Genomic DNA, 57,671 nt, shown 5'->3' on the forward strand with positions numbered 1-57,671 from the left:
ACGTTAACAACACTCTTAACGCTAACGACAATAATCGTAATCCAACCAGTCGATTAGACAATGGTCGCTTGAGTGCAAATGGCAACGTTACCACAATGGGTAACAGCAATATCGACCTCAATTCTGCTAAGAATGTAGCGAATGATACAGCCCTAGTCAATAACAACACCATGCCAATAGACAATAGTCTATCAGCTACAGCTGTCACTGATAAACAGCTCGATATTCTGAATATCCAAGTCACTCGCCAGATACAGCCGAGTAGCAAATCAGAAGCAGGCATGATGGCCACTTCTCCTATTATGCCACCGCCGAGTGACAACAAAGCGAGTACACCAAAAGCCAGTCTTGATACCAGCAATACAGCTATCGCCACTGTCCCATCTAGTGTCACCAACAACGCCTCTATCAGTACGGCAGCCAGCACTACTACTGCGTCCCAATATCAAGTACAGCGCAACGACAGTCTATGGATTATTGCACAGCAAATTGCGCAAGAAAATAACTTAGACATTCAAACAGTAATGAAGCAGATTCAGAAGCAAAACCCTGACGCCTTTATTAATAAAGACGCGGGTCAACTCAAAGCGGATGCCAAGCTTAGCTTGCCCAGTTACGATGTTGTACCATCACAACAAAAACTAGAAGCGGCGATTGAGGCGCAAAGACAATATAGCCGCAGAGCAAACACACCTGTGGTAAAAAAGGCCGCAAAAGCACCCTCTAAAAAACCGTCTGAAACAAATCAAGTCGCTAAACAGCGCAAAAAACCCATGATTACTAAAACACAAACGCTGCCAAAAGCACAATTTTCAGTGCTCGCACCTGGTCGTAATGGCAACGCAGATGGCACCCAAGCAACATCAGCAGCGGCAACAGGTAATGGTCTCAGCACAGATATATTAGCCACGCTCAAGGCCTCAAGACAAAGTACGGCAGCTCAAGCTCAGCAGCTGTCAAAAACCAGCAGTGCACTTGATAGCTATACAAGAAAAATTCAATTACAAAACCAAAAACTGGCTGAGCTCCAAGCTCGTCTCAAAAAACTACGCAATCAATAATTGCCTAACTGATCAACGCAGTGTGCTGTGATCATAGGCGTGGGAGTAACTATGGACAATATGCTATATATCATCGCCGGATTGGTACTTATTCTAATAGTAGCCGGTTTACTATTGTACAAAAAGAAAGCGCAAAAGCCCTCAGCGCAGCTGGGAATGAGTACCGCCACGCCAGCTCCGATGCCAAAAACGGATCACAACACTCCTGCCCAAAGCCACAAAGATGATGACAATAAGTTTGATCATATTACGATTGCCCAGCGCTTCATGGATCAACAGCGTTATGACAAAGCCATTGAAACCCTCAGTCGCGGCCTAAGCGAAAAACCGAATGATGGTCAATTATCTGTTAAATTACTCAGCATCTACGCGACTATTAATCAGCCAGAGAACTTTAACAAAGTTTATGATGCCATCAAGACGCAAAGCGACTCAAAAAGTCTTGCGCTAGCTGATGAGTTAAAAGCTTTATTTTCGGAAGAGCAGAATCAAGTCGCAGCAAAAGAGGCACCCGTAGAAGATAATAGCCATTTTGAAAGCATAGATTTTGACTTACCGATTAATCAAATCGATAGTAAGAACGCGCTATCTGATCAGCCAGCAACCTCTGAAGATAACCATGGTACGCTGATAGATGACAGCCTGTCTAACTCGGCAGTAACAAACACATCTTATGAGTCCAGTCTTACTAGCGACAATGTAGAAGATAACTTTGATCTTACGCTGAGTGATTTAGAGAGTAATATTAGCGCATCTGAGGCGACTGATACGGCGCCAGTCACTTCATCATTAGAGATGACAGATGATGAAAGCCTAAACACTGCCAATATCGACAGAACTGATAATGATGTCGCGGTGTCCGCAGAAGATAATGATCTCAATGATCTTAGTGATTTTGACTTCAGCTTTGATTCATCTGAAGAAACTGATGCGCAGGCAACGGATTCTGTCATTCCAGAACGCCCTGATAGTATTAACGATGAAATGACGCTAGAAGATGACGCGTTCATTTTAGACTTTGATGATCTAGCAACTGATGTCGATAAAGATATTGACGAAACTGCTGAAGCATTGTCTATCAACACTGTCCAGAATGACGAAGAAAATGATTTCACTTTGTCTTTAGACAGTCTCGATGCGCCAAACAACATAGAAACATTAATAGAAAGCGAAGCGCCTGTACTTGAAGAAAATAGTGATATTGATAACTTCATTATTGAAGAAGATCGTTTTGAAACTGAGAGCTTTGACACTGAGAGCTTTGAAAATATTAATCTCGAAGCACAATCGCTTGATAATAATGATTCAGAATATGCTCTTGCTGAAGAATCTAGTGTCACACCGACAGCCCCGTTGCTGTTCGATGATAACTCTTTATTAGACAATGAATTCGATACTCACTCTTCAACAGCACTCAGCCCAGTTGCTCCAATTGAGGACGAGTCTACCCTTACCGCCGAAGATGCCGCTGAAACAGCAGAAGACTTCTCCTCCCGCTTTGCGGCCGACTTTGACTTTGTAAAATCATTAGATAGCACTCAAGTTACGCTAGATTTGGCAGGCCAATATTTACAATTGGGTGAATACGACAGTGCCAAACGCTTATTAAATGAGGTATTAATTCAGGGCACTAGTGAGCAACAGAACCAAGCAAAAGTCTTACTAGATCGTACTGCGTAAAAGCCCCATCGTTTTGTCAGCAAGTATTCTATAACACTAAGAATACTTGCTGATTTTTTTTGCATTTAACCTTTATACTATTTATTATTACTGAGCGCTATTAGCATCCAACCTTAATTTCTCTTTTTTATCACATACTTCTTTATTACGGCTCATACTATGCCATTTTCTGCTATGACAAATACATTATCCAATCCTGTCCAACTCATTTATGCTGGCGGTACTTTTGGTAGCTATGGACGACCCTTAGCACCGTTATCAGCAGAAATATTCTTACCGACTTTACAAAAGCTATTGACTGACCGAGATAACGCTAACCACTTGTCTCAAATCTCATGGCTGGATAACGACTTAATTAAAGACAGTAGCCAGCTTACCCCTAACGACTTTGTACATTTTTATCAGCTTTTGCTAGCAGCCTATGCACAAGGTGACAGGCGTTTTGTACTCATCACTGGTACAGATACTTTGAGTTATTTGGGTGCGTTTTTAGCAGAAGCGTTTGCTGGCAGTGATATTTGTATAATCGTCACTGGTAGTATGCGCCCATTGTTAGACAGCGAGGTGATACATTCCTATGATATCGATGACCATAGCGACGCATGGGATAACCTCAGCGATTCACTAAAACTGGCTGCTGCTGGTGAGTCGGGTGTGAAGATTGCTTTTGGCGGTGAGTCTTGGCCTGCGCAAACGGTACAAAAAATTCATAGCCATGATTTGATGGCATTTACGGGTCACTCTAGAGCTGCCTATCCTGCCAATAGTTATATCAAAAACTTACCGGATACCCGCCGCCAGCATTGGCTCGATGATCAGCAAGCAATGATTGACCATATCGAATCTCGGGCTGAGCAAGCACGCATTCATGCTTTATATTGCTTGCCAAACGACACTGAGGTAATGACTAGCCAGCTACAGGCGTTATTATCACAGCCGCCATGTGGCATTATCCTGTTAGGATTTGGCGCAGGTAATGTTCCTTATTCTCAAGCGCTAGCAGAGGCACTAGAGCTTGCTTATAAAAACGGCCACATGGTGATATGTGCCAGCCAGTCTCCATTTGGCGGTGTCAGTGACAGCTATGCGGCTGGTAGTTGGCAATACCAGTATCATGTGATTGCTGGCGGACGCTTAACGATTCCTGCTATCTATGCACGATTATTATGGCTATTGCTGCGTTATGACAATCCCGCTCGGCGCAGACAACGTTGGTTGAACAATGTCAATCAGGCGGGCACCACTATCAAAAAACGTTAGACTATCGTTAAATATGTTTACTTTATAAGAGCCAATACCAATCATGTCCAATACCAATCATGTCCGAGATTAACATGTCCGAGATTAACAGCAGCAACGCTGAAACGCCCACAACCTATACATTAGCCATTGCAATTGAGTTCTTGGGCACGCGCTATCATGGCTGGCAGCGACAACGAGAAGTATTAGGCGTACAAGAAGCATTAGAAACCGCTATCGGTAAAGTCGCAAATGAGGCGGTAGAAGTCGTCGCGGCTGGTCGTACCGATGCAAGCGTCCATGCCAGTAATATGATTGCCCACTTTACGACACGTGCCTATCGTCCTACTCATAACTGGCTGCGCGGAGTAAACAGTCTATTGCCTGATGATATCGCCCTGCGCTGGATTCAACCAATGCCTGACGACTTTCATGCGCGTTTTGGTGCCATTGCCCGTCGCTATCGCTACATCACGCTGAATCAAGCACAGCGCCCTGCTATTTTGAATCACCAAGTCACTCACATCTATGAACCGCTCGATTTAGCAGCGATGCAACTGGCGGCGGCTGAGATCGTCGGTACTCACGATTTTAGTAGCTACCGCGCCGCTGCTTGCCAGTCTAATCAACCGGTACGCTCAGTCAGTCACGCAAGACTCTTTGCCCATGGTCAGTTTATCGTTTTTGATATTCAAGCAGATGGATTTTTGCATCATATGGTTCGTAACTTAATGGGCACCTTGTATGCCATCGGTCGCCACGAGTTGCAGCCGGAAGCCTTTTTAGATATTTTAGCCAAAAAAGATCGTACTATCGCACCGCCTACTGCCTCTGGTGATGGTCTATATTTTATCAATGCTTACTATCCTGAGCATTTTCAACAACGACTGCCAAATGCTCCTTTAACCCCCATTTGGCTAAATTTACCTGACTAAATAAATAGGAGTTGGCATACATAACGATTACAGGCTGTCAAGTAAAAACCTAGTGCTGTATTGCTTTAATCCGCTAACTTACGTATAATATGGGCTTATTTTTAATTGATTGATACCAACTATGGCAAAAGACGATATTATTGAATTTGAAGGCGAAGTCATTGACACCCTTCCGAATACCCTGTTTAGAGTTCGTTTAGAAAACGGACACGAAATCATTGCTCACATCTCAGGTAAGATGCGTAAGCATTATATCCGTATCTTGACAGGTGATAAAGTTAAGGTCGAAATGACACCTTATGACCTATCAAAAGGTCGTATTACTTATCGTGGCAAAAACTAATTTCTTACACACTAAAATGGTTATAAAAGCATTTATATAAATACAGCTGGTTGCTAAATAGCTTCTTTTCGCTGATAGCTGATATAGACGCTTGGGTGGTTTAACTGATAATAATAATGAAAATGCTAACCTGCTCATTATTGCCTATCAATATTTTAGTTATTCAGTCTTAGTTATTTGTTTTTATCATAAAAAATACCGCTAAATTTCAGCGGTATTTTTTTGTCTAAATTTTATGAGTTGACTTACTTTCAAATTTCTAAATCATGATTAATAAGTAGCATGATTTAGAAATAGTGAGGTACTATTTAAACTCGACAGTCGCACCGTTTTGAATCACCCCTAGCAAAGCAAGTGCATCCCAATTTGTCAGGCGTATACAACCCGCTGAGGCTTGACGGCTGATACGGTCAGGATCTGGTGAGCCATGAATACCATAAGAAGGCTTACTAAGCCCGATCCATACCGAGCCCACTGGATTATTAGGGCCAGGTGGAAGAATAGACTTACTACCGTCTTTAGCAGTATAAGTATAATTAGGCTCATGTACCTTCACCTCTACCGTATGCGTCCCTGTTGGTGACGGTGTTGCCGTACTACCTACTGTGGTCGGATAGCTGGCAACTAAGTTGTCTTTATCATCATAGGCATATAGCGTTTCAGTGGCTTTATTAGCAACGACTCGACTGACAGGCTTGGTATTTGGATTGCCAGGATTATAAACTGTGATGGTTTCACCCGCCGTAAAGCTAGCCTTAGGGTTTAACGCTTTGAGATAGCTTTCACTAATATGGAATTTTTCTGCTAACCCTTCCGTGATGCTCTCATAATACAATCCCTCAAGTTTGGATTTGGCTTCAGCACCAGCTGGTATTTCTGTCATTTTAATATTAACATCCGCATCAGTTATCTGATAGCTGACTAGCACTGGCTGCACCGCGAGTTTTTCATTCTTTGTCAGCGCTTGCCATGTTTTGTTGTTTAGCGTGTCAGTGACTGCCAAACCATTTGCTTGTTGAAACGCTTGCATGGCCTTTCGGGTATTTTTGCCCCAATAACCATCAACAGGACCCACACCATTGTGGTGCCAATTCAATAAGGCTTGCAATTTAGTACCGATGATACGGTCGATATTCATCCCCTCTTTCCAAGTGGCATCATTCACCTTTTGCGCAGCAACTGATAAATTGTCTGTCGTGTACTTGATGGTAGGTAAAAATTTGTTCGAAGCATTTGCGGTTTTGCTATCACGTTCTAGCTTTTGGCTAACGCCATTGGTCACAGGGCTGACTTCTTCAGCAGCATTCGCCTTATTAGCATTATTTTTGCTAATACTGGCTTCATCGTTATTGGCCGGTGCTTGTTTGTCAAAGTTATTGGTCGTTGCTTGATTGTTAGCATTTACACTATCCAGTGGTGCTGCAACGCTTTGCCCCATAAAAACTGCCGTAGAAAAACCAATCATCGCTACTGCTGTGCTGATTTTTTTTAATTGATACACCTCATGCTCCTAATTTTTATAAAAATAATAAGTTTTATTTTGTTATATGCTCACAAGGTAATATGACACGTTGTAACGCCTTCATAACCAACTTTACTCAAACACCTTTTCATCAGCTCTCTTCTAACGTGAAAGTCTGCGATTCTAGTGGTTTGTAAGCTGTTATAGTGTCATATTACCTTGTGAGCATATAACAGCTTTATGTTAATAAAGCCCTTGTCCTGCGGTGTCTGTGTTAAAACAAGTACTTTTTTACAACTATCTGGTTTAGTGTGTTACCGCTAGAAAGTGATTAAAATGAACATAAAAAAAACCCATAATTTGCTGAGCAAACTATGGGTTTAGAACGACGATTAAAGATAAAGATGAGAGTTTATCCCTATCGAAATAAAACAGGGGAAAATTCAATCTATATCACTATAGTGGGACTAGAGTAATTTAGCCAACACTGCTTGACCCATCTCTTGGCACCCCACTTGCTTCAATCCAGCTTCACTACTGTCCAAGATATCAAGCGTACGCAAACCATCATCAAGGACATCACTCACTGCTTGCTCAATCGCTTGTGCCGCTGCTTCTTGCTTAAAAGTATAACGCAGCATCATCGCAACCGATAAAATAGTCGCCAATGGGTTGGCTTTGTCCTTCCCAGCAATATCAGGCGCTGAACCATGACACGGCTCATACATCCCTTTGCCTGCTTCATCAAGACTGGCTGATGGCAACATACCGATAGATCCAGTGAGCATAGCAGCTTCATCAGACAAGATATCACCGATCATATTGCCTGTCACCATGACATCAAATTGCTTAGGATTCTTGATCAATTGCATACAAGCATTGTCAGCATACATGTGCGATAACGCTACGTCGCTATAATCTGCTTGCTGCATTTGGGTCATCGTTTGCTTCCACAGCTCGGTGACTTCTAATACGTTTGCCTTGTCCACTGAGCAAATTTTCGCTGCTGTGCCTGCTGCTTGCGCACGCGTTTTTGCCAATTCAAAAGCAACTTTACCGATACGCTGAATCTCGCTTGTGCTATAGACCATGGTGTTGTAGCCCTGCTGTTCACCATTCTCTAGTGTGCGGATTCCACGTGGCTCACCAAAATAGATACCACCAGTCAACTCACGAACGATAAGCAAATCCAAGCCTGAAATAATCTCAGGTTTGATACTAGACGCATTGACCAACTGCGGGTAAAGCTTTGCCACACGTAGATTAGCAAACAAACCAAGCTCACCACGTATTTTAAGTAAACCACGTTCAGGGCACTTGCTGCGTTCAATACCATCCCATTTAGGGCCACCGACCGCTCCTAACAATACCGCATCTGCTGCACGGGCACGGTCTAGCGTTTCATCTGGCAAAGGCTCGCCCGTTGCGTCAATGGCCACACCGCCAATCAATCCAGATTCAAGTGTCAAATCTAACGCAAATTTCTTATTGACCGCATTCAGTACGTCAATGGCTTGAGTCATGATTTCGGGACCGATACCATCGCCCGCTAATGTTAAAATCGTTGCCATACTAATCCTTGTGGGTAGGTAGTTTTTTATTTATGTTAGGGCATGTCCTCATTTTAAAAATGGTGATAAAAATTGCCGTCAAACAAGGAAAGTAGCGCAAATAATATCGAGATATTGATAAGCTATTTAACGATGTTTGGCAAAATTTAGCCATTTTCAACTCATTTAGAGGATAATCGATTGAATTGAGGACAAGCCCTAATACTACAAATTTACGATATTTTCCTAAAAACGATTTTTAGTGCCTTCAATAGCACAAAAAACCGTGATCAATTTACTATTTTTGAAAATCAAATAGGCTTTAAGCTTTGGCTTTTACTTTCGATGATGCAGGCAATGCTTTCACGATACGAGTTTCTACAAACTCTCCTTGATGCTCAGCAGACAGCTCTTTACAAAATCGGCGCTGTACAGTGTTGCCTTGATACAGGTCAACACATAGCGGCTGTGGTGAAGCGGTGTCTAATAAAAACTGCCAGAATTATCGTTAGATTTTTTCTGATAAGCGCGTAATTGATAAGTATCAGCGTCAATAAAATCGTGAATTAAAGTAAAACGCTCAACATAGCCCAGATTGTTTTCTGGATAGAAATTCACCTGTACTTCGCGTTTTGCAGGTTTTACCCGCGCATAATAATTGGTTAAACCCGGCATGCCTGAGGCAGACAAAGGTACAATTTTAATCTCATTTTTATGAGCGAGTGGTGTCATATCTATGTTTGCGTGCATTGATGTTTGTGCATGCTTATTGCTGGTATGACTTTTGCCCTTTGCACTCATATCTTTCATCGCGACCAGCATGGCAGGATTGATAGGCTCATGCGTATCAGCCCCTATCACTCGTGTCTTATCTATCCGTGCAATTTCACAATGATAAGTTCCAATACAGGCAATATTGACTTCACCCGCAATCGGTTGAATCTTACCTGCCCATGCTTTGGCATTTTCTGCCTCATCTATTTTCTGATACCCAGTCAATAGCTGACAGCCTGACAACAATAAGCTTGCGGCAACAACCGTACTTGTCCATAAAGCATAACGTTTTTTATTCATAATGGCGGCTACTATTTATGAGAGAAATAATAAAATATCGTAAAAAAACTACCCTTCATTTTAGCCAGTTCACCGCCATAACTCAACGTTACATTATTACTGTTCAGCAGTTTTATAAGTAATGGCTTGCAGATTCATGATTTATGCTCGTACATCGTTAAATATCCATGGTGTTTTTTGCATCATCTTATGCTCATAATCTTTAATGGCATCGCTTTGCTGCAAAGTTAAACCAATATCATCAAGGCCATTTAACAAGCAGTGTTTGCGAAACGCATCTACGTCAAATGCATATTCTTCACCTGTCGAAGTAACGACGACTTGGCGTTCAAGATCTGCGGTTAGCTCATAGCCTTCATTAGCAAGCGTGTCTTTCATTAATGTATCTACAATTGCCTCGTCCAAGACAATTGGTAGCATGCCATTTTTAAAGCAATTGTTATAAAAAATATCTGCAAAGCTTGGCGCGATTACCGTACGAAAGCCATATTCAGACAACGCCCAAGGCGCATGCTCACGGCTCGAGCCACAGCCAAAGTTGCGGCGTGCCAGCAAAATAGTCGCGCCTTGATAACGCGGCTTATTTAGCACAAATTCTGGATTGATAACGCGTGTGCTATTGTCCTGCCCCGGATATCCTTCGTCAAGATAACGCCAATCATCAAACAAATTGACGCCAAATCCTGTGCGTTTAATAGACTTTAAAAACTGTTTTGCAATAATTTGATCGGTATCGACGTTTGCGCGATCTAATGGGCAAACGATACCCGTTTGAGTGTTATAAGCTTGCATGAGTTTTCCTTAAAGTATCAATTACTAACGTAAAATTTTTTGACGGTCTAATGAATCTTAAAAGAGCGTGCCATTTGTTTAACAATACTTGTCATTTTAGTTTTTTCACTTTCAGGATAGTTCAGATGTAATACTGCTTCCTGACCATCCTTAACTTTAATAACATGATAAAAAACTTGACCGTCTTTTCTATAGCCGCTTGCTGTATAGGTTTTGTCTTTTAACAGCTCGTAAGTAACTGTCATGCCTGTTTTATATCGATGCTGCTTCTCTTGTAGATAATCACTATCTGTATAAAAGAAAACAGTTGGTGTATTACTCCCAAAGACCAAAATAGTGGCATTAGAATTGGGTAACTTAAAATGACGACCATCACCATTATCTGCCTCAGGCAACCATATCAGTTGATTTGGCACATCGACACAATAGGCAAATCTTCCATTACAGTAATCACGAGCCATCGCTAGCTGAGAGCTACCCAATAAGCAAAATAAAACAAACAGCATTTTCATTTTTATGCTCTATAGAAATGCAAAGTTAAAACGTTCTTACATCGACAAAGTGACCCGCCAATGCTGCTGCTGCTGCCATCGCTGGGCTGACCAAATGGGTACGACCGCCATTACCTTGACGACCTTCAAAGTTACGGTTAGACGTTGAAGCGCAATGCTCTTGTGGCTCAAGCTTATCAGCATTCATGGCAAGACACATCGAACAACCCGGCTCACGCCACTCAAAACCCGCCTCAGTAAACAAGGCATCTAAGCCTTCTGCTTCAGCCTGCAATTTCACTTGCCCAGAACCTGCCACAACGATGGCTTCTTTGATATTGTCCGCGACTTTACGACCTTTAATGACTGCGGCGGCATCACGCAAATCTTCAATACGCGAATTGGTACATGAACCAATAAAAATGCGATCAAGCTGGATATCGGTAATCTTTTGCCCAGCGTCTAAACCCATATAGGTATAAGCACGTAACCAGCCTTCTTCTTGTGCTTCATCTACCGCTTGATCAGGTGTTGGTACAGATTGAGTGATATCGACAACCATTTCAGGAGAGGTTCCCCAAGAGACTTGTGGCGCTATTTGGCTACCATCCAACTCAACAACAGTATCAAATACCGCGTCATCATCTGAATATAAGGTACGCCAGTAAGCTTCCGCTTGCGTCCATTGCTCAGAGGTTGGCGCATAAGGACGACCTTTAACATATTCAATGGTCGTGTCATCGACTGCAACCATACCCACGCGAGCACCTGCTTCGATCGCCATGTTACAGACGGTCATGCGACCTTCCATACTCATCTCTTCAAATACTTGCCCAGCAAATTCGATAGCATGCCCTGTCCCACCAGCCGTGCCAATCTTTGCAATGATAGCAAGTACCACGTCTTTTGAAGTCACGCCAGCACCAAGTTTACCAGTGACGCGAATTTGCATATTTTTTGATTTCTTTTGAATCAAGCACTGAGTTGCCAATACATGCTCAACCTCTGATGTGCCGATACCGTGCGCTAAGCAGCCCAGCGCGCCATGAGTAGCAGTATGCGAATCACCGCAAACAACTGTCATACCCGGTAACACCAAACCTTGCTCAGGGCCAACGACGTGTAAAATGCCTTGACGAGCATCATTAATCGTAAACTCGGCGATATCAAATTTGGCGCAATTCTCATCCAATGTCACTACCTGCAAGCGTGATACCTTGTCCTTGATACCAAGCACGCCTTCTAAACGCTCTTTAGTGACTGTGGGTACGTTATGGTCAGGACTGGCGATGTTAGCCGACAGGCGCCACGGTGCTCTATTGGCCAGCTCCAAGCCTTCAAATGCTTGCGGACTGGTCACTTCATGCAACAGATGGCGGTCGATATAAATCAGGCTCGAACCATCGTCACGCTTGGTGACTTCGTGAGCATTCCAAAGTTTGTCATATAACGTTTGACCGGCCATGTTGCTATCCTTTATTGGTTGCTAATTACTGGTTTTTTACTTGCTTATAGTCATTCCACTATAAAAGTATTGCTGCGTTAACCTCGCTTGAAGCATTAAATATACATCTACACTCGGTTGCCTTGTACTACTTTTAAGTTGACTCGACTATAGTCTATGGTAAAAATTTTCTTTGAATTTTATACGTCGCGATACTTTATTATCAGCGGCATCGTCAGCGGCGCTTGTATCAAAATCGATATTTTTATATTGGTGATTTTACATTGATGACCATTATCAGCGCTTAAAACGTGCGATGAGCTGCGAATAGTCAATTTAATAGAATAAATATGTCCCAATACGTCTTGATGTCTTGTGATTATAGCAGGCTAATCCTATAATAATAATTGATGATTTTTGCCCAGACGCAAACTTTTATTTCTAATACATTGTGATTGGGTCAGCCAACTTTTATTTATAGCTCGCAAAGTAGCTAAGGACATCCGTTTGAACACCACAAACTTGACGACATTCGTTACCGTTATGCACACTGGCAGCATCTCAGGTGCCGCAGAAAAACTGTTTATCACACAGCCTGCCGTCAGTAAACGCATCAAAAATTTGGAAGATGAATTCAACATTACTTTGTTTGATACGGTGGGACGCGGCATTGTACCAACCCAAGCAGCCAATGAAATGCTGCCGCATGCCAAGCGGTGGCTAGAAGATTATGAGAATTTTAAGATTAATCTGCAACACTCTCAGCATATCGTATCTGGTAAATTAGTGATCGGCACCAGTCATCATATTGGCTTGCACCATTTAGCGCCTGTACTTAAGCATTTTATCCAAGCTTATCCTGCCGTACAACTAGAAGTACATTTTGTTGATTCAGAAAAAGCGCACAAAGCCGTACTCGATGGCGATTTATCATTAGCATTTTTAACACTGCCGCCCGTTTATGATAAGCGCTTGACCTATCATACGCTATGGTCAGACCCTCTTTACTTTATGACAGGTACGCTATCGCCTTTAGCGACCAAATCTAATGTGACACTAGAGCAATTGGCGCGCTATCCTGCTATTTTACCGTCTGCTAACACTTTTACCAGTCAAATTACCTTGGCTGAATTCGCTAAGCACAATCTGAAACCCTATGCCACGATGAGCACCAATCCTCTTGAGTCTATTCGCATGCTGGTTTCTGTTGGTCTGGGATGGTCTGTATTACCGCAAACCATGATTAGTCAAGATTTAGAACGTATCGATATGGCAGACAATATAGAGTTACAACGCTATTTGGGTGTGGTTATCAATCCGAAATTGACGCAATCTAGCAGCGTTACTGCTTTGTTAGACTTGTTAGCGCCTATTGAATAAGACTCTCGCTAAATGAGGATTAGAGCGTGCTATGGAATCTAAAAAGCACGCTATTCGCATTTACAACCCTCATGCGTTATAATACGCTTGACGTTGTTTTTATAACAAAAATTTACTATAAGAACACTGATAGTCATATATTGAACACTTCGAGTAATATATGATGGTTAACAGTAGGTTTAATGGTTTTAAATGATTGGTTATATAGGTGGCCAATACTGATAAATGAGTCGCAAATGCGAGCAGTCGATGTAATATGGCATTCTTATTGATCTCTAAGCACTGCGAATTCGTATTAGCCCTAGAACAGCATCAATCATATAAAACTAACAGCAGATATTGAATAAAAGCCATTATGTCCTACTTAATGGCTTTTTTCGTCTTTAGATATTGTTTGGGACATCGTCCTATAACACTTAATCTTTATAGTTAAAATAATTACCGCCAACCATGTTGGTTAAGGACAATTTATATGAACGGAGTTTCTAGTGGCGTGCTGGTATCATTTGGCGCCTATTTTTTTGTGATGACTGGTATTGGCATTTACGCTTACCTTAAGCAAGCCAATGATACTGAAGGCTATATGTTAGGAGGACGCAGTTTAGGTCCCGCAGTCACTGCACTATCGGCAGGTGCATCAGATATGTCAGGTTGGTTACTACTTGGCTTGCCCGGCTATATGTATGCTGACGGTGTCGTGAGTATATGGATCGCACTTGGTTTGACACTTGGTGCATTTTTAAACTACCTTATCGTGGCACCTCGCCTTCGCGTTTATACCGAAGTGGCTGACAATGCCATCACTCTACCCGATTATTTCGCCAACCGCTTTGAAGATAAGTCGCACATGCTGCGTGTTATCTCAGCCGTGGTTATCATTTTATTCTTCACGGTTTATACTGCTGCAAGCCTAGTAGGCGGTGGTAAACTCTTCGAAAGCTCACTAAATCTTTCTTATAGCACTGGTCTATGGGTCACCGCTGGCGTTGTCGTTGCTTATACGTTATTCGGTGGTTTCTTAGCCGTTTCGATGACTGACTTTGTACAGGGTATCATCATGCTGTTTGCGATGGTCATTGTTCCTGTCGTCGCTTTCACTGATCTGGGTGGTATTTCAGCCACCACACAAGCGGTTAGAAATATTGATCCAAGCTTGCTTAACATTACTAATGGGATGAGTATCCTTGGCATTGTGTCATTGATGGCATGGGGTTTAGGTTATTTTGGTCAGCCACATATCATTGTACGTTTTATGGCCATTCGCTCAGTCAAAGATGTTCCTACTGCCCGTAACATCGGTATGAGCTGGATGATTGTCAGCCTTATCGGGGCACTGATGACAGGTTTTGCTGGTCGTGCGTATGTGCAAAAGACAGCGATGACTTTAGATGATCCTGAAACCATCTTTTTAGTATTTACGCAGTTTTTATTCCATCCATTGGTTTCAGGCTTCTTATTAGCTGCAATTTTAGCTGCGATTATGAGTACCATCTCATCACAGCTATTGGTGGTATCAAGCTCATTGACTAAAGATGTCTATAAGTTGTTTTTTGATCAAGATGCACCTGAGGCGCGTCAAGTATTGGTCGGCCGCATTTCCGTAATCATTGTCGCCGTTGTTGCCATTTTACTGGCGTCTAATCCAGAAAGCTCAGTATTGAATTTGGTTTCTAACGCTTGGGCAGGGTTTGGTGCCGCATTTGGACCGTTGGTTATTTTCAGCCTAATCTGGCGCGGTATGAACCGTAACGGTGCAGTTGCTGGTATGGTCGTCGGTGCATTGACGGTTATTCTATGGATTTATGGTCCTTTCCAGATGAACGGCATGGCACTCAATAGCTGGTTATATGCTATCGTTCCAGGCTTTATCTTAAGTACAATCGCCATTTTTGCGGTAAGTATCATGACAGGCGGTCCAAAAGCCTCTGTTACTGCGAAATTTAAAGAAATGGAACTCAATTTAAATAAATAGGCTTATCGCTACAATCATCACTATAAAAAAAACCTCACCATCATTGGTGAGGTTTTTTTATTACTGGCTCAAAGCGTCAAATAGGTTACGTCAAAAGGTCTTTGTTAATAACACCGTTGCAGACTTTTCATCACGATCATCATAGTAAGCAAAGTTACTTGAAGTTGTTTCATAATCAAAGACCAAACGCGGTGTCAAACCATACAAGGTAAAATCACGTTTCCAGACTTGCAAACCTAATGAAGTGGATTTGTCTTCTCTGGTTGAGCCCGGCACGCCGCCTACCGCATTATAACAGCCTTTCCATGCGCCACTTCCTGCTGGATAAGCATCGGCAGGATCGTCATAGTCCTTGATACCATAACCTACTGTTGCTAATGTTGAGAGTCCACGCCTCCATTCACGACCCCAACCAGCGTTTATAGAATTACGATCATAGCTAATAATACTCGACTTGGGCACATCGTTTCGATAATTACCTACACCCCCATAAAAGTATTCCTTGGCATCCTTAATATAATAAGCATTTAAACCAAGGAATCTGCCATCTGTTTCGCGATTTGCATTGCTATCATCTTCAAAGGTTTCTTTGGACAAAATACCAGTCGCTGACAGTTTTAGCTTGGGCTTAACCCAGCGTGAGCCGCTGACAGTTGCGCCTTTACGCAAACTATAGGGCGCTTCATCATAATAGCGTTTGGTGATAAATGGGGTCAAAGAAACGTCGTTTTTGGCATCATCGTAGCCGACTCCAGTAGAGGCAGTGAATAGATAATCATTATAGTCAGGCTCATCCCAATATCCTTTTAGGGATGCATTACCACCCACTGTGGCATAGAAATTATTCGGTAAGTTAAAGCGTTTATTCGCGCTAGCAGACACCTGAAGGCCATTGGCTGATTTTTGCTCAATCGAGCGCCCTAAGTCAGATTGAGTAGATGACGATGGCGCATCATTAATATTATTCTCTCTTACATAACTGGCAGAGGCATTGAATTGCCATTTTTCTGAACTATTGATCTGCGCCAATGAGTTTTGCACCCTAGCCATGACAGGTGCTGGTAACTCAACTGCCTGCAATTTTAGAAACTGCTCCTTTGCCGCCACATACTGCTTGTCTGCTTGCATGGCAATGGCCATATTCAAACGTACCGGATGAAAGTCTGGATCAGTTGCAAGCATGTCACGATAAATGGTAATGGCTTGTTTGTTTTTGGCTTCACTGCGATATATGAGCGCATCAGCGAATTTGATCAGCATTGGATCATTGGTTTTTAACGCTTTGTAATGCGGCGATAACTCTTTAACCGTTACCATATCTTGTGCAGACAATGCATCATTTAAATACTTGCTAAACGCTGCTGGATTGGCTTTTAGCGCTTCTAGATTATAAGCCGTTGCCTTGGCAAGTTGCTGACGACTTCTAATAGCATCTTGTGCTTCAGAATCTGATATAGCGGTAGAGGGTGCAGTAGGATCTGACACAGAAGTCTGATTTTCGCGTCTAAGCAACTCCGCAGCTTGATCAAGATCGGGTTTTATTTCTGGTAATTCTGGTGCTGCCATAACGGGTAGAGAAATCGCCATCATCGATAGTAAAACAGAAGCGGTGAGCGGTTTACGTATATATTGATTATTCATGGGTATCCTTACCTAAGTACGATCATTAACTTTCCAAACACTTTCCCAACTTTAGTCATCCTAAGGGATTTTAATGGTTTAATCGAGCAAAAAAGCGCCCTAGGACGCTTTCTCTTTTGTATCATACAGTCATATTATCTTATTGCTTTGCCGCACCGAACGTTCCTTGGAATTTAGTCCCCGTACCAGCTGCAGTTCCTTTTCCACCTTGATCAGATACATCTTGATAAATACCGCCTAAGAACTTCGCACCTTCACCATAGAAACCACCTGCGGTATCGATGCCATTTTTATTACCCACAAAAGTATTGCCCGCAATATCTGCATCAATTTTGATCTGATTGCCAGCAGGCATATATTTATAGTCCGTACCAGTAAATGATAATGTGCCATCGACTGAGCCATTGACAAAATCAACGTTGAAAGCAGAAGTACCATTAACTGGGGCTGTCGAAGCATTATCCGCTAAATGGATATTTTCAATATAAGTCGCACTGCCTGTATATTGAGCCTTACCATCATTAACACCTTTCAGACTGTCCATACCTGCTTGCGAGGTTAAGTAGCCTTGTACATATACATTGGCTGCACGTGAGACATCGCCTGCAAACGATGAGTTAAGATTGCCATATACATGACCAATCTGCATTTGATTGTCAAAGTTCTCATAAACAGCGCTGTATTGATAACTTGGATTAAGGTTACCTCTCCCTGCATCAACTGTGACTGCGCCAGTTGCATTGGTCAAAGACACCTCTATTGGTTTAAGGACCGTGTCTGGCTTAACCATATCAGCAAGTACTTTGCCTTTACTAAAGCTATTGAAATTGTTGCCTTTGCGATTGTCTATTGGGACATTAGAACCATCCTTAACGTTCGTTTCTGTCCATGCCGATTTATCATCTCTGATTTCCACATAACCAATCGCGTCTACCAGTTGACCTTGACCCAATGGTAATGTTTTATTTTTGCTACTTAAGGCGGTAGATTGGAAGCCTGTCATTGTAGACTCTACTGGAGCAGGAGCAGCGCTTGGATCTACTTTGCTAGCGCCATAAGTGCCTTTACCACCAGAAACTTGATAAACACCACCTAATAGACCTGCATCTTCACCAAAGAAACCCCCTTTAGTATCAACCCCATTCCAATTACCAGCAAAGGTATTTCCAATAATCTCGGCTTTGATTTTCTTCTCACTGACATTAGAACCTTCAAATGATAACGTACCATCTATTTGACTGTCGACAAAGTCCACATCAAACTCAGAGGTACCTATAATCGGATTAACACCAATGATTTCTTGCTCACTATTACCAATATAAGTGGCATCACCTTTATAAGCTACTTTGCCATCATTAATACCATTATCAATATTGTATTGTGACAAGCCTTTCATGTACTGCATATCGTCAGTGCTTGTACTGTTACCTTGTACGTAGACATTAGATAAGGTGTCTAATCGAATTCCATTGTTTGTCGTTTTGAGATCACCGTATAAATGACCGATTTGCATCTGATCATTGTAGTTTTTATAAACAGACGTATATTTGAAACGTCTGTTCAAATACCCTGCTGGCAATGAATATAAAGCACTCTTTTTAAATCCTGCTTCGTAGTCCTCATCACCTGCATCTCGTAACTTAAAGTTAGTAGTAGTATTTTTATCAAAACGTCCAGACCCAGTTTCTAATAAATTAACTTTAAGCGTATCGTAGTTAGCAGAAGTATTGGTATTGATAGCGCTATTGTCACTACCTGAGATCGTATTTTGGAAACCACTTATTGTTGCATTCACTGGAGACTGTGGATTGGTTGGTGCTGGTGGTAACTGCTGCGATGCTTCAAGAGCCTCTTCTGCAGCTTTTGCTCTAGCTTCTGCATCTGCTTTCGCTTGTAAAGCTTCATCAGCGCGCGTTTGAGCAGCAGCAGCTTGTGCTGTCGCATCTGCGGCTTGCTGATTGGCTTCTGCGACTTTTTTATCCGCTTCCACTTTGGCCTCACCAATCGCTTTGTCTGCAGCATTTTGTGCTGCTTGTGCAGCTTGTAATGCGGCGCCTTTTGCAGTCTCCGCAGCTTTTCTTGCAGCTTCTGCCGTCGACAAGGCTTGTAATGCAGCGGCTTCAGCCATTTCTGCTGCGGATGCACGTTCTAGGGCAGCAGCTAATTGCTTTTCACCATTACCAGCATTGGCTAGAGCGTCTTCTGCTCTTTGTAAGGCTTCTTGTGCTTTGACAGCGTCTGCTTGAGCTTTATCAGCAGCAGCTTTAGCAGCATTTGCCTGTGCCTGAGCATTAGCGATGGCAGCATTAGCAGCAGCTGCGGCTGCTTGAGCGTTTTTGGCAGACTGCTCAGCAGCGGTTTGTTTATCGCTGGTCGCGCCATAAGTTCCTTGGGCATTATTGCCAGCGTAAACACCGCCTAGGTACTGGGCATCACCACCAAAGAATCCACCTTCGGTTGTATAGCCTGCATTGTTAGCAGCAGTCCCTGAGAATTGGTTGCCATTAATGCTGGCGGTTAAACCAATTTTACCGGCTTTATTAAATGTGAGATCCCCTTTTACGTTTTTAGCCACAAAGTCTGCGGTGAATACTGATTTGCCAAATTCGATATCATTACCTAAACCAAGTTCACGATAAGTAGCATCACCGGTATAACCTACTTTACCTTCGGTTGGTATATTGGCAGCTTGAGTAGCATTACCAGTAACGACAACACCATTCACGGGTAGGGTTGAGCCTAACAATGCTACTTCAGCGGCACCATCGATATGACCGATGCGCATGTCATCGCCAAAGTCTTTATAAGTTGAGGTGTAGTTAAGTGGTAAGGTTTGACCAATTGCTGCGACGATAATTTCAGTATCGCCTTCATAGGTTTTAAACCCGCTCTGAGTTTCAGTATCGTTGGCCCCTGATGTTACGATAGCGACTTTAGGTAGTAGACCAGGTTGATCTGGCGTGGAGGGATCTTGTGAAGCGATGTCAGCTCTAGCATCTACTGTGGAACCATCTGCGCTGATGTCAAAGTCGCGGGTGGTGGTATTAAATACACCCAATGATCCAGCGTTGATATTCAGCGACTGCACGCCAGATTTCTCTGCTTCAGGGGCATTCTTAATGGTGGCGGCAGCTAAGGCATCTTTAGCAGCTTGGGCGGCAGCTTGAGCCGCAGTTACTTGGGCGGAAGCTTGAGCAGAGGCAACGGCTTGAGCTTGCTGAGCTGCAGCGGCTTGGTCATTAGCGGCGTCAAGAGCGACTTGGCGACGGTCAACTTCTGCTTGTAAAGCTTCGGTGTTGCCACCTGAGGCAAGTGCGGCGGCTAAAGCTTTCTCTGCAGCTGCTAGATCATCTGTTGCTTTCAATAAATCAGCTTTAGCTTTGTCTGCTTCGCCTTGGGCTTTATCTGCTTTTTGTTTCTCAAGCGCAGCTTGGGTTTTGGCAGCTGTGGCTTGTTTTTCTGCTTGAGTTTTGGCTTCTTCTGCAGCTTTCAAAGATGTCTCAATCTCTTTAGCCTTGGCCTCTGCTACGGTTGCACGATTATCTGCGGCTTTAGCCTTTTCTTCAGCCGCTTTCACTTTGGCAACTGCATCGGCGGCGGATTTTTTAGCGGCTGTTATTTCCGTTTTAGAAGCTTTTGCAGCCGCTTCAATTTTTGTTACCGCCTCTACTCGAGCGGCTTCTGCAGCGAGCTTGGCTTTTGCAGCTTCATCTTTTGCAGCATCTATCGCTGTTTTAGATGCCGCCATTACCTTCTCTGACTCTTTTCCAAAACTCTCTTGGGCTGCTTTAAGAGCATCTTGCGCAGCTTTGGTTTTTGCTTCTGCAACCTTGAGCGCTTCTTGTGCAGCTTTAGTTTTTGCTTCTGCAGCTTTGATAGCCTTTACTGCGTCAGCATTGCTGACATTGCCTCCACTATCAACATTTCCGCCACTTTCTGATCCTATTACAGGTGACGACTTAGGCGTAACCGTGCTATCACTACCGCTCGTTGAGCACGAAGCTAAAATGACAGTGGTTAAAATAACCACGCTGGCTTTGAGCGGTGTCTGTAGTTTTTTTACGGCAGATATCGCTGGTATCAAATGATGATTAAATGACATTCGTCTTCCTCCATGAAGAACTGGTAATATTCCATTATTTACTAACTTAGACACAACATATATTCAGTGCCTTGAATAGATAAACAAATGTAACATAAAAAGTCAATTAATATTATTCAAATATTAATGTCGGTAACCTTTAGTTACTAAATAAATTCAATCAATAAGTTAAATGATATAAATCGTATTACGTAAACAATAAACAACAAAATTTTAATATAATGTATAACTGAAAATTTATCTTTTAGAAAAAATAAAAACGAATTATTGTTAAGTAAAATCCTAAAAACTATCCTTAATATTCAATAAAATCATAATTTTAACTATAAAAATCACTAAAAATTTATTTCATTTTAAAAAGGTTGATGCCAGCGACAGATAGCGTTATTTTATTAAAATAGGTAAAAAATAGAATATCAGCCAATAAATACATTAAAAAGTTATATCGATTATTAAAAACAACTACTTCAAAAATAATATCCTTAAATTTTATTATTATTATTTATATAATATAACTAAAATCTGACTATATAGACAAACATTAGTTAATCAATAAAATTCTTATCATTATATAAGAACCCTCTGCTCATCTTCACAGTCACAATATCAGGTATATAGATTCAGACATAAAAAAAAGCACCCTAAGGTACTTTTTTTATGTCTGAATTAAGAATTTATATGATCTTTATTTGGAATTAGGCTGCTTCTCAGCACCAAAAGTACCTTGGAAAGTAGTACCTTCACCTGGCTGAGCACCTTTACCCCCTTGAGTTAGAGCCTCTTGATAAACGCCACCTAAGAAGTTAGCATCCTCACCGTAGAAACCACCTGCTGTATCGATACCATTCTTATTACCAGCGAAAGTATTTCCTGTAATATCTGCATTGATATCAATCTTGTTACCAGTAGGCATGTAACTATAATCACCTGCTGCAAAAGACAGCGTACCTGCAACTTTACCACCAACAAAGTCTACGTCAAATGCTGAAGTACCATCAACTACTGGTCCACCACGAACACCATCTTTTAGATGTAGATTTTCCATGTAGGTAGCAACACCGCCATAAGCCACCATACCGTCATTGATATTATTATCGATATTGTATTGTGCTAAGTCTTTCATGTACTGCATGTCGTCAAGATTGGTACCGTTACCCTGTACGTAAACAGTAGAAACACGAGCTAAGTCACCTAAACCAAATAGGTCAGTTCTAGGATCACCATAAACATGACCGATCTGCATTTGCGAATCAAAGTTCTTATAAACAGATGAGTAATTGAGGTCTAATGCTACAGGACCTTGAACTTTAGTAGACTCAGTATGCAACTTAAATCCATTACCGTAATCTGTGTCTGCGTCTCCACTTATATTGATTAAAACTTGCTCTTTCACAGAGTCAGGTTTGGTCATGTCAGCACGAGCTATGAATTTATCATAACCAGTGAAATTATTTCCAGCACGATTATCTACTGGCACCTTAGAACCGTCTACATCTACCGTTTCTTTAAAGTCAGACTTGTCATCACGTATTTCTGCATAACCAATGGCGTCAGCTGTAAAGTTACCTTTTTTACTACTTAACGTATTGCTTTGGAAGCCAGTAAACTCAGTATCCACTTTAGCATCTGGATTAATAGGCGCTGTTGGCGTTGGCGTTGGCGTTGGCGTCGGCGTTGGCGTCGGAGTCGGCGTTACAACCTTATCTTTTTCTGCCCCATATGTACCTTGAGCACCGTTACCTTCGTAAACACCGCCTAGGTATTGGGCATCACCACCGAAAAAACCACCTTCGGTCTTGTAACCATTATTAGCTGCTGCTGTGCCTGAGAACTCATTGCCTGTGATATCAGCGGATAAACCAATGTTTTTATCACTAAAAGTGAGATCGCCTTTGACGTTCTTAGCAACAAAGTCTGCGGTGAATGCTGAGGTGCCATATTCAATAGCTTTGTCTAGACCAAGCTCACGATAAGTAGCATCACCGGTATAACCTACTTTACCTTCGGTTGGTATATTGGCAGCTTGAGTAGCATTACCAGTAACGATAACGCTATTTACGGGTAATGTTGAACCTAAAGCAACGACTTCTGCTTTACCATCGATATGACCGATGCGCAGGTCATCGCCAAAGTCTTTATACGTTGAGGTATAGTCTAACGGTAGCGTTTGACCAAGAGCAGCAACAACTATATCGGTACTGTCTTTATGAGCTTTAAAACCATTTTGAAGCTCGGTGTCATTTGAGCCTGATGTGTTAATAGCAACTTTCGGTAGTAAACCAGGTTGGTCTGGTGTGGCTGGATTTTGTGAAGCAATATCTGCTCTTGCATCGACAGTAGAACCATCTTCATTAATGGTGAAGTCTCGGGTAGTTGTGTTAAATACACCGAGTGAGCCTGCGTTGATATTTAGTGACTGAACGCCAGTTCTTGTGTCTTCAGGTGTTGGCGTCGGTGTTGGAGTTGGCGTTGGAGTTGGCGTTGGTGTTGGTGTTGGAGTCGGTGTTGGAGTCGGTGTGATTACTGGGCTACTACCATCAAAAATATCATTTAAGGTATATGAATCGCTTCCACTGCTTCCGCATGCGGACAAGATGACAGAAGTTAGTATGACAACACTGGCTTTTAAGGGGGTTTTTAGTTTCTTGGCTGTAGGTACAGCTGATATTGAATGACGGTTAGGTGACATTCGTCTTCCTCCATGGATGATTGATAGATATTCCTTTATCTACTAATTATAGAATTAGTATTTGGGCAATATTTGTAGATGACCAAATTTGATTCATACAAATTATTCATATTCGAACATGTCCTCGATTCAAACGATGAATGTTTAAATGATGACATACCCTAAATAAAGCTTACCTAACTCAATGGTTAAACAAGCTGTTTTCTAACATTTATTTTGAGAGGCTATAGTCAGATGATAAATTACTGGCTCTGATAAGAGAGTTTTACACCAGCGATGTAGCCATCGTTATCTTGAAACTTGCTAACGATACTACCGTTAGGTAGCTGTCCTGTAGCATCGCCAAATTTTAAATATTTTCCGCCCACTGAAACTGCCCATTCAGGTGTCACATTATACTTAACACCACCACCAAGACTGTAATATCCATCAATAGTACCAAGTGAGCTTATAGGGTCACCTGCACCAGAGTCATAACCAACGACCACTGAGCCAGCTAGCTTCTCATTAAAACGTTTAGCTAAGCCAACATCCACTTTCCATTGGTCTTTATCATAAGATAGTAGAGGTAGTCCCTCTGGAACAGCTGCTTTTGAGTAGGCATTGTAAAGTGGCGGCACAATAGAAAAATCACTCCACGGCACCCAACGTACATCCAAAGTACCTAATAACTGATACTTTTGACTTAATCCAGTTTCAATATTTAAATTAACAGATTCTGGCGTAGTGACAGTAGCATCAGTCGTAGCATACTCACCAATCGATTTTCCAAGATCAGAATTTGGATCAATTCCAAGCTTATCTAGTACTACGCCTTTTAGAGGTGACCCTAATAGTGGCACTCTTTCACCTATTGGTGTCTCATGCTCGATTTCAGAGCGATACGTTAGTGCGGCCTTTAATGCAATCTCAGGTTTACTATAAGCAAGACCAGCTGCCCAACCATAAGCAGTATCGTTATTTACATTCGCATCATAGCCAGTCAATGGTCCATACGCCTGACCACGCAAGTGTACTTCCGCTTCCGCTTTTTGCAATACTGGACCACCATATACTTGGAAGCCATTAGATTTAAAACCAACCAAGCCTGTCCATGTCTCGGTATGGACGCGAACATTAGTATTTTTATCGTAGTCAGGATCTAGTACTGAAGGATTGATAACTTCATTTGGCACTGAAATACCTGAAGATGAGTCCGCTATGGTATCTTTTCCTGCTTGAGATACAAAAGTGCTGTTTCCAGTATATTCTACTTCTGCACCCCAAGGTTCATCATAAAATACACCGATACTAACGTTGTCATTGATATCCGTTTTTACACCGTAGCGCATAAAAGAATAGGTATCACCAGTAATATTACCAGTAGGCGCACCTTTCTCATATGAAGCTTCATCTGACGTTATGCCATTTCGTATTTCTGTAGTGGGAGAGGTACGAATAGCACCTGCATTATCGTTACCAGAAACATCACTATCAATATAAGCGTAATCAATTTCGGCATAAGTGCCAGAGTTAAAAAAGCCCTTAATATCTTGACCTGAACGATCAAGACCAGCCGCCTGCGTCAACGATGCAGCCGATAAGGCAATAAGAGCGAGAGTGAGTTTAGAGATAGGGAACTGATGAGACACTTAGATATCCTCCATGAATAAAATAACTGGCAAGTAGCTTAGTTGCTATATAACGACTAGTCACTAAAGCTTATGCTGAGCAATCCTTTGCCAAACGACTTTTATACTTAACGATTGAATGTAACTATCGATTACACGATCACACTTTCGTTGTTATCAGACATTACTACTATGTAAGATAACGTAACTGATTTCAGTATCATAATTAAAGTTCAGCACTATAGCAACACCCTTTTTAATTTTTTGTGAAGATAGATTTATGTTAACTAATTTAGTATAAAAATCATAATGGTTTGGACTATGTAAACCATTATTTTCTATGAGTAGTCATTAAAAAAACTTGCGTTTAGTTCTCGAAATCTATATAAAGCATTGATTAACAGCAGTATTTTTTGATAAAAAAAAATTAAAAAAGAGCAGCCTCAAAGGGCTGCTCTTTTTCAATCGTGCTGAATACAATTTTATTAAAACAAGTGTTCACTTAATATGCGATATTTTCTCACTATTTAACATCTTGATAGGACAATTTCACACCAAATATGTATCCATCATTATCCTGAAAATCACCAACAATCTTACCACTTGGCAACACACCTTGGGCATCGCCGAACCATAAGTATTTGCCACCTGCTGATACTGCCCAGTTTTCTGTCACGTTATACTTTGCACCCAAACCAGCGCTGTAATAACCTTCGATAGGACCTAACGAAGTGACAGGGTTGCCAGCACCACTATCCCAACCAACGGTACCACTAATTGCAAGTGCTGGTGCAACACGTTTGGCAAGACCAAGCTCAACTTGCCATTGATCCTCTTCGTACTCAACCAAGTTCAAACCATCAGGTCCATAAGATCTCTTACTAACTTCATTATATAATGGTGGCGTAATCTTAAAGTCACCCCAAGGTACCCAGCGCACTTTTGCAGTTGCTAACGTTGTAGGGTTAATACCCGTTTGAAAATCAAAGTTTACGGATTTAGGAGTAGTAATTTCCATATTACTGGTACGATTGGCTGCAGCTGGATCACCAGCTAAAGCACCTGCAATCGGGTAGTTTTCAGCAATCTTCATGTTGTGGTCGATTTCAGAGCGATAGGTCAGCGCTGCTTTTAAGGCAATTTCAGGTTTGCTATAGGCAATACCAGCTATATAACCATAGTCCATATCAGGGCTGTTACGTGAGGTATAGCCAGTAGCAGGACCATAAGCCAAACCTCGTAATTTTACTTCAGACTCAATACGCTGAGCAACTGGACCACCGTATACTTGAAACTCTTTATTGGCACCAAATTTTGCCCCAAGAATAGCTGTCAGGCTGTTACTACGTACTTCAACATTAGTACCTTCCCCTGCATTAGCTGCTTCAGCATTTGCGATACCTACTGCTCCACGCAAACCATCTAACTGCGCTTGCTGTTCATCTGTCAAGACTCCAGCCGCTTCTCCTGGCGTGAGCGCACCTATTCCAGCCAAAGCTGCGGCATAAGTGGGAGCTTGATTGTTAGTAATGGCAGCGACAGAAGCATCAAGATCGCCTTTCGACACAAAATTGTTGTCGCCAGTATATTGCGCTGCTGCGCCAAAGGGCTCATCATATAAGATACCAACACTAAAGGTTTCATTGATATCTGTTTTTACACCATAACGAAAAAAGTCATAATACTCAGCGATATCGCCAGTCTTATCACCTCTAACATAGGTATTGTTGCTAGGAACGTTATTGGCACTATCATAACCACTAACGTCAGCATCGATATAGGTGTAAACAGCTTCAGCATAGGTGCCATCTTGGAGGAAGGCTGTGACATCTTGACCCGAACGATCAAGACCTGCAGCATTGGTCATAGTAGCTACAGAAATAGTAGCAATAGCTACGGCAAGAGTTTTTAAGTGAAAAGTAGCGCGCATTGTTTATCTCCAAACATCCCAGTTGTTTAACCATTTACATAAACTATAAGCGACATTAATAATCGCAAGATTGCTTTACATAAAAAGTGTCCTGCTTTCGATAGTAATGACTTTTCAATCGTAAAACAATATTTAAAAGAAATTATTTTGTCTTTTATAACGTTATCGTTTTATCTTATTAGCAATTATCTAAACAATTGTTTTACTATAAGCTGAGGCATAAATACTTATATAAAATAATTAAACTATAGTTCATTAATTTTAGCCTCTGAGAATGCCCAATATATTCAATAAAAAACTCTCTAAGTCGAAATTGCTTTATTTTAAGCAAAAAAAAGCGACCCAATCAGGATCGCTTTTTATTATTTAGACTATGGATTTATAATTTAGCAAATTACACATCACATTAGTTTGCTTGGTAAGAAAGCTTCACGCCAAGTGCAAAACCATCGTTGTCTTCAAAGTTACTAACCACGGCTTTAGTCGGAATTTGGCCTTTAGCATCACCGAACCATAGGTATTTACCACCAGCTGATACTGCCCAGTTTTCAGTCACATTGTACTTGGCACCCAAACCAGCACTGTAGTAGCCTTCGATAGGACCTAGCGAGGTTACAGGGTTACCAGCACCACTATCCCAACCGACAGTACCTGTCACTGCTAATGCTGGCGTCATGCGCTTAGCGAGACCTAGCTCAACTTGCCATTGATCTTCATCATAACTAACTAATGCCAAGCCTTCATCATCTTTTGTCGATACTTTACTGACATCATTGTATAGTGACGGTACGATAGCAAAATCACTCCAAGGCACCCAACGGACTTTCGCAGTAGCTAGCATCGTCGGATTGATACCCGTTTGGAAATCAAAGTTGACTGATTCTGGCGTATTGATTTCAATATCAGAATGTCTGGTAGTCGGCAACGCTAGACCAGCGGTAGCACCTGCAGCCGTAGCAATTGGAAAAGTCTCAAAAGCTTTTGCATTGTGCTTGATTTCAGAGCGATACGTCAAAGCAGCTTTAAGTGCAATTTCAGGCTTGCTATAAGCCATACCAGCGATCCAGCCATAGTCTTGGTCATTACTGATGTGAGTGGTATAACCCTTGGCTGAACTGTATGCATCACCGCGCAATTTTACATCTGCCTTTACGCGCTGAGCCACTGGACCACCATAAGCTTGAAACTCTTTGTTAGCGCCAAATTTAGCACCAAGAATACCAGTAATGCTCTCAGTACGTACTTCTACTTGCGTCGCTTCGCCCGCTACTGCTGCTAGACCTTTAGCGGCTTCAAGACCAATAAGCTGACCTTGAGCGGCTTGTAATTCTTCAGCGGTTAAACCACCTGGATTACCTGGAGCAAGCGCCCCTTGCAATTGTGGTATTAATACGTTATCGACGTAAGCTTCGGTAATATTAGGGTTTTTTGTAAAGTCTTGAATGATAGCGTCACGATCACTTTCGGTAACGAAATCGTTTTGACCGTTATAATCAGCGGCGGCACCAAAAGGCTCATCATATAAAATACCGATGCTAAACGTGTCGTTAATATCTGCTTTTACACCATAACGGAAAAAATCATAAGACTCTGCGATATCATTGAGCTTATTGCCTGACAAGTCTTTACCACTCACATCAGCATCGATATAAGTATAAACAGATTCGGCGTAGGTGCCATCTTGTAAGAATGCGGTGATATCCTGACCTGAACGATCAAGACCAGCAGCACTAGCAACGCTAGCAATAGAAAGAGCAGCAACAGCTACTGTGAGAGTTTTCAAATGAAAATTTGCGCGCATTATGTATCTCCAAACGTCCGCATTGTTTTACTACTTTACTTAATTTTAATAAGCAAGCAGCATCCGAGGTGGAGGATAGTAATGATTTTCGAACATTAAAACAACTGCAAAAACACATTATTTCCTGATTATGACTGAACAGTATCTGTATTTCACAATGCGGATATAATAGTTATAAATTTTCAATCATTTAGTTTTTGCAGATATTAATTTTGCAGGTATTAATAATGAGGGGGTCTTTCTGCCATTACATCAAAAGGTGCAATGCCGCCTTCAGGATCCTGACTTTCCACTTGTTTATAGATCAGCTGCAACTGTCGTTGTAATGTCTGAATATCTTTATCTTGCCGCGCAATCACCTCATCGAGTCGCTCTACTGTCATCTCTAGATGCGCCATACTCATCTGCAAATCAATGACTTGTTGCGTTTGTAGATCAGCATGCACAGCTAAAGCCTCGTTCTGAGCCTTATCTTGAGGATTAAATTGATTCATATTTTTCTCTGAATTATCATAAACATAAGACTGGTAGGATTCATTAATAAAATGGCTCGATGACCGATACAAAGTAGCAATTAGACGACGATGCTCTTTATAAAATAGCAGCCGTTAATAAAAGCCATAAATAGTGCGGATAAAATCATTTACGCTCACTACAGTCACGTGATGGCATGTTATACTGCTCGCAATTTTGCAGCAACCCCTACCTCACTATTATATAAGCTTAAGATATTCTATGGCTCTGATACATTTAAAAGATATCCACCTTGCTTTTGGCGTCGCTCCTGTTCTTGATGGCATTGATTTTGCTATTGAAGCAGGTGAACGTGTCTGTTTAATTGGCCGTAATGGCGAAGGCAAATCCACCTTATTTAAGCTAATTAACGGCACCTTACAACCTGATAGCGGCGAAGTCATTATCAATAGCAGCGTGCGCGTGGCGATGCTAGAACAAGACGTTCCCGAGACAAGCGGACGTATCCTAGACATCGTTATGGGTGGTAGCAGCCGTACGGCTGAGCTGCTTATCAACTACAATGCCCAAACAGATTTATGTGCCAATGGCGACATGGATGCTTGTGAGCGTATGGCCGATTTGCAGCATGATATCGATGCGGTACACGGTTGGGATTTAGAGCGCGAAGCCACCCGCCTTATCAAAACCATGGGGCTGGATCCAGATGATGATTTATCTTCATTATCAGGTGGTCGTAAGCGCCGTGTACTACTAGCACGTTCATTGGTCACCAAACCTGATGTACTGCTGCTCGATGAACCAACCAACCATTTGGACGTTGATAGTATTGAATGGCTAGAGCGCTTTTTATTGGATTGGCAAGGTCTAACATTGTTGTTTGTCACCCATGATAGAGCATTTGTCAATAAACTATCGACTCGCATCATTGAGCTAGATCGTGGTCAATTGACCAGTTATGACGTCACTCAAGGCGAAGGTGGCTATGCACGCTATCAAGAGCTAAAAGAGCTACAGTTACTCGCTGAAGAAAAAAATAACGCCAACTTTGATAAAAAACTGGCACAAGAAGAAGTTTGGATTCGCCAAGGTATCAAAGCCCGTCGTACCCGTAACGAAGGCCGTGTACGCGAGCTAAAAGCATTGCGTGAAGAGCGTAGCGATCGCCGTGAGCAAGTCGGTAACGTTAATATCACGATGGGTCAAGGCGAGAAAAGCGGTAAGCTGGTCTGTAAAGTCAAAAACTTACATCTTGAGTATAATGGCAACGTATTGGTTGATAACTTTACAACCACTATTATGCGCGGTGATAAAATCGGTATTGTCGGACCCAACGGTGCGGGCAAAACCACACTAATTAAAGCCCTACTCGATATGTCTGATGACGAAGTCACAAAGACTGGTAGTGTTGAGTTAGGTACCAACCTAAAAATCGCTTTCTTCGACCAGTTGCGCGATCAGTTAGACCTTGAAGCCAGTGTGGCGCAAAACGTCTCAGAAGGCTCAGACTTCGTCGAAGTGGGTGGTCGTAAGACACACATCATGAGCTATCTACAAGATTTCTTATTTGCCCCAGAGCGTGCGCGTACCCCAGTCAAAGCACTATCAGGTGGTGAACGTAACCGCGTACTACTTGCCAAGCAGCTATTAAAGCCTGCCAACATTCTGGTACTCGATGAGCCAACCAACGACTTGGATATGGCGACACTTGAGCTACTAGAAGAGTCCGTCGCCAGCTTTGGCGGTACGATTTTGCTCATCAGTCACGACCGCTCATTTATGGACAATGTCGTTACATCTACTTGGGTATTTGACCAAGATGAAGACGGCAAAGGTATCGTCAAAGAGTATGTCGGTGGTTATCAAGAATACTTGGTACAAAAAAACCGTGAGCAAGCAGCACACGCAGCTAGAGCACCAGCCAATAATGCAAATACTGCCAGTAAAGTTACCAATAAGACAACCGCAGCAAAACCTAACAAAGCTGCCAAAAAGCTCAATTTCAATGAACAGCGTGAACTGGACAATTTGCCAAAAGAAATCGCTGCATTAGAAGCTGAGCAAGCCCAATTGCAAGAGAAACTAGCAGATGGCTCATGGTTCACCACTGACGTTAATGCAGCGACTGCCGCAAGTGAGCGCCTACTCACGATTGAAGATAAGATGATGAGTAAGCTTGAGCGTTGGAGTGAGCTTGAGAGCTAACGTTAGCGACTAAAGCCATGTTTTATAAAACTTGGAGTTTGATAAGACATAAAAAGTAATGAAATAATCACCGTTTTGTTCTTACAAAGCGGTGATTATTGGTTTACGACTACTTACATAGTAGTTAGATAGTGAAAGTTAGTGAACATTACCTTAATTTCGAGTATCATTCGCTATTGCAAAATATCCTTATTAATTATAAGGTCATCACGCTTATAATCCTTGCCAAAAAATCTATGTGAGACATTGATAATGCAGCTATTTTGCATCAATTCTCCTATTCAACCTTAGAGTATGTTCTATCAAGGTTGCTTTATTTTTAACGCAATAATTTATTTTATCACCGAAATAGCTTAGAATAGCAACAATTAGCAAAATTAGGCACAGCCAAAGTGGCTTGATATTGTACATTTTCTAAGCCACAAACCCAGTGTGGGATAATCCCATTTCATTCACCTGGAGGAAGTATTAATGAGCCAAGCCGAAGGCGTTAACGTACAACGCCGTAGAGTTCTTATTGCCTCGACTGCCGCGATTGGTGCAGCTGGGGTAGCTGCTGTGGCAACACCTTTTGTCCGTTCTTGGTACCCAAGCGCTAAAGCTGAGGCTGCAGGGGCTGCAGTGACCCAAGATATTGGTTCTATCGAAGCAGGACAGATGATCGTTGTCAAATATCGCGGTAAACCCATTTTTGTGGTCAAACGCACAGAAGATATGCTAGCGACTTTAGCGTCAGTAAAACCTTTACTGTCTGACCCTGAATCTGATGCGTCATTACAACCTGAATACTGTAAAAATCCAGAACGCTCTATCTCGCCAGAAGTCTTGGTAGTAGAAGGCGTCTGTACACATTTAGGTTGTGCACCAAACTACCGTCCTGATGTTGGCGCGGCTGACTTGGGTGGTAATGATTGGTATGGCGGATTTTTCTGCCCATGCCACGGGTCTAAATATGACTTGGCGGGTCGCGTTTATAGTGGCGTTCCTGCACCGCTTAACTTACCTGTCCCAGATTACAACATGGATGGTACCATCTTGACGATTGGGGAGGCTTAATATGAGCATGGGTAAAAAGTTAATGCATTGGGTGGACGCACGCTTTCCAGCGACCGAAACCTATGAATACCATATGTCAAAGTACTATGCACCAAAAAACTTTAACTTTTGGTACTTTTTTGGCGTGTTATCAATGGTGGTATTGGTTAACCAATTGGTAACAGGTATTTGGCTGACCATGATGTACAACCCAAGTGCCGAAGGGGCATTTGCGTCTGTTGAATACATCATGCGCGATGTCAAAGGTGGTTGGCTCATCCGTTATATGCACTCAACTGGCGCATCTGCGTTCTTTGTGGTCGTCTATCTGCATATGTTTAGAGCACTGCTATATGGTTCATACCAGAAACCACGTGAGCTTATTTGGCTCATCGGTATGGGTATTTACTTAGCATTGATGGCAGAAGGTTTCTTCGGTTACCTACTACCTTGGGGCAATATGTCATTTTGGGGTGCACAGGTTATCTTGAACCTTCCTGCTGCTCTACCTGTGATTGGTGATGGGCTTGCAGAATGGGTACGTGGTGATTATATTATCTCAGGTATCACCCTAAACCGCTTCTTTGCTCTACATGTGGTTGCTATCCCACTCGTACTTGTGGGCTTAGTATTCATGCATATTGTAGCGCTACACCATGTGGGTTCGAACAACCCTGATGGTATTGATATCAAAAAGCTAAAAGATAAAAATGGTGTGCCGTTAGATGGTATTGAATTCCATCCGTACTACACAGTGCATGATATGATTGGTATCGTGGTCTTCTTTATCTTGTTCTTTGCAGTGGTATTCTTCTTCCCAGAAGGCGGCGGATTCTTCCTTGAGCCACCAAATTTTGAGACAGCGAATTCATTGAAAACACCAGCACACATTGCACCAGTATGGTATTACACGCCATTCTATGCCATTTTACGTGCGGTTCCTGACAAGTTGGGTGGTGTGATTGCGATGGGCGGTGCGATTGCCGTACTATTCTTGATACCATGGCTAGACAGATCGCCTGTACGCTCTATACGCTATAAAGGCATTTTATCTAAAATTGCTTTAACCGTGTTTGCGATTAGTTTCTTAGTTTTAGGTTACTTAGGCGCGACGCCAACGACACCAACAGCAACATTAATGGCTCGTATCTTCACTGTCTTGTATTTCTTGTTTTTCTTACTGATGCCAATTTATACCTCTATTGAGAAGTGTAAACAGCCACCTGAACGCGTTACCGGAGGTCACTAATGAACACGCTAATTAAATCCCTAGCGGGTCTAGGCTTAGGCGCGGCATTAACCTTGACGGCTGGTACTGCACTGGCAGCTGGTGGCGGTGGATGTGGCACATTCACCAATGCTGAGGGTGTTGAAGAACACTTAGCTTGTAGTACTGCTCCTATTGATTTTACCAATAAGGGCTCGCTACAAAACGGTGCGAAAATCTTTATGAACTACTGTGCTGGTTGTCACTCTGCACAGTATGTTCGTCACTCGCGCATTGCTAAAGATTTAGAGATACCACCTGAGTTGGTCGAAAAGTATTTGATGGTCACCACCGATCAAATCGGTGATCATATCAATGCTGAAATTGATCCTGAAGTACAAGCATCATGGTTTGGCGCAGCACCACCAGACTTATCACTTGAGACCAGACTACGTGGCGATGACTGGGTATATACTTACCTGTTATCCTTCTATGAAGACCCAAGCCGTCCTTGGGGTGCCAATAACTTAGTACTTGCCAATGCGGCGATGCCTCATGTCTTGCATAATATGCAAGAAGAGCTGAGTGCTGAAGAGTTTGAATCCGAAGTGGGTGATTTGGTTAACTTTATGGCGTGGATGGCAGAGCCTAACCGTCATGACCGTCAAGTGATTGGCTTCTTTGTGATTTTATTCTTATTAGTATTACTCATTCCAGTTTACTTATTGAACAAAGAATTCTGGAAAGATGTAAAATAATTAAGTATTAAAAAATATATTTTTATCGAAAAAAAGGCACTACTCTGGTAGTGCCTTTTTTTGTCTCTTAAAAGACCATAAAACACTGAACCATAATTTAAAACAAGGCTCACCCGCAATGTTTACGTACCTTGCCTTGATAATCAGGGCAACTTTGTTTACGATGAAAGGCTTTACTATTAACATTAGGCTTTCATGATTGATGCGAACGACATTCCAAGTAGTCAGCTGATTTTATACGCTGATGACGGCTACGACAGTCATGTAGTGCGCCTATTGCTTGAGGAAAAAAAGCTTGCCTATTATCTATCACGCTTGCACTCTGAACGGCCTGAAGATTTAACCGAGCTGAACCCCTATCACACCTTGCCTGTTCTGCAACAACGTGAAATCGCACTGTATGAGATTAACGTTATCTTTGAGTATCTTGAAGAGCGTTATCATACAAACAAACTACTACCGGATACCCCGCAAGAGCGTGCCCAATTTCGCCAGCTGGCTTGGCGTATTCAGCATGATTGGCTGGTACTCGGTAAGCGTCTACTCATGCACCCTAATAGCTTTAATAAAACACAAGCTGCTATTGCAAAAAAACAGTTAAGCGATTCTTTGATTACTTTGTCACCACTGTTTGCTCATAAACCTTATTTTATGGCAGACGAGTTTGGCTGGTGTGATGTATTGTTAGCACCTTTGTTATGGCGACTTGAAGAAATGGGAATTGAGCTGCCACGCGCGATTAGTCGCCCCTTATTTGACTATCAACAGCGGGTCTTTGAGCGTACTAGCTTTCAAAAAAGTGTGCGTTAATTAGGGTGTATCCTCAATCTGGGCATTAAACCTTAAATGGGCCAAAATGACTAAATCTTTGTCAAACTGTGTCAAATAGCTTGCTTATATTTCGATATTATCAGTACTATTTTCCTTGTTTGGCTGCAATTTTTATCACCATTTTCAAAATCAGGACACGCCCTAGACAATGCTTAACCGCTGTCTTAAAATAGAAAACAACAAAATACCTTTAGATTATTTTCTTCAAATTATCAGTATAGGAAACCCTTAGATGAGCGAAACCACCTCTATTACCCCAACACGTCCCTATATGGTGCGCGCGCTTTATCAGTGGATAGAAGACAATCAACTAACGCCTTACCTGATGGTTGATGCCACTGCCGAAAATGTACAGATTCCAAGGGAACACGTGCAAGATGGTCGTATCGTATTGAATATCGCCAGCCGTGCGACTGGTAATATGAGTATGGAAAATGATTATATTCATTTTAGTGCGCGTTTTGGCGGCGTGTCACAAGAGATTTGGGTACCAATGACGTCGGTATTAGGTATTTATGCAAAAGAAAACTCGCAAGGGATGTTTTTTGACCCCAATGAATATGACAACTATCAACCTGAAGATGATGCGATAGTAAGCTCACAGAAGAGCCCTACTGCGACACCTAAAGCCAAACGTGATAATAAAGCTGGTTTAAAAGTATTGAAATAGTCAATTTTTCGGTATAAAAAAGGCTGGTCGTATTATATACGGTCAGCCTTTTTGTGATTAATCTAAAAGATTTATCATTGTGCACTTTTAGTTAACACGTAAGATTACTAGGGCGTGTCTTCATTTCAAAAATGGTGATAAAAATGAGATAAATTGCCGTCAAACAAGGAAAATAGCGCAGATAATATCGGGATATTAACCAGCTATTTGACGATGTTTGGCAAGATTTAGCCATTTTTAGCCCATTTAGAGGACTATCGAGTGAATTGAAGACACGCCCTAGGTTCTTGGCAATGTCACGCCGCGTTGACCTTGATATTTACCGCCGCGATCTTTATAGCTGGTTTCACATACGTCATCAGCATCACTTTGGAAAAACAGCATTTGTGCCACTCCTTCGCCTGCATAAATACGCGCTGGTAGATTGGTGGTGTTACTAAATTCCAAAGTGACATGCCCTTCCCACTCAGGCTCCAGCGGCGTCACGTTGACGATAATTCCGCAACGGGCATACGTTGATTTACCAAGACAGATCGTCAATACATCACGTGGAATACGGAAATATTCCATGGTGCGTGCTAGCGCAAACGAGTTTGGCGGAATAATACACTCGTCACCGATGACATCAATAAAGCTTTTTTCATCAAAGTTTTTTGGATCTACAATCACTGAATGAACATTGGTAAAAACTTTAAATTCAGGCGCACAGCGTACATCATAACCATAGCTTGACGTACCGTAGCTAACCAGACGCTCGCCTGCATCATTAAAACGTACTTGACCCGCTTCAAACGGCTCAATCATGCCGTGTTCTTCAGCCATTTTACGAATCCAGCGGTCAGACTTGATAGACATTGTTGTTCCTTAGCAGCTATAAAATAAAATTTACGATATGAAGTGTATTTTGATAGCGACGATTATACGGAATTGAGCGCTCAATTTATAGGCTTGCCTGCGTTTAATATAAATCTACAATCAATACGACAACCGCCTACCATTTTGCGAAATGATCTTCTGCTAAGCCCATTGTCTTATCGATTTTAATAACGTCATCTTTTAGACGAATCTCACCACTATAAAAGCCAAGCCATTGCTCAAATATACTGGCAAGCACACCAAAGTTATCCGTCTTTTTATAAACGGTTATCGGCGTGAAGGTTAAGTCAATATCAACATTGCTCCAGCCTAGGTTTTGATGATAGATGCGCCAAGGCTGTCGCGTATTATTTATGGTTTTAGCATTATCATCTTGCTCATTAGCTGGCAAACTTAAACCATCACGGACAAACATCACAGGCGGTAAATAATAAATCTGCCCATCCACCCAGCACGCATTTTCGCTAACACCGGTCTCATTGACGCCCATCGCTAGATTTAGGGCAAAATGACGACCATCTGGCAAATAGCTATTGATACAACTCCAAAACCAGTTGGTCTTGTGGCGCATATAGCCAAGCGTCCAATCGAGATTGGCGATAGTCGTTTTGGAAAAGTGGATTTGTTTGGTTTGAGCATCAGTGTTAAATTTTGAATGGGCTTTAATAAGCAAGTGACCAGAAAGAGCAGTTAACGGTTCTTTTTGAGTAAAGGTCCAGCCACGCCTGCCCGTTGGTGTGCAGACTGCTAATGGCGCTGCTTGCCGCTGTAGCGTCGCATCAAGCGTAATGTGTTTACTGTCCAATGCTACTGCGATTTGTGAAGGCGTAAAATCCAATGTTAATGTGAGACTACTATGGGTAAATGCCATTTGCCCTTGATAGCAATCGCCTTCTAACTGTGTTTGCCGTGTCAACGGCTGCAATGCTTCACAAACCTCTAGCTGCTCAGTCTCATCGTTATAAAGATAAACAAAGGCACTGGTTGCCAACTTAATCGTTGCCAATGCCAGACAAACCCGATAAGGCGGCTGGATAATTTGAATAAAGCAAAATTGATTGACTTTTAACTCTTTGCGCCAGTTTGGTAAGGTTTTTTGTGAGACTAGATGGCTGTGATAGTCCAAATAATTGATATTTTTAACGTGAGCAAAGATGCCAAAAGTAGGCTGACCGTTTTTAATTAGCTCATTGAGAACAACTGGCTTACTGCTGGTAGATAGTTGTTGCTGATCTTGCTCATTGCGATTTTGATTCATGATTAAAGCATCCTAGCTAAATTTTTCTAAAGGTATTATTCATTTACAGCTACTGTTTATTTACAGCTACTATCTGTCCTTGATAGCTGACTGTGGTATGTATCACTCTTCTTTTTGCCTGTCCTGAAGCCAAAAAAAACGCTGCTGTTATCATCTTAACTTCAATGCTGGTCAATCCATCTGCCAACCTTTCTGTCACATTTTCTGATGCCGTTTGCTACTCCCATCTTTAGAGTAGCAAATGGCCATCAGTTGATTGTTTGAGAGCTCAACCACATATATCGGCGGACGCAATAATTTCAGTCACCTATACTGTTTGGGAATATCGTCTAAATGACATTGATAAATAGATAGGCTCACAATATTCCCTTGTTAAAAATATAAGTTCTTTAACGATTTTCTACTTAAGCTGTTCCACTATCACTAAGAACTACTATTAAAAAATACGCTTATCATTGACAGGCTTAGCGAATTTATTAATAGTGGCTTCGATATTTTTGGCAATGCTAAGATAGTACGGCGCAAACTCATCATCGGCTAATACGCTCGGCTCACCTTTATCCACTTGTGCACGAATACCACTGGCCAATGGCAATTGCCCTAACAGCGGCACCTGATACTGTTCAGCGATTTTTTCACCGCCGCCTGTACCAAAGATAGCTTCTGTATGATTACAGTTACTACAGGTATGTAGTGCCATGTTTTCGACCACGCCGAGTACTGGGATATTGGTTTTGTTAAACATCTCAATGCCTTTTTGCGCATCAAGTAAGGCAATATGCTGCGGCGTCGTGACAATCACCGCGCCCGTCACGGGAATACGCTGCGCTAGCGTGAGCTGAATATCGCCCGTACCCGGTGGCATATCAATGACTAAGTAATCTAGCTGCGGCCAGTTGGTTTGATTATACAGCTGCATCAGCGCACCAGTGGCTTTTGGTCCGCGCCACGCGACAGGCGTATTGTCACCATCGAGTAAGCTACCAATCGATAGCATTGCCATGCCGTGCGCATTGATAGGAACAAACTGCTCGTTTTCCAGCTCAGGTTTGACATTATCGACGCCCAGCATCGTTGGCATACTAGGACCATAAATATCGGCATCCAGTACGCCAACACGGTTGCCTAGCTTTTGTAATGCCAAAGCAATGTTGACCGTGGTAGTGGATTTACCAACACCGCCTTTACCCGATGCCACGACGATAATATGACGAATGCGCGGATGCGCGGCGAGTGACGCTTGTGTCGGCGCGGCTTTGGTAATTGGTGGTTCAACAGTGGTATTGCTATCAGTATTTGCCGCTAGTTTATGTTGATTGTCCATGGCATTAGTGGTTTTTGGCATTGCTTTTGGCAGACTTGACCCCGAGCCTTTCGTCGGTGCGGGCAGACGAACATTCATATGAATAGTCTTGATACCGTGCGGATGTAACAGTTGCCCAAGTTCTTGTTGGATAATTTCAGGATTACTATTTACGGGTAGGCGCAAGTCTAAGGTGAGCTGGTCACCATCACGCTCGAGCCCCGTTACCATGGTGGCAATACTGACAGTACCTACCTCATAACCAAGCAGCACCTTGTCCACGGCACTATCGCGCTCTGCTCGCTGCTCTGGTGTTTCTGATTTTTTGGTGGAGGTTTTCTTCATAAAGTTAAACATAGCGACTATTACTGCCTATACAAGTGGGTGGGCATGGCAAAAACTGAGCGAATACTGTCGTGAACAATACCGCTCATGAACGTGTTAACCAGACCTTTTATAGTGACAGTGTAGCTGAATTACCACTATAAAAAAACCACAACGCTAGTGGGACTAGGTTTTATAGCAGCGTTAACCGATAGACAAAAACTGTGAAGCAATAAACAAATAAATAAGTACACCCGAGGCATCACAGACAGAGGTAATCAAAGGCGCACTGGCAGTGGCAGGATCAAAACCCAATTTATTAAGCACAAAAGGTAAGCTCATACCAATCACACAACCAATCATCACCACCGACATCATACTCAGTGCCAGCACTAACGACACCACTGCATCACCACGTGCATAACCGATGATTGAGATAGCCACCGCCATCGTCGCCCCAAGCATCAACGCAACCACCGCCTCTCGACCCAATAATGAAAACCAGTCACGCATGACCACATCGCCAGTCGCCAAAGCTCGCACCATCAAGGTCGCTGACTGCGAGCCAGCGTTACCACCACTGTCGACCAATAAAGGCAAAAAGAACACCAATACCAAATTGGCGGCAATCACATCTTCAAATTTTGCAATACTAAAGCCTGAGAGCAAGTTGCCAAATACCAAAAACACTAGCCAGAATACGCGCTTACGGTATAACACTCGAACGCTGACGTCTTTTAATTTGCCAACCATGGTCGAGACACCTCCCGACTTATGGAAATCATCGGTTGCCTCATCACTCGCCACATCCATCGCATCATCGTGGGTAACAATACCGACTAAAGCACCACTATCATCGGTAATAGGCAGCGCAATTAAATCATAGCGAGCCACGACTTTCGCAACGTCTTCTTGATCATCATTGACATTACAAGACACTACTGTGCTCATCATAATGTCATTAATCAGCTGCTCAGGAGCCGCTAAAATAAGTACTCGTAAAGAGACAACGCCTAATAACTTACGCTCGTCATCAATCACATAAGCATGATAAATAGTTTCGGCATCAGGTGCTTCTAGGCGCAGTGCTGCCAATGCCTCAGAGACAGTCATATGAGCAGCTAAAGTCGCATAATCAGACGTCATCAATGCACCAGCAGTGCGCTCCTCATAGGCAGATAACTTACGAATATCTTCACGTTGTGCCTGTGCCAATGCGGGTAACAAAGCATCCCGCTGCTCCTGATTGAGGTGCTTATATAAGTCGGTACGCTCATCTGCGGGCATCTCGCCTACTATCTTTGCTAATACAGCCCGAGGAAATACATAGGCAAGTGCAACCTGAATATCCGTTTCTAAATAGGAGAACACGGTAGAACGATTGGGCAGATGCTCAAGTAGCTGCCACGCAAGATTTGGCTCCATGAGTGCCAGAACATCGGCAATATCAATCGGGCGCAAATTTTGAAGTTGATTGATTGATTGCTCAAACTGCTGTTGCTCGATAGCACGGCTTACTGTTACTGTAAGCGTTTTTGCAAAATCCTTATCATTCATTATACTTACTCCGTGCGACCCGAAACGGTATTCAAGCGCTCATAAAAAAGAGCCAATCTAATTGGCTCAAATTAATATAAAACTAGATGCTAATGGATTGGTCTTTTATTAGCAAGCCCATGATTCTTAAATCAATCAAACAGCCCGCAAACCCATTAATTCACCACGCTGTTAATTCATAAACCAACCATGACTGGCAACGATAGACTGACCTGTGAATACATTGCTCGGGAATGCTGCTAAAAACAATGCCAATTGGGCAATATCATCGACGGTCGTGAATTCTTTATCTACCGTATTGACTAACATAATATCATTGACTACAGATTCTTCACTGATGCCTTTTTCAGCCGCTTGTTGCGGAATTTGCTTTTCGACCAATGGCGTTTTGACAAACCCTGGGCAAATTACATGCGCGCGTACATTATGCTCAGCGCCTTCTTTGGCCAATACACGGCACAGCCCAAGCAAACCATGCTTTGCCGTGACATAAGGCGCCTTAAACATGGATGCTTCATGCGAATGTACCGAGCCCATATAGATGACCGTACCGCCTTTGTCATCTTTATACATATGCTGTATCGCCGCTTTGGTGGTCAAAAACGCCCCATCTAAATGGATAGCAAGCATTTTTTTCCAATCCTCAAACGCCATTTTATGAATCGGGTCGATAATCTGAATACCAGCATTGGAGACAAGAATATCAATACCACCAAAGGTATCGACAAGCTGCTGCACACCATCATTTACGCCATCTTCAGACGTTACATCCATGGCAATGGCAAATGCGCGTCCGCCTGCCGCTTCAATAGCATCAACGGTTTTCTGAGCCGCTTCAAGATTAATATCTGCAATACCAACTGCTGCGCCTGCCTTCGCATAAGTTTCAGCGATATCACGTCCGATACCGCTGGCAGCGCCTGTGACCAATGCCACTTTGCCGGTCAAATCCTGTTGTAATTGGGTCGCCATATTTTATAGTCCATTATCAAATAGGTTTTTTAGAGGTCTGTGCCAAATATATCTAACAAGCTTATTGAGCAATGCTCACTGGCGTTTTTTCTTGTAGCTCATCAAAGCTAACACCTTCTGCCAGCTCAACTAGCTTTAGACCGTTGTCAGTAACGTCTAGTACAGCAAGTTCGGTAATAATTCGATCAACCACCCCTTTGCCCGTCAATGGTAGCTCGCAATTGGCAAGGATTTTTGGCTCGCCGTGTTTGTTGACTTGTTCCATTAAGACAATCACCCGTTGTACACCAGCGACCAAATCCATCGCACCGCCCATGCCTTTGACCATTTTTTTGGGAATCATCCAGTTGGCTAAATCGCCTTTTTCTGACACTTCCATCGCACCCAATATCGCAAGATTAACATGACCGCCGCGAATCATCGCAAACGACTCTGAGCTACTAAAATAACTGGCGCCCGCCTCTGCGGTCACGGTCTGCTTACCAGCATTAATCAAATCTGCATCGACATTTTCTACCGTTGGAAACTCGCCAATACCTAATAGACCATTTTCAGACTGTAGCCAAACATCGACATCTTTAGGGATATAGTTTGCGACTAGGGTTGGTAGTCCAATACCTAAGTTGACATAATAGCCGTCTTGTAGCTCTTGTGCGGCACGCTGTGCCATCTGCTCTCTTGTCCATGCCATGATAACTTCCTTATTTTTATAACGACTCCAAAAAATATGATTAGCGGTGTGAAACTCACTTAGTCTACTAAATGTAGCACTTTCACTTGTTTTCCTTGCTACTCAAATTTTTAGGAATAGTATGACAATATTCTATTATTAATTTAACACTTTAAAAAACCTATAAAGCCTTTAACTAAGCGCCTTCAACGGCCTTAATCGTGGTTTTTTCAATACGCTTTTCAGGATTGCTATTCAAGACGATACGCTGCACAAAGATACCCGGCAGGTGCACATCATCAGGATCAAACGTGCCCGTCTCTACGATTTCTTCGACTTCAACAATGGTAATTTTGCCTGCCATGGCGCAATCTGGATTGAAGTTACGCGCCGTCTTATTGAATATTAGATTACCCGCTTTGTCCGCTTTTTGCGCTTTGATTAATGACACGTCAGCGCGTAATGAGTGCTCAAGTATATAAGTGCGACCATCAAAATCACGGGTTTCTTTGCCTTCAGCGACCAGCGTGCCAACGCCAGTGGCGGTGTAAAACGCAGGAATACCAGCGCCACCCGAACGTAGTTTCTCCGCTAAAGTACCTTGCGGCGTTAACTCAACTTCTAACTCACCTGCCAAGTATTGACGCTCAAATTCTTTATTTTCACCGACATAGGATGAAATCATTTTTTTAATCTGGCGCGTTTGCAATAGCAATCCTAAGCCAAACTCATCGACCCCAGCGTTATTACTGATGCAAGTTAACCCTTTAACACCACTATCACGCAATGCGGCGATTAACGCTTCCGGAATACCGCACAGACCAAAACCACCGATAGCGAGGGTTTGTCCATCGCTGACGATACCTTTTAGCGCTTCTTCGGCACTGCTATATACTTTTGATTGACTCATGCTTATCTCCTTGCAAGTCTATTTTTTGTTATTAACTTCTATCATCAATGATTATGAGTGACTGACATCACTCAATATTTCCATATTTATACTAATACAATTTCTATCGATATATAATAATTAAAAATCTTGTGCTAACTTACCATATTATTCTCGTAGCGAGAAGAGAATAACCATAGGAATATACAAGCCAGCGCAGTAGCGGTATATATGATGGGTCAATATCTTATTAAGACAGGATTTATGTTTAATAAAATATCAAATATTGCCTATTTTAAGTAATTTTATTGACCAATATCACTGTGTTCTGCATACTCGCTGACTGAACTTTGCCAAGGAGGGCGATCATGTTTAGTACCTTTGCTATTGTCATTACTTTATTATTATTGATGTTTTTTGCTTATCGCGGTTATTCCGTGCTGATATTAGCACCGATTATGGCGACATTAGCCGTACTATTATCAGGTGATTTTTTAAGCACGATTCCTGCCTATACCGATGTGTTTATGGGCGCATTGAGTGGATTTTTACTTAAGTTTTTCCCTATATTCTTGCTGGGTGCACTATTTGGGCGTTTGATGGCAGACTCTGGTGCGGCGACTGCGATTGCCAAAACCGTGGTCGAAAAGCTTGGTGCCAGCAAAGCCATCTTAGCGGTTATCTTAGTTTGTGCCATTTTAACCTATGGTGGCGTCTCATTATTTGTCGTGGCATTTGCTATTTACCCAATTGCCAAAGACTTGTTTAAAGCGGCAGATATTCCAAAGCGCTTGATTCCGGCAGCGATTGCCTTAGGCTCATTCACCTTTACGATGACGGCATTACCAGGTACGCCCGCCATTCAAAACGCCATTCCGATTCCTTACTATAATACCAACGTTTTTGCCGCGCCTATCTTGGGTATTATCGGCGGTACCATCATGTTTATTTGTGGTTGGTTATGGCTACAATCACGCGCCAGAAAAGCCAATGCAGCAGGCGAAGGCTATGGTCAGCATGACGAAGAGGATGTGGGCGGCGTTGGCGCAGCCAAAAAAGAAACTGAGGTATTAAATACGCATCACACCTCATTTACTATTGCTATGATTCCACTGGTGTTGGTCATTGGCTTAAATGCTTTATTAACTTACGTTGTCTTCCCATCAGTGGATTTTAGCGGCTTACAAGCTCAGTTTCCTGATCTAAATATCGCAGGCTCACTGGGTTTATGGTCAATAATCATCTCGTTAGTCGCGGCCTGTGCGGTGTTAATTTTGCTACGTATCGGTCATTGGAATAATCTGCAAAAAACCATCAACCGTGGTACTTATGATTCGATGCTGCCGATTTTTAATACTGCCTCAGAAGTTGGCTACGGCGCGGTTATCGCCTCGCTAGCAGGCTTCCTCATCATTCGTGATAGTATTTTAAATCTAACACCTGACAATCCTTTAATCTCAGAAGCGGTGGCGATGACTACGCTGGCTGGTATTACTGGCTCATCGTCTGGTGGTTTGAGTATCGCGTTATCGACGTTGGGTGAAGACTATTTAAGAATGGCGGTCGCAGCGGGTATTGACCCAGAATTGATGCACCGTGTTGCTGTGATGGCAGCAGGTGGTTTGGATACGCTACCGCATAGTGGTGCGGTCATCACCTTACTTGCGATTTGTGGTTTGACCCATAAGCAGTCCTATCTAAACGTCGCCATGGTAACGATGGTGATTCCACTTATTGCTGTGGTCGCCGTTATCATTTTAGGGACGATATTTGGCTCGTTCTAATATCCTAGAATGAGGCATTTATTAAACCTTAAAGATAATTAAATTTAACGATTATTGCTTGATACCAAAGAGCCCACTGAGCGATTGCTTGGTGGGTTTTTTATGCATGCTTTCTCATTACTACCTCTAAATACAACCGACTATTTATCTCTCATAATTGATTGACACTCTATATACCGTATAGAGTTAATCGCTTTATTAGCGACTATATTAATTACTCAGGTAATGTCACAAATTTGGCCGAATTACGGTATCATAGGCACACTTTTTTAAATTTTTATTTGCTTAATACGTTTTAGCATTGATAGTTTGATATTAATAGTATCGCGTCTAATAGCTCAAAACCGCTTAAGACGTTTGATAACCAACCCGTTTATATAAAAATATAGGTGATAAAAGTGCGTGAGATTCTAGTAACCAGTGCGCTGCCCTACGCCAATGGCCATATCCATTTGGGGCATCTTGTAGAATATATTCAGACCGACATTTGGGCACGTGCCATGAAAGCGCAAGGCCATCAGGTCACTTATGTCTGCGCAGACGATGCACACGGTACGGCAATCATGCTCAAAGCAGAAGCCAATGGCGTCACACCGGAGGAACAAATTGCCGCGGTGAAAGCGTCGCATGAAGCAGATTTTGCCAAATTTTTGATTAACTTTGACAATTATCACTCCACGCACTCAGAAGAAAACAAGCATTTTTCTGAGCTGATTTATCGTCGCTTGAATGATGCTGGGCATATCAGTACAAAAGATGTCGAACAATTATTTGACCCTGAAAAACAGCTATTTTTTAGCCGATCGTTTTGTCAAGGGTACTTGCCCTGAATGCGCAGCGGCAGACCAATACGGCGATAACTGTGAAGTTTGCGGTACGACCTATGATGCAACGGATCTTAAAGACCCGCATTCAACGTTATCAGATGCCACGCCTATTCTAAAAACCTCCAAGCACTACTTCTTTAATTTGCCTGAATTTGAGCAATTCTTAAAAGATTGGACGCGTAGTGACAATCGCTTGCAAACATCGGTCGCCAATAAACTACAAGAATGGTTTGAAGCAGGTCTGGCAACGTGGGACATTTCCCGTGATGCGCCCTACTTTGGTTTTCAGATTCCAAATACCCCAAGCGATGAGCCAGACAAATATTTTTATGTATGGCTAGATGCGCCAGTCGGTTACATGGCGAGTTTCAAAAACCTATGCGATAAGCGCGCAGGTACAGACGAGGCGCTTGATTTCGACCGTTATTGGATGCAAGAAAACGAGCATAAAACCGAGGTGTATCACTTCATCGGTAAAGACATCGTTTATTTCCATGCGCTATTTTGGCCTGCTATGCTTGCTGGTAGTGAGTTCCGTACACCAACGGGTGTTTTTGCTCATGGCTTCTTGATGGTCAATGGCGAAAAAATGAGTAAGTCACGCGGTACTTTTATTAAAGCCGAAACGTATGCTGATCACTTACATCCTGAATACCTGCGTTATTATTTTGCTAGTAAATTGTCTGATAAAGTCGAAGATATCAACCTTGATTTAGAAGATTTCATGCAAAAGGTTAACTCTGACTTGGTTGGTAAAGTGGTCAATATCGCTAGCCGCAGTGCTGGATTCTTGGTCAAAAAGTACGACGGCATGCTCACAGAAGTCTGCGCTGAGCCAAGTTTATTAGAAGATATTACCAAAACGGGCGATGAGATTGCTGCCGCTTACGAGAACCGTGAGTTTTCGCGTGCCATGCGTTTGATTATGCAATGTGCTGATAAAGCCAATGAATATATCGATGAGAAAAAACCATGGGCACTTGCTAAGGTTGAAGGCGCAGAGCAAGAAGTTCAAGATGTTTGCTCGGTCGCGATTAATATCTTCCGTCAACTGATGGTCTACCTTGCGCCAGTATTGCCTGAGCTAACCGCCAATGCCAAAGCGTTTTTGAACATTGACGACTTAAGCTTTGCCAGCCGTAATGAGTGGCTACTGGGGCACAAGATCAATAAGTTCAAGCCTTTGATGCAGCGTATAGAAGAAAAAGACGTTGCCGCGATGGTTGAGGCCTCAAAAGAATCTTTGGCTCAAGCTGCTGCTCCTGTGGCTAGCAAAGCCGTTGCTAAAAAAGATAATAAGCCAGCAAAAGAAGCTGCTACTGATATAGATGCTGAGACAAATACTGAGCAAACTGACTATATCGGCATCGAAGACTTTGCCAAAGTTGAGATGAAAGTCGCTCACGTTCTAGCCTGCAATCATGTCGAAGGCGCAGATAAGCTTTTACAATTTACCTTGGACGTTGGCGAAGACAAACCGCGCAATGTGTTTAGCGGCATCCGTAAGTTCTATGAGCCTGAGCAATTGCTAGATAAAAAGGTCATTTGCGTGACCAATCTTGCCCCGCGTAAGATGAAGTTTGGTGTCTCAGAAGGTATGGTGCTATCAACTGGCAATCCAAAAACTCAGCTGACAGTGGTTACTTTACCTGACAACTGCGTGATTGGCGATGTGCTTGCTTAATAGTTAGGCTTACTCAACAAACAAAAAAGATGTCCAGCTGGGCATCTTTTTTATTGTCCCAAAACTATCGCTGGTCAATCGCCAAAATCAGTGCTTATATAGAAGATAATATCGATGAATATTGATTCAGTACGTTCTTTACAGAGGTAATGACAAACGCGTTTTAATTTCTTATTGCCATAAGTTACATTACTGTCATAATATGGACGTAATGATCAATGGATTGATTACTTTGATGTTAGCCCGTTATCTCAGCATGCACATAACATTGACTCGGGTAACCTGCACTCTCTAACCTATGAGCCCCAATAAAATGACCTTTGCTACTACTTTACGCTTCAGCCTATTCGGTGCTGCTATGAGCGCCGCGCTTGGATTAATTGGCTGCTCAAACACGACCGACACTGCTGCAACGACAGATACAAGTGCCGCCGCAGATTCTGACAAGCCTGCCAAGACATTAGCCATCACTCAAATCGTCGAACATCCTTCGTTAGATGCGATGCGTCGCGGCATTATTGATGAGTTGGCAGATAATGGCTATGTTGAAGGCCAAAATCTAACCATTAATTTTCAAAGTGCTCAAGGCAATACAGCGACAGCAGGTCAGATTGCGAAGCAGTTTGCAGGAGACAATCCAGATGCCATCGTGGCAATCTCGACGCCATCAGCTCAGTCTATCGTTGCGTCAACTAAGACGATTCCGGTTATTTATACGGCTATTTCAGACCCTGTCGCGGCAAAGCTCATTAATGAGAACAATACGCCTATCCAATCTAATGTGACAGGACTGTCTAGTGAGCTACCTATCGAGCCGCAACTGGACAATATTCAAAAAATTGCGCCTAATGCAAAAACCATTGGCTATGTTTATAGTCCAGGTGAGGTCAATTCGGTGGTGGTACTCAATCAACTAAAAAAAGCTGCGCCTGCGCGTGGGCTTAAGATATTAGACGTAACCGCCAATCGCCCAACGGATGTGGCGATGGCGACTCGTAGCCTTGCTGGTCGTGTTGATGTGATTTATACCTCACTAGATAATAATGTGGTATCCGCCTTTGAAGCGATGGCAGGTGCTGCCAATGAGCTTGATATTCCTGTCATTGCCTCAGACGAGTTCAGTGTGCGACGTGGTGCAACTGCGGCACTTGGTGTCAATGATTATGACTTTGGTCGTACCACAGGCAAAATGGTGTATCGTGTTTTAAATGGCGAAGCAGTTAGTAGCGTTAAGCCTGAAGTGATGAATACTTTAACCTTATATGCAAGCCCGAAACATGCGGCTGAGCAAGGCTTCAGCCTGACTGATGAGCTGCTAAAAAATGCCATTAATATCGACAAACAAGCGCAGAGTGCGGATAAATAATACGGATAAATAATACGGATAAATAGTTTTGACAAGTAGCACTGAAAAATAACATTTAGCCTTCTATATAGATGGCTCGCTTTACCCTTTATCCATCTATACCTTTTATCTATAAATTAAATAATGTACGGACACATTATTATTTTCAGGAGTGAGACCCATGTTGTATCAAAATCGTTTTGGTCATTTTAACTTTAGTAAAGCACTATTATTAGGTGGCGTTTGTACTGCCATCTTGACTGGCTGTAATCAATCAGCACAAGATACCAGCACCACTGATACAGCTGCGACTGGCGATGCAGCCACGGCTATGAAGACTGTCGCAATCACAGCTATCGTCGAACATCCAGCGCTTGATGACGTCCGTAAGGGCGTTATCGACGAGCTTAATGAAGCAGGCTTTAAGGATGGTGAAAATTTAAAGGTTAATTTCCAAAGCGCACAGGGTAACACTGCCACTGCTGGACAGATTGCTAAGCAATTCGTCGCAGACAATTCAGACGTTATCGTTGCGATTGGTACTCCATCAGCGCAGTCAGTAGCTGCTGCTACTAGCAGTATCCCTTTAGTATTCTCAGCAGTCACTGACCCAGTTGCCGCCAAACTAGTGACCAAACTAGATGGCTCTGGCACCAATGTCACTGGCGGCTCTGATGCCCTGCCTTATGAGCCACAAATTGAATTGATGCGTCAAATCATCCCGAGCCTGAAGAATGTCGGCTATGTTTATAGCCCAGGCGAAGTCAACTCAACGATTATCTTGAAAAACTTAAAAGAAAAACTGACACCACTAGGTATCAATGTACTCGAAGCGCCTGCCCAGCGTAGTACTGATATTGCGATGGCAGCACGTAGCCTCGAAGGTAAGGTCGATATGATCTATACCTCAACCGATAATAACGTCGTATCGGCTTACGAATCACTATATCAAGTCGCTAAAGAGAGCAAAATCCCACTGATTGCGTCTGACACTAGCTCAGTTGAGCGTGGTGCCGTTGCTGCATTGGGCGTGAATTACTACGAGCTTGGTCGCGAAACAGGCAAAATCGTGGTACGTATTTTAAATGGTGAAAAAGCAGGCGCTATTCCTGTCTACACCCCGCAAATGTTGGATCTATACGTTAGTCCAAAGCATGCCAAAGAAGAAGGCATTACTTTGTCACAAGCGGTTATCGATAAAGCAAAAGAAGTGGTAGAATAACGCACTTTTATAGCTAGCTCATTACAGCTATCATAAGGTAGATATCGAGTTTGATGGATTTGGTGTCAGCCGTCATCTACCTTTATGCGATGAGGCTAAATGTTTAACATCAGAAACCCAGCTATGAATCAGTAGGCTGGGCTTCTTATTTAAACCACATTGATTAAATATAAAGTATTTGCGTCATTTCTAAATTTGCCCTTTTTTTAATCAAAGCTTTGAACCTAGGTAGCTTATGATAGCTGTTGATCGTGACATGTTTTGGTTTACCCTAACCGCAGATTGTTTAATCTGTTAAATTCACCGCTTAGTCGTTTAGCTAAAATTGACGTATAGATGAGACAGCGCTGATCTATATCACGCACTCATTCTATGAATCGATATTAGAACGTTAGTTGCTAAACGCTTGGTTATGACTTACTGATCTCTTATGTCTTTAATTGCTTTTTTTGGTGCACTTGAAAGCGGTCTGATTTATGGCCTAGTAGCACTTGGTGTGCTGATCTCATTTCGCACCCTCGACTTCCCCGACTTGACCGCTGACGGTAGTTTTCCACTAGGTGGCGCTGTCGCTGGTATTTCTATCATCGCTGGTGTCAACCCATGGCTTGCCTGTGCTTTTGGTATGTTGGCAGGTTCAGTCGCTGGTATTGTTACGGCATGGCTACACGTCAAACTTGGCATCCTGCAACTACTTGCCAGTATCTTGGTGATGGTCGCACTATATTCTATCAATTTACGGATTATGGGTGCGCCGAACTTGCCATTATTGGGTGAAACCACGGTCTTTAGCACCTTGGTCACTGATGGCAACGGTTATTGGATGCGCTGTCTAATTATTGGTGTCGTGGTGATAGCTGCCATGTTATTTTTAAACTGGTTCTATAGTACCGAAACGGGTCTTTCGATGCGGGCGACGGGTTCCAACCTCCGCATGGCACAGGCGCAAGGCATCAATACCTCATGGATGACCATCATTGGTATGGCGATTTCTAATGGTTTGATTGCTCTAGCAGGTGCATTGTTTGTGCAGACTCAAGGTGGCGCAGATATCTCGATCGGTATTGGTACCATTGTCATCGGTTTGGCAGCGGTCATCATCGGTGAAACCATCATTCCTGCCAAGCGAATTTGGCTGATTACCTTTGCCGTGGTCGTCGGTGCGGTGCTGTACAAGCTATTTATTCAGGTGGCGCTATCGAGCGATACGCTCCGTAGTATTGGTTTTGGTCCGCAAGATTTAAACTTGATTACAGCGCTACTCGTCGTATTTGCCTTGGTATTGCCAAAAGCTAAAAATAAATTTTTAAGTCGTAAAGTTCGGGCTTAATGTCAATGTGCAACCATAAGGAATAATTATTATGATGCAAGCTACAGATTTGCGGTTGACCTTTAATCCTGGAACGCCCATTGAAAACCCTGCCCTACGCGGTATCAATCTCAACATCGCTGATGGTGAATTTGTCACTGTCATCGGTACCAATGGCGCGGGTAAATCAACCTTTTTAAATGCGGTCAGTGGTACCACGCGCGTCGATAGCGGTTCAATCTTATTAAATGGTATCGATGTCACCAAAAAGACCGCGCACCAACGCGCCCATTGGGTGGCTCGTGTCTTCCAAGACCCGATGGCGGGGACTTGTGAAGCATTAACCATCGAAGAAAACATGGCGCTGGCTTATAAGCGCGGCGGCAAACGTGGTTTGAGCTTTGCACTCAACCAAAATAACCGTGATTTATTTCGCGAAAAATTATCAGTATTAAAATTGGGGCTAGAAAATCGTCTGACCGACCGTATGGGTCTGTTATCCGGTGGTCAACGTCAAGCTGTTAGCCTATTGATGGCTTCATTGCAACCTTCCAAAATTTTATTGCTTGATGAGCATACTGCTGCCCTCGACCCTAAGACTGCTGCTTTCGTTTTAGAATTGACCGATAAAATTGTAACGGACAATCAGCTTACAACGATGATGGTTACCCACTCGATGCAGCAGGCATTGGCGCATGGCACCAGAACAGTGATGTTACATCAAGGACAAGTGGTATTAGATGTGGCTGGCTATAAACGTCAAGGCATGACTGTACATGACTTACTTGATATGTTTGAGCAAACTCGCGGCGAAAAAGTCGAAGATGATAGCTTGATATTGAGTTAAATAACTTAGCAAAATTCTTCAACTCTTGAAAAAATAGAACGTCTGTTTAATATCAGGCGTTTTTTTATGACTGCTTTAATTGATACGACTGTCTTAATTTTTAAGCATCAAGCAATACTAACTTTTGAATCAACTCACTGACATGTTGTGACTGCATTTTTTTCATCACTTGTGAGCGATGCACCTCTACCGTGCGGACCGATATATCTAAATGGTTGGCGATATTTTTATTCAGATTGCCTTGCAGTAACTCATTGGCGACCTGCTTTTCTTTATCGGTCAGCTGCGCATAAAGATTTTTAATATCATAAAGCGTGGCGCGTTTTAGAGTGAGGTCTTGCGCACGCGCAAGCGCTTCTTGTAGCCGGCGGCTATTAATCGGTTTTTCCAGATAGTCAGCCGCACCTTGCTTCAGCATATTGACAGCATCAGCAATCTCGCCATTTCCCGTTAGCGCTATCAATGCCATAGGGCTGTCCTGTTGACTAAGGTGCACTTGTAGCGCTTGACCACTCATCTCTGGCATCATCAAATCACTCACAATCACTGCTGGACGATAGATATTGACTTGCTGTAAAAATATCAGAGCACTTGCCCACACTTGGGTCGATAGCCCTAAGCTGCTAATCAAAAAATCACAGGACATGCGCACACTTTCTTCGTCGTCAATGATATGAATGATAAGCGATTCTGGCGTAATGCCTGATAAATCGTCAGACAGATGACTGCTTTCATCTTGCCAGCACGTAGGCTCATTTGAGAGTTGATTAGACGTCATATGTGACCTTATGGCTAAATACATTATTGATATTCATTAGAGTTTTTCGTCATTATTCGCTAAAGATAATGACAGATAAAAAGATATTTGTGCGCCCACCGTGTTTGACAGCTGATAGTTAGCATTGGTTTGTAGCAGTTGGATTTTACCGTTTAAGCTACGTTTAAAGCGGTGCTGCTCGCTGCTCATTACTTGGTAAACTTGCTCAATTTCATGCTCGACATCAATATTGTTTAGCTGCATCATACCGCCCAGCGACTTGCATAAGCGCTGACATATCATCAGTCCTAATCCTAGACCGTCTGTTTTCGTAGACTGGGTAGCATATTGACTGGGTAGGCTCTCTGGTAGGTGCTGCCTATTCAGCTGAGTTTGATCAAAGCCGCCAGCGTCATCGCTTAGATGCAATACCAACCATTGCTTATTATTATACCTCTCTGCCTGACAGCGTAGCATGATATTGGTCGCCCCTTGCTGTGCAGCATTGGTCATGCTATTTATCAGTAACTGATCTAATAATAAATTTGGCAAGGTTAAATGCTGATAATCACTTGCCAGCCAAAAATTGACACCTACTGCTTGCTCACCCAATAATAAGATGCACTGTTGATAGATAGCTGCGATATCGACACGAGTTTCATTCGCTTGCGACCGTCCAGCCCAGCGGCGGATATTAGTCACCACAGCAGCGACGCGTTCTGTTTCATTGACAATCTGCTGTAGAGCATTCTCTGTTGCCGCATTGTCAAGTGGCGTTATGTCGATAGCATTTTTAGACAACCTTGCATGTTGACTGCGTATCAATAATCCTTGCGCATAATTTTGAATGGTTGCCAGCGGCTGATTGATTTCATGAGCGATAGCACCGCTCATCTCACCGATGACCGCAAAGCGCTCTGATTGGTGTAACTGCTGATCATAATCACGGATTAGTCTATTTTGCCGCACTATCTTTTTTTGCCGCCGCCATGCCAGCCAGCTCATCCAAGCATAATTTACTGTCGATATCAGGACAACCAAAATAATCACAGCCATCCATAATCGATGCGCCTTTATCCAGTCGATCATATGCGCGCTCAGCTGCTTTTGGGCGGGATGGCGATTCATCTCATAAAGGATGCGCTCAGCATCGCTACTTGATTCTGCTGGTAACCAGCGCTGCTCTAATTGACGCTTGCCAAATAGATGTTGATTGATCTGGCGCACCAAAGCATCTGGCGCTTGCTCGGTCGCTGCCAGTGTCCAATTTGGATATATTTTCGTTGAAGAGTGGCAGCTGGATACAGTGGCGACTGGATGAATGAGACGGTATTGCTTGTCATTGATTTGACCGCGCCTTGCCATATCCTCCATCAAACAAAGCGGCGTAATGGCAGCGTCTACTTTGCCACTAGCCAAGGCATGCAAAGTGCGCTCTATCGGATAACCGACAAACTGTGTTTGATAGTGATTTGGCGTAATGCCATTTTTCTGTAATAAATGTGCGCCCAATAAATAACCGCCAAATGCGTCAGTGTCGACGGCAGCAATATGACGTTGCTCCAAATCCTGCAAACGATAAATATCACTGTCGGCAGCGACCCATAAAGCACTGGCGACCTCTTCCATCGCACTCGGCTGTTTTAATGGCGTATATTCATTTAGCTTATTAAATTCATTGGCGAGGGTGACTGTCGTCGATAGCTGATTTTGCGATTGTTGCCCATTAATACCCTCAGCATCAAATCCTTGATTGCTAAAAATTTTATCACGAGAACTTTTATCACGAGCGTTTTGCGCATTGCTATTTAATTGAGCCGTCTCTGTTTGTAAGGTAGCCAGCCAGCGCCATCTGATAGTATTCATTTTTATAAACTGCACTTGCGGGCCAAGCACTAGCGCAAACTGCTGTGCTTCTATTTGCTGTTGCCAATTTTCCAGCGCCAAAGGTACCAATATCACGGTGTCATCTGATAACTGATCATTAAGCTCGTCAAGCCACGGCTGCCAGCGATTTTGTGCGGCTGTCTCGCCTTGCGGTGCCAGCACACCCAAATAGTAAGTCTGGGCGGTGGCATTAGATAGCGGCAACCAAGCAGCCCATGCTACCACGGTAATAAAACAAGCCTTTAAGATAGTCCAAATTTTAGACTTTTTATGCATACACCTAGCCTTATATCTGACCTACCAAACGTACATTATAATTAAAAACCTTAATCATAATGTGGTTTTCCACAATATCACAATATTACCCGCTACCCTATACTAGATGACAGTCGTGTAACTTTTAATTCGCTGAGCTTAAGTCACAAATATTCGATTTCAATTTTGATTTCAATAAGAATGATTAATACACCTCATGAAATATGGGTGATGAATTATAAGCTTGGTAAAAATATCTTATGGAGGGCGGGCTTATGAAAAAATGGCCACTGATTATAATAATAGCAGCCATCATCGGGCTGGTGGTTGCCTTTATTATTGGGAAATTACTGCCAAATATGCGCACCAGCAGTAACGATATCGAGGTCAATATCACTGATCCTGCTCTCATCAAGCAGGGCGAATATATCGCTCGCACTGCTGACTGTATTGCGTGTCATACCACGCTCGATGGCGAGACTTATGCAGGCGGTCTGCCTATGCTAACGCCACTTGGGGCAATTTACTCGACCAATATCACACCCGATCAAGAAACTGGCATCGGCAACTACAGTTTCGCCGACTTTAAAAATGCCGTTAAGCATGGGGTACGCAGTGATAATAAAGCCTTATATCCTGCTATGCCGTATCCCTCTTACCAGCTCATGCCAGAAGAAGACTTAGCCGCGATGTACGCCTTCTTTATGTCCGATGTCACAGCCGTCAAGCAAGCCAATCTAAAAAGCGAGCTACCTCCGATAGCAAACTGGCGCTGGCCCTTGGCATACTGGCAGGTCTTATTTGATCGCAAGCGTGACTTTGTCCCTGAGACAGACGACGCACTATTGACTCGTGGTCAATACTTAGTCGAAGGTCCTGGGCACTGCGGCTCTTGTCATACTGGGCGCGGTATTGGCTTTCAAGAAATCGCTCTAAGTAATGCAGATTCTAACAAGTATTTGAGCGGTGCCATCATCGATGGTTGGCGCGCCAAAAGTATCCGCGGTGAGCATCGCGGACTTGGCACTTGGACGGTTGCAGAATTAAATGACTTCTTCAAAACTGGTCGTACTGATACCACTGCTGCCTTTGGTGCCATGGCCGAAGTGGTTGAGCATAGCACCCAGTATATGACCGACTACGACATCAACGCCATGTCATCTTATCTAAAAACATTAACGCCAGCACCAAACAAAGAAGCCACACTGCCTGCGAAAAAAGACATCACTACGCAAAAATTACTAGATGGTGACTATGATTCGCGCGGTTCGATTTTGTACGCCGAATATTGCCAAATTTGTCACCGTGTCGATGGTAAAGGAGTCGCGCGTATTTTCCCAGCGCTTGATGGCAATAGTGCGGTTTATTCTAACAATGCCGATTCGGTCTTACAGATTACCTTGAGCGGTGGTCGTATGCCTGAAACTCCACATGACCGTATGGCATTTACTATGCCTGAATTCAGCAATCTTAGCGATGCAGATGTGGCAGAAGTGGTCAATTATGTCCGCAATAGCTGGACCAACCAA

The 57,671-nt window shown here is 42.8% G+C and carries 41 protein-coding genes and 1 pseudogene (2 of these 42 cut by a window edge); 20 read left to right on the forward strand and 22 right to left on the reverse strand.

Annotation, left to right across the window (positions count from 1 at the left end):
• The 5 genes from JMV76_RS02505 to infA all read left to right on the forward strand — a co-directional run.
• On the forward strand, nt 1-1,061 hold the 3' portion of the coding sequence (locus JMV76_RS02505) for a FimV/HubP-related protein (RefSeq protein ID WP_201501495.1). 694 nt of this gene lie to the left of the window's left edge; the window shows 1,061 of its 1,755 coding nt (coding positions 695-1,755); the start codon falls outside the window, past its left edge; its stop codon occupies nt 1,059-1,061.
• A 51-nt stretch (nt 1,062-1,112) separates the two neighbouring features.
• On the forward strand, nt 1,113-2,741 hold the full coding sequence (locus JMV76_RS02510; RefSeq protein WP_201501496.1) for a FimV/HubP family polar landmark protein: 1,629 nt from the start codon (nt 1,113-1,115) through the stop codon (nt 2,739-2,741).
• Nucleotides 2,742-2,915: 174 nt separating this feature from the next.
• Entirely contained in the window at nt 2,916-4,001 is a 1,086-nt protein-coding gene (locus tag JMV76_RS02515; protein ID WP_201501646.1) for an asparaginase, read from the forward strand.
• Nucleotides 4,002-4,075: 74 nt separating this feature from the next.
• Entirely contained in the window at nt 4,076-4,915 is an 840-nt protein-coding gene (gene truA, locus JMV76_RS02520; RefSeq protein ID WP_198329719.1) for a tRNA pseudouridine(38-40) synthase TruA, read from the forward strand.
• A 121-nt stretch (nt 4,916-5,036) separates the two neighbouring features.
• Nucleotides 5,037-5,258, forward strand: a complete 222-nt coding sequence (infA, locus tag JMV76_RS02525; protein WP_045446828.1) for a translation initiation factor IF-1 — start codon at nt 5,037-5,039, stop codon at nt 5,256-5,258.
• Nucleotides 5,259-5,562: 304 nt separating this feature from the next.
• Here infA and JMV76_RS02530 read toward each other — a convergent pair whose 3' ends face one another.
• The 6 genes from JMV76_RS02530 to leuC form a co-directional block, all read right to left on the reverse strand.
• On the reverse strand, nt 5,563-6,759 hold the full coding sequence (locus JMV76_RS02530; protein WP_201501497.1) for a L,D-transpeptidase family protein: 1,197 nt from the start codon (nt 6,757-6,759) through the stop codon (nt 5,563-5,565).
• A gap of 428 nt (nt 6,760-7,187) precedes the next feature.
• Nucleotides 7,188-8,291 (reverse strand): 3-isopropylmalate dehydrogenase, encoded by a 1,104-nt coding sequence (gene leuB / locus JMV76_RS02535; RefSeq protein WP_201501498.1) that lies wholly within the window; start codon nt 8,289-8,291, stop codon nt 7,188-7,190.
• Between the two features lie 462 nt (nt 8,292-8,753).
• Nucleotides 8,754-9,344: a hypothetical protein gene (locus JMV76_RS02540; protein WP_227690030.1), complete on the reverse strand. Its 591-nt coding sequence runs from the start codon at nt 9,342-9,344 to the stop codon at nt 8,754-8,756.
• A 141-nt stretch (nt 9,345-9,485) separates the two neighbouring features.
• Entirely contained in the window at nt 9,486-10,136 is a 651-nt protein-coding gene (gene leuD, locus JMV76_RS02545; RefSeq protein WP_055124341.1) for a 3-isopropylmalate dehydratase small subunit, read from the reverse strand.
• A gap of 47 nt (nt 10,137-10,183) precedes the next feature.
• Nucleotides 10,184-10,648, reverse strand: coding sequence for a hypothetical protein (locus JMV76_RS02550; protein WP_201501499.1), 465 nt, complete (start codon nt 10,646-10,648; stop codon nt 10,184-10,186).
• Nucleotides 10,649-10,673: 25 nt separating this feature from the next.
• The gene (gene leuC, locus JMV76_RS02555) at nt 10,674-12,092 is read right to left on the reverse strand and encodes a 3-isopropylmalate dehydratase large subunit (protein ID WP_201501500.1); all 1,419 of its coding nucleotides are present in this window, start codon (nt 12,090-12,092) and stop codon (nt 10,674-10,676) included.
• Nucleotides 12,093-12,578: 486 nt separating this feature from the next.
• On the opposite strand from leuC, the gene JMV76_RS02560 reads away from it, so the two are divergent.
• Nucleotides 12,579-13,451, forward strand: coding sequence for a LysR family transcriptional regulator (locus JMV76_RS02560; RefSeq protein ID WP_045446822.1), 873 nt, complete (start codon nt 12,579-12,581; stop codon nt 13,449-13,451).
• Nucleotides 13,452-13,923: 472 nt separating this feature from the next.
• Nucleotides 13,924-15,423: a sodium/proline symporter PutP gene (gene putP, locus JMV76_RS02565; RefSeq protein ID WP_201501501.1), complete on the forward strand. Its 1,500-nt coding sequence runs from the start codon at nt 13,924-13,926 to the stop codon at nt 15,421-15,423.
• 90 nt (nt 15,424-15,513) lie between these two features.
• Here the strand turns inward: putP and JMV76_RS02570 are convergent, their stop codons facing one another.
• The 7 genes from JMV76_RS02570 to JMV76_RS02600 all read right to left on the reverse strand — a co-directional run bounded on the left by JMV76_RS02570 (nt 15,514) and on the right by JMV76_RS02600 (nt 29,690).
• Nucleotides 15,514-17,064 carry a porin family protein gene (locus tag JMV76_RS02570; RefSeq protein WP_201501502.1) on the reverse strand — a complete coding sequence of 517 codons (1,551 nt, stop codon included), beginning with the start codon at nt 17,062-17,064 and terminating at the stop codon, nt 15,514-15,516.
• Between the two features lie 139 nt (nt 17,065-17,203).
• The gene (locus JMV76_RS02575; RefSeq protein ID WP_201501503.1) at nt 17,204-21,166 is read right to left on the reverse strand and encodes a transferrin-binding protein-like solute binding protein; all 3,963 of its coding nucleotides are present in this window, start codon (nt 21,164-21,166) and stop codon (nt 17,204-17,206) included.
• Between the two features lie 685 nt (nt 21,167-21,851).
• Complete coding sequence (locus tag JMV76_RS02580) at nt 21,852-23,855, reverse strand: transferrin-binding protein-like solute binding protein (protein ID WP_201501504.1); 2,004 nt, start codon at nt 23,853-23,855, stop codon at nt 21,852-21,854.
• Between the two features lie 242 nt (nt 23,856-24,097).
• A complete protein-coding gene (locus JMV76_RS02585; protein WP_201501505.1) occupies nt 24,098-25,486 on the reverse strand; it encodes an OmpP1/FadL family transporter in 1,389 nt (462 codons plus the stop codon).
• A 502-nt stretch (nt 25,487-25,988) separates the two neighbouring features.
• Nucleotides 25,989-27,395 carry a hypothetical protein gene (locus tag JMV76_RS02590; RefSeq protein ID WP_201501506.1) on the reverse strand — a complete coding sequence of 469 codons (1,407 nt, stop codon included), beginning with the start codon at nt 27,393-27,395 and terminating at the stop codon, nt 25,989-25,991.
• 406 nt (nt 27,396-27,801) lie between these two features.
• Nucleotides 27,802-29,196 carry an outer membrane protein transport protein gene (locus tag JMV76_RS02595; protein WP_201501507.1) on the reverse strand — a complete coding sequence of 465 codons (1,395 nt, stop codon included), beginning with the start codon at nt 29,194-29,196 and terminating at the stop codon, nt 27,802-27,804.
• Between the two features lie 221 nt (nt 29,197-29,417).
• A complete protein-coding gene (locus JMV76_RS02600; RefSeq protein WP_045455183.1) occupies nt 29,418-29,690 on the reverse strand; it encodes a SlyX family protein in 273 nt (90 codons plus the stop codon).
• 241 nt (nt 29,691-29,931) lie between these two features.
• Here JMV76_RS02600 and JMV76_RS02605 point away from each other — a divergent pair, with 241 nt between their 5' ends.
• The 6 genes from JMV76_RS02605 to JMV76_RS02630 all read left to right on the forward strand — a co-directional run bounded on the left by JMV76_RS02605 (nt 29,932) and on the right by JMV76_RS02630 (nt 36,376).
• Nucleotides 29,932-31,875, forward strand: coding sequence for an ATP-binding cassette domain-containing protein (locus tag JMV76_RS02605; protein ID WP_201501508.1), 1,944 nt, complete (start codon nt 29,932-29,934; stop codon nt 31,873-31,875).
• A 471-nt stretch (nt 31,876-32,346) separates the two neighbouring features.
• Nucleotides 32,347-32,931: a ubiquinol-cytochrome c reductase iron-sulfur subunit gene (gene petA / locus JMV76_RS02610; RefSeq protein WP_045446807.1), complete on the forward strand. Its 585-nt coding sequence runs from the start codon at nt 32,347-32,349 to the stop codon at nt 32,929-32,931.
• A 22-nt stretch (nt 32,932-32,953) separates the two neighbouring features.
• Nucleotides 32,954-34,159 (forward strand): cytochrome b, encoded by a 1,206-nt coding sequence (locus JMV76_RS02615; protein WP_173936707.1) that lies wholly within the window; start codon nt 32,954-32,956, stop codon nt 34,157-34,159.
• The gene (locus JMV76_RS02620; RefSeq protein ID WP_045446804.1) at nt 34,159-34,875 is read left to right on the forward strand and encodes a cytochrome c1; all 717 of its coding nucleotides are present in this window, start codon (nt 34,159-34,161) and stop codon (nt 34,873-34,875) included. Before JMV76_RS02615 ends, JMV76_RS02620 begins: the two co-directional genes overlap by 1 nt.
• 195 nt (nt 34,876-35,070) lie before the next feature.
• Nucleotides 35,071-35,685 (forward strand): glutathione S-transferase N-terminal domain-containing protein, encoded by a 615-nt coding sequence (locus JMV76_RS02625; protein WP_201501509.1) that lies wholly within the window; start codon nt 35,071-35,073, stop codon nt 35,683-35,685.
• A gap of 253 nt (nt 35,686-35,938) precedes the next feature.
• Nucleotides 35,939-36,376 carry a ClpXP protease specificity-enhancing factor gene (locus tag JMV76_RS02630; protein ID WP_045446801.1) on the forward strand — a complete coding sequence of 146 codons (438 nt, stop codon included), beginning with the start codon at nt 35,939-35,941 and terminating at the stop codon, nt 36,374-36,376.
• Nucleotides 36,377-36,655: 279 nt separating this feature from the next.
• Here the strand turns inward: JMV76_RS02630 and dcd are convergent, their stop codons facing one another.
• The 7 genes from dcd to JMV76_RS02665 form a co-directional block, all read right to left on the reverse strand.
• Nucleotides 36,656-37,231 (reverse strand): dCTP deaminase, encoded by a 576-nt coding sequence (gene dcd, locus JMV76_RS02635; protein ID WP_011513914.1) that lies wholly within the window; start codon nt 37,229-37,231, stop codon nt 36,656-36,658.
• A 136-nt stretch (nt 37,232-37,367) separates the two neighbouring features.
• The gene (locus JMV76_RS02640) at nt 37,368-38,510 is read right to left on the reverse strand and encodes a DUF2804 domain-containing protein (protein ID WP_201501510.1); all 1,143 of its coding nucleotides are present in this window, start codon (nt 38,508-38,510) and stop codon (nt 37,368-37,370) included.
• A gap of 436 nt (nt 38,511-38,946) precedes the next feature.
• Nucleotides 38,947-40,170 carry an iron-sulfur cluster carrier protein ApbC gene (gene apbC, locus JMV76_RS02645; RefSeq protein WP_201501511.1) on the reverse strand — a complete coding sequence of 408 codons (1,224 nt, stop codon included), beginning with the start codon at nt 40,168-40,170 and terminating at the stop codon, nt 38,947-38,949.
• A gap of 171 nt (nt 40,171-40,341) precedes the next feature.
• Complete coding sequence (mgtE, locus tag JMV76_RS02650) at nt 40,342-41,694, reverse strand: magnesium transporter (protein WP_201501512.1); 1,353 nt, start codon at nt 41,692-41,694, stop codon at nt 40,342-40,344.
• Between the two features lie 171 nt (nt 41,695-41,865).
• Nucleotides 41,866-42,666, reverse strand: coding sequence for a 3-hydroxybutyrate dehydrogenase (locus JMV76_RS02655; protein WP_201501513.1), 801 nt, complete (start codon nt 42,664-42,666; stop codon nt 41,866-41,868).
• A 61-nt stretch (nt 42,667-42,727) separates the two neighbouring features.
• Entirely contained in the window at nt 42,728-43,357 is a 630-nt protein-coding gene (locus JMV76_RS02660) for a CoA transferase subunit B (RefSeq protein WP_201501514.1), read from the reverse strand.
• A gap of 175 nt (nt 43,358-43,532) precedes the next feature.
• The gene (locus tag JMV76_RS02665; RefSeq protein WP_201501515.1) at nt 43,533-44,246 is read right to left on the reverse strand and encodes a CoA transferase subunit A; all 714 of its coding nucleotides are present in this window, start codon (nt 44,244-44,246) and stop codon (nt 43,533-43,535) included.
• A gap of 347 nt (nt 44,247-44,593) precedes the next feature.
• Here JMV76_RS02665 and JMV76_RS02670 point away from each other — a divergent pair, with 347 nt between their 5' ends.
• The 6 genes and pseudogenes from JMV76_RS02670 to JMV76_RS02695 all read left to right on the forward strand — a co-directional run bounded on the left by JMV76_RS02670 (nt 44,594) and on the right by JMV76_RS02695 (nt 53,243).
• Nucleotides 44,594-46,009 (forward strand): GntP family permease, encoded by a 1,416-nt coding sequence (locus JMV76_RS02670; RefSeq protein WP_201501516.1) that lies wholly within the window; start codon nt 44,594-44,596, stop codon nt 46,007-46,009.
• Nucleotides 46,010-46,407: 398 nt separating this feature from the next.
• Nucleotides 46,408-48,520: pseudogene (gene metG, locus JMV76_RS02675) on the forward strand (methionine--tRNA ligase).
• Nucleotides 48,521-48,833: 313 nt separating this feature from the next.
• On the forward strand, nt 48,834-49,886 hold the full coding sequence (locus JMV76_RS02680; RefSeq protein ID WP_193009397.1) for an ABC transporter substrate-binding protein: 1,053 nt from the start codon (nt 48,834-48,836) through the stop codon (nt 49,884-49,886).
• A 160-nt stretch (nt 49,887-50,046) separates the two neighbouring features.
• Complete coding sequence (locus JMV76_RS02685; RefSeq protein WP_087815043.1) at nt 50,047-51,087, forward strand: ABC transporter substrate-binding protein; 1,041 nt, start codon at nt 50,047-50,049, stop codon at nt 51,085-51,087.
• A 430-nt stretch (nt 51,088-51,517) separates the two neighbouring features.
• Entirely contained in the window at nt 51,518-52,417 is a 900-nt protein-coding gene (locus JMV76_RS02690; protein WP_045446789.1) for an ABC transporter permease, read from the forward strand.
• Nucleotides 52,418-52,448: 31 nt separating this feature from the next.
• A complete protein-coding gene (locus JMV76_RS02695) occupies nt 52,449-53,243 on the forward strand; it encodes an ABC transporter ATP-binding protein (RefSeq protein WP_201501517.1) in 795 nt (264 codons plus the stop codon).
• Between the two features lie 100 nt (nt 53,244-53,343).
• Here JMV76_RS02695 and JMV76_RS02700 read toward each other — a convergent pair whose 3' ends face one another.
• The gene (locus tag JMV76_RS02700; protein ID WP_176393072.1) at nt 53,344-54,021 is read right to left on the reverse strand and encodes a response regulator transcription factor; all 678 of its coding nucleotides are present in this window, start codon (nt 54,019-54,021) and stop codon (nt 53,344-53,346) included.
• Nucleotides 54,022-54,057: 36 nt separating this feature from the next.
• The gene (locus JMV76_RS02705; protein WP_087815045.1) at nt 54,058-56,163 is read right to left on the reverse strand and encodes a PhnD/SsuA/transferrin family substrate-binding protein; all 2,106 of its coding nucleotides are present in this window, start codon (nt 56,161-56,163) and stop codon (nt 54,058-54,060) included.
• A gap of 254 nt (nt 56,164-56,417) precedes the next feature.
• Between JMV76_RS02705 and JMV76_RS02710 the strand changes: the two genes are divergently transcribed.
• Nucleotides 56,418-57,671 carry the 5' portion of a cytochrome c gene (locus JMV76_RS02710; RefSeq protein WP_227675911.1) on the forward strand. It continues 123 nt past the right edge of the window, so the window shows 1,254 of its 1,377 coding nt (coding positions 1-1,254); the start codon lies at nt 56,418-56,420; its stop codon lies beyond the right edge, outside the window.

Origin of the sequence: Psychrobacter cibarius, assembly GCF_904845955.1 — a bacterium.
Taxonomy (GTDB): Bacteria; Pseudomonadota; Gammaproteobacteria; order Pseudomonadales; family Moraxellaceae; genus Psychrobacter; species Psychrobacter cibarius_B.

Bases quoted from the DNA above. Each gene is read 5' to 3' on its own strand.
- JMV76_RS02700 (WP_176393072.1), bottom strand. From the start codon at position 54,021: ATGACGTCTAATCAACTCTCAAATGAGCCTACGTGCTGGCAAGATGAA.
- JMV76_RS02690 (WP_045446789.1), top strand. From the start codon at position 51,518: ATGTCTTTAATTGCTTTTTTTGGTGCACTTGAAAGCGGTCTGATTTAT.
- JMV76_RS02665 (WP_201501515.1), bottom strand. From the start codon at position 44,246: ATGAGTCAATCAAAAGTATATAGCAGTGCCGAAGAAGCGCTAAAAGGT.
- JMV76_RS02625 (WP_201501509.1), top strand. From the start codon at position 35,071: ATGATTGATGCGAACGACATTCCAAGTAGTCAGCTGATTTTATACGCT.
- putP (WP_201501501.1), top strand. From the start codon at position 13,924: ATGAACGGAGTTTCTAGTGGCGTGCTGGTATCATTTGGCGCCTATTTT.
- leuB (WP_201501498.1), bottom strand. From the start codon at position 8,291: ATGGCAACGATTTTAACATTAGCGGGCGATGGTATCGGTCCCGAAATC.
- leuD (WP_055124341.1), bottom strand. From the start codon at position 10,136: ATGCAAGCTTATAACACTCAAACGGGTATCGTTTGCCCATTAGATCGC.
- infA (WP_045446828.1), top strand. From the start codon at position 5,037: ATGGCAAAAGACGATATTATTGAATTTGAAGGCGAAGTCATTGACACC.
- petA (WP_045446807.1), top strand. From the start codon at position 32,347: ATGAGCCAAGCCGAAGGCGTTAACGTACAACGCCGTAGAGTTCTTATT.
- JMV76_RS02515 (WP_201501646.1), top strand. From the start codon at position 2,916: ATGACAAATACATTATCCAATCCTGTCCAACTCATTTATGCTGGCGGT.
- JMV76_RS02680 (WP_193009397.1), top strand. From the start codon at position 48,834: ATGACCTTTGCTACTACTTTACGCTTCAGCCTATTCGGTGCTGCTATG.
- JMV76_RS02660 (WP_201501514.1), bottom strand. From the start codon at position 43,357: ATGGCATGGACAAGAGAGCAGATGGCACAGCGTGCCGCACAAGAGCTA.
- JMV76_RS02640 (WP_201501510.1), bottom strand. From the start codon at position 38,510: ATGAATCAAAATCGCAATGAGCAAGATCAGCAACAACTATCTACCAGC.
- dcd (WP_011513914.1), bottom strand. From the start codon at position 37,231: ATGTCTATCAAGTCTGACCGCTGGATTCGTAAAATGGCTGAAGAACAC.
- mgtE (WP_201501512.1), bottom strand. From the start codon at position 41,694: ATGAATGATAAGGATTTTGCAAAAACGCTTACAGTAACAGTAAGCCGT.
- apbC (WP_201501511.1), bottom strand. From the start codon at position 40,170: ATGTTTAACTTTATGAAGAAAACCTCCACCAAAAAATCAGAAACACCA.
- JMV76_RS02615 (WP_173936707.1), top strand. From the start codon at position 32,954: ATGCATTGGGTGGACGCACGCTTTCCAGCGACCGAAACCTATGAATAC.
- JMV76_RS02630 (WP_045446801.1), top strand. From the start codon at position 35,939: ATGAGCGAAACCACCTCTATTACCCCAACACGTCCCTATATGGTGCGC.
- JMV76_RS02575 (WP_201501503.1), bottom strand. From the start codon at position 21,166: ATGTCATTTAATCATCATTTGATACCAGCGATATCTGCCGTAAAAAAA.
- JMV76_RS02590 (WP_201501506.1), bottom strand. From the start codon at position 27,395: ATGCGCGCTACTTTTCACTTAAAAACTCTTGCCGTAGCTATTGCTACT.
- JMV76_RS02540 (WP_227690030.1), bottom strand. From the start codon at position 9,344: ATGAATAAAAAACGTTATGCTTTATGGACAAGTACGGTTGTTGCCGCA.
- JMV76_RS02655 (WP_201501513.1), bottom strand. From the start codon at position 42,666: ATGGCGACCCAATTACAACAGGATTTGACCGGCAAAGTGGCATTGGTC.
- JMV76_RS02670 (WP_201501516.1), top strand. From the start codon at position 44,594: ATGTTTAGTACCTTTGCTATTGTCATTACTTTATTATTATTGATGTTT.
- JMV76_RS02685 (WP_087815043.1), top strand. From the start codon at position 50,047: ATGTTGTATCAAAATCGTTTTGGTCATTTTAACTTTAGTAAAGCACTA.
- JMV76_RS02550 (WP_201501499.1), bottom strand. From the start codon at position 10,648: ATGAAAATGCTGTTTGTTTTATTTTGCTTATTGGGTAGCTCTCAGCTA.
- JMV76_RS02695 (WP_201501517.1), top strand. From the start codon at position 52,449: ATGATGCAAGCTACAGATTTGCGGTTGACCTTTAATCCTGGAACGCCC.
- JMV76_RS02600 (WP_045455183.1), bottom strand. From the start codon at position 29,690: ATGAATCAATTTAATCCTCAAGATAAGGCTCAGAACGAGGCTTTAGCT.
- JMV76_RS02595 (WP_201501507.1), bottom strand. From the start codon at position 29,196: ATGCGCGCAAATTTTCATTTGAAAACTCTCACAGTAGCTGTTGCTGCT.
- JMV76_RS02705 (WP_087815045.1), bottom strand. From the start codon at position 56,163: ATGCATAAAAAGTCTAAAATTTGGACTATCTTAAAGGCTTGTTTTATT.
- JMV76_RS02510 (WP_201501496.1), top strand. From the start codon at position 1,113: ATGGACAATATGCTATATATCATCGCCGGATTGGTACTTATTCTAATA.
- JMV76_RS02620 (WP_045446804.1), top strand. From the start codon at position 34,159: ATGAACACGCTAATTAAATCCCTAGCGGGTCTAGGCTTAGGCGCGGCA.
- leuC (WP_201501500.1), bottom strand. From the start codon at position 12,092: ATGGCCGGTCAAACGTTATATGACAAACTTTGGAATGCTCACGAAGTC.
- JMV76_RS02570 (WP_201501502.1), bottom strand. From the start codon at position 17,064: ATGAATAATCAATATATACGTAAACCGCTCACCGCTTCTGTTTTACTA.
- JMV76_RS02605 (WP_201501508.1), top strand. From the start codon at position 29,932: ATGGCTCTGATACATTTAAAAGATATCCACCTTGCTTTTGGCGTCGCT.
- JMV76_RS02580 (WP_201501504.1), bottom strand. From the start codon at position 23,855: ATGTCACCTAACCGTCATTCAATATCAGCTGTACCTACAGCCAAGAAA.
- truA (WP_198329719.1), top strand. From the start codon at position 4,076: ATGTCCGAGATTAACAGCAGCAACGCTGAAACGCCCACAACCTATACA.